At 43.4% G+C, this 56,963-nt stretch carries 61 protein-coding genes (2 of these 61 cut by a window edge); 20 read left to right on the top strand and 41 right to left on the bottom strand.

Features of this window, described 5'->3' with window-relative positions:
* Positions 1–686, bottom strand: the 5' portion of a protein-coding gene (locus J0K78_RS00610) for a 2-dehydropantoate 2-reductase (protein WP_206944969.1). 196 nt of this gene lie to the left of the window's left edge; 686 of the gene's 882 nt are visible here — the first part of the coding sequence; the start codon lies at positions 684–686; its stop codon lies beyond the left edge, outside the window.
* Positions 687–846: 160 nt separating this feature from the next.
* On the opposite strand from J0K78_RS00610, the gene J0K78_RS00605 reads away from it, so the two are divergent.
* Positions 847–1,332: an N-acetyltransferase gene (locus tag J0K78_RS00605; protein WP_160913022.1), complete on the top strand. Its 486-nt coding sequence runs from the start codon at positions 847–849 to the stop codon at positions 1,330–1,332.
* Positions 1,333–1,415: 83 nt separating this feature from the next.
* Here the strand turns inward: J0K78_RS00605 and J0K78_RS00600 are convergent, their stop codons facing one another.
* The 4 genes from J0K78_RS00600 to J0K78_RS00585 form a co-directional block, all read right to left on the bottom strand.
* Positions 1,416–1,898, bottom strand: a complete 483-nt coding sequence (locus tag J0K78_RS00600; RefSeq protein ID WP_146818688.1) for an RsfA family transcriptional regulator — start codon at positions 1,896–1,898, stop codon at positions 1,416–1,418.
* Between the two features lie 64 nt (positions 1,899–1,962).
* Positions 1,963–2,718: an enoyl-CoA hydratase/isomerase family protein gene (locus tag J0K78_RS00595; RefSeq protein ID WP_206944968.1), complete on the bottom strand. Its 756-nt coding sequence runs from the start codon at positions 2,716–2,718 to the stop codon at positions 1,963–1,965.
* A 289-nt stretch (positions 2,719–3,007) separates the two neighbouring features.
* Positions 3,008–3,181 carry a 50S ribosomal protein L32 gene (gene rpmF / locus J0K78_RS00590; RefSeq protein ID WP_035505553.1) on the bottom strand — a complete coding sequence of 58 codons (174 nt, stop codon included), beginning with the start codon at positions 3,179–3,181 and terminating at the stop codon, positions 3,008–3,010.
* 47 nt (positions 3,182–3,228) lie between these two features.
* Entirely contained in the window at positions 3,229–3,750 is a 522-nt protein-coding gene (locus tag J0K78_RS00585; RefSeq protein ID WP_160913018.1) for a YceD family protein, read from the bottom strand.
* Between the two features lie 205 nt (positions 3,751–3,955).
* Here J0K78_RS00585 and J0K78_RS00580 point away from each other — a divergent pair, with 205 nt between their 5' ends.
* On the top strand, positions 3,956–5,170 hold the full coding sequence (locus J0K78_RS00580; protein ID WP_206944967.1) for a nucleotidyltransferase: 1,215 nt from the start codon (positions 3,956–3,958) through the stop codon (positions 5,168–5,170).
* Between the two features lie 153 nt (positions 5,171–5,323).
* On the opposite strand, the gene J0K78_RS00575 is transcribed toward J0K78_RS00580, so the two are convergent.
* Together J0K78_RS00575 and J0K78_RS00570 are read right to left on the bottom strand one after the other, a co-directional pair.
* On the bottom strand, positions 5,324–6,355 hold the full coding sequence (locus J0K78_RS00575; RefSeq protein ID WP_206944966.1) for a SepM family pheromone-processing serine protease: 1,032 nt from the start codon (positions 6,353–6,355) through the stop codon (positions 5,324–5,326).
* The gene (locus J0K78_RS00570) at positions 6,352–7,149 is read right to left on the bottom strand and encodes a patatin-like phospholipase family protein (RefSeq protein WP_206944965.1); all 798 of its coding nucleotides are present in this window, start codon (positions 7,147–7,149) and stop codon (positions 6,352–6,354) included. The genes J0K78_RS00575 and J0K78_RS00570 overlap by 4 nt, the downstream gene beginning before the upstream one ends.
* A 149-nt stretch (positions 7,150–7,298) precedes the next feature.
* Here J0K78_RS00570 and ylbJ point away from each other — a divergent pair, with 149 nt between their 5' ends.
* The gene (ylbJ, locus tag J0K78_RS00565) at positions 7,299–8,510 is read left to right on the top strand and encodes a sporulation integral membrane protein YlbJ (RefSeq protein WP_242517672.1); all 1,212 of its coding nucleotides are present in this window, start codon (positions 7,299–7,301) and stop codon (positions 8,508–8,510) included.
* A 25-nt stretch (positions 8,511–8,535) separates the two neighbouring features.
* Here ylbJ and coaD read toward each other — a convergent pair whose 3' ends face one another.
* The 3 genes from coaD to J0K78_RS00550 form a co-directional block, all read right to left on the bottom strand.
* On the bottom strand, positions 8,536–9,012 hold the full coding sequence (gene coaD / locus J0K78_RS00560) for a pantetheine-phosphate adenylyltransferase (protein ID WP_160913009.1): 477 nt from the start codon (positions 9,010–9,012) through the stop codon (positions 8,536–8,538).
* A 12-nt stretch (positions 9,013–9,024) separates the two neighbouring features.
* Positions 9,025–9,573: a 16S rRNA (guanine(966)-N(2))-methyltransferase RsmD gene (rsmD, locus tag J0K78_RS00555; RefSeq protein ID WP_242517706.1), complete on the bottom strand. Its 549-nt coding sequence runs from the start codon at positions 9,571–9,573 to the stop codon at positions 9,025–9,027.
* Positions 9,574–10,133: 560 nt separating this feature from the next.
* Positions 10,134–11,480 carry a hypothetical protein gene (locus J0K78_RS00550; RefSeq protein ID WP_206944964.1) on the bottom strand — a complete coding sequence of 449 codons (1,347 nt, stop codon included), beginning with the start codon at positions 11,478–11,480 and terminating at the stop codon, positions 10,134–10,136.
* A 625-nt stretch (positions 11,481–12,105) separates the two neighbouring features.
* On the opposite strand from J0K78_RS00550, the gene J0K78_RS00545 reads away from it, so the two are divergent.
* Positions 12,106–12,495, top strand: coding sequence for a DUF7147 family protein (locus J0K78_RS00545; protein ID WP_160913005.1), 390 nt, complete (start codon positions 12,106–12,108; stop codon positions 12,493–12,495).
* 71 nt (positions 12,496–12,566) lie between these two features.
* On the opposite strand, the gene J0K78_RS00540 is transcribed toward J0K78_RS00545, so the two are convergent.
* A complete protein-coding gene (locus J0K78_RS00540) occupies positions 12,567–12,845 on the bottom strand; it encodes a YlbG family protein (protein ID WP_202412414.1) in 279 nt (92 codons plus the stop codon).
* A gap of 87 nt (positions 12,846–12,932) precedes the next feature.
* On the opposite strand from J0K78_RS00540, the gene J0K78_RS00535 reads away from it, so the two are divergent.
* Positions 12,933–13,262: a hypothetical protein gene (locus tag J0K78_RS00535; protein WP_160913003.1), complete on the top strand. Its 330-nt coding sequence runs from the start codon at positions 12,933–12,935 to the stop codon at positions 13,260–13,262.
* Here J0K78_RS00535 and J0K78_RS00530 read toward each other — a convergent pair.
* From J0K78_RS00530 to J0K78_RS00515, 4 genes are all read right to left on the bottom strand, one after another.
* Complete coding sequence (locus J0K78_RS00530) at positions 13,259–13,702, bottom strand: YlbF/YmcA family competence regulator (RefSeq protein ID WP_206944963.1); 444 nt, start codon at positions 13,700–13,702, stop codon at positions 13,259–13,261. The two genes, J0K78_RS00535 and J0K78_RS00530, sit on opposite strands and share 4 nt — an antisense overlap.
* A gap of 82 nt (positions 13,703–13,784) precedes the next feature.
* Positions 13,785–14,150, bottom strand: a complete 366-nt coding sequence (gene ylbD / locus J0K78_RS00525; protein WP_206944962.1) for a spore coat protein YlbD — start codon at positions 14,148–14,150, stop codon at positions 13,785–13,787.
* 59 nt (positions 14,151–14,209) lie between these two features.
* Positions 14,210–15,226 carry a CAP domain-containing protein gene (locus tag J0K78_RS00520; RefSeq protein ID WP_206944961.1) on the bottom strand — a complete coding sequence of 339 codons (1,017 nt, stop codon included), beginning with the start codon at positions 15,224–15,226 and terminating at the stop codon, positions 14,210–14,212.
* Between the two features lie 129 nt (positions 15,227–15,355).
* A complete protein-coding gene (locus tag J0K78_RS00515) occupies positions 15,356–15,784 on the bottom strand; it encodes a CBS domain-containing protein (RefSeq protein ID WP_160912999.1) in 429 nt (142 codons plus the stop codon).
* A gap of 208 nt (positions 15,785–15,992) precedes the next feature.
* Between J0K78_RS00515 and J0K78_RS00510 the strand changes: the two genes are divergently transcribed.
* Both J0K78_RS00510 and ytvI read left to right on the top strand, forming a co-directional pair.
* Positions 15,993–16,472: a YugN family protein gene (locus tag J0K78_RS00510; protein ID WP_160912998.1), complete on the top strand. Its 480-nt coding sequence runs from the start codon at positions 15,993–15,995 to the stop codon at positions 16,470–16,472.
* A gap of 124 nt (positions 16,473–16,596) precedes the next feature.
* Positions 16,597–17,655, top strand: coding sequence for a sporulation integral membrane protein YtvI (gene ytvI, locus J0K78_RS00505; protein ID WP_206944960.1), 1,059 nt, complete (start codon positions 16,597–16,599; stop codon positions 17,653–17,655).
* Positions 17,656–17,689: 34 nt separating this feature from the next.
* Here ytvI and J0K78_RS00500 read toward each other — a convergent pair whose 3' ends face one another.
* From J0K78_RS00500 to cyoE, 8 genes are all read right to left on the bottom strand, one after another.
* Positions 17,690–18,229 (bottom strand): GNAT family N-acetyltransferase, encoded by a 540-nt coding sequence (locus J0K78_RS00500; RefSeq protein WP_206944959.1) that lies wholly within the window; start codon positions 18,227–18,229, stop codon positions 17,690–17,692.
* Positions 18,230–18,350: 121 nt separating this feature from the next.
* Entirely contained in the window at positions 18,351–18,806 is a 456-nt protein-coding gene (locus J0K78_RS00495; RefSeq protein WP_089652781.1) for a DUF420 domain-containing protein, read from the bottom strand.
* Between the two features lie 29 nt (positions 18,807–18,835).
* Positions 18,836–19,735 (bottom strand): cytochrome c oxidase assembly factor CtaG, encoded by a 900-nt coding sequence (gene ctaG / locus J0K78_RS00490; RefSeq protein ID WP_206944958.1) that lies wholly within the window; start codon positions 19,733–19,735, stop codon positions 18,836–18,838.
* Positions 19,736–19,905: 170 nt separating this feature from the next.
* On the bottom strand, positions 19,906–20,232 hold the full coding sequence (gene ctaF, locus J0K78_RS00485) for a cytochrome c oxidase subunit IVB (protein WP_206944957.1): 327 nt from the start codon (positions 20,230–20,232) through the stop codon (positions 19,906–19,908).
* Positions 20,233–20,235: 3 nt separating this feature from the next.
* Entirely contained in the window at positions 20,236–20,859 is a 624-nt protein-coding gene (locus J0K78_RS00480; RefSeq protein ID WP_206944956.1) for a cytochrome (ubi)quinol oxidase subunit III, read from the bottom strand.
* Positions 20,859–22,730: a cytochrome c oxidase subunit I gene (ctaD, locus tag J0K78_RS00475; protein WP_206944955.1), complete on the bottom strand. Its 1,872-nt coding sequence runs from the start codon at positions 22,728–22,730 to the stop codon at positions 20,859–20,861. The genes J0K78_RS00480 and ctaD overlap by 1 nt, the downstream gene beginning before the upstream one ends.
* Positions 22,731–22,768: 38 nt before the next feature.
* A complete protein-coding gene (gene coxB, locus J0K78_RS00470; protein ID WP_206944954.1) occupies positions 22,769–23,824 on the bottom strand; it encodes a cytochrome c oxidase subunit II in 1,056 nt (351 codons plus the stop codon).
* Between the two features lie 73 nt (positions 23,825–23,897).
* Positions 23,898–24,833 (bottom strand): heme o synthase, encoded by a 936-nt coding sequence (cyoE, locus tag J0K78_RS00465; protein WP_206944953.1) that lies wholly within the window; start codon positions 24,831–24,833, stop codon positions 23,898–23,900.
* A 417-nt stretch (positions 24,834–25,250) separates the two neighbouring features.
* On the opposite strand from cyoE, the gene J0K78_RS00460 reads away from it, so the two are divergent.
* On the top strand, positions 25,251–26,171 hold the full coding sequence (locus J0K78_RS00460; RefSeq protein ID WP_206944952.1) for a COX15/CtaA family protein: 921 nt from the start codon (positions 25,251–25,253) through the stop codon (positions 26,169–26,171).
* Positions 26,172–26,322: 151 nt separating this feature from the next.
* On the opposite strand, the gene pyc is transcribed toward J0K78_RS00460, so the two are convergent.
* The 3 genes from pyc to glsA form a co-directional block, all read right to left on the bottom strand.
* Positions 26,323–29,766 (bottom strand): pyruvate carboxylase, encoded by a 3,444-nt coding sequence (gene pyc, locus J0K78_RS00455; protein ID WP_206944951.1) that lies wholly within the window; start codon positions 29,764–29,766, stop codon positions 26,323–26,325.
* A 207-nt stretch (positions 29,767–29,973) separates the two neighbouring features.
* The gene (locus tag J0K78_RS00450; RefSeq protein WP_075036512.1) at positions 29,974–30,255 is read right to left on the bottom strand and encodes an Fpa/YlaN family protein; all 282 of its coding nucleotides are present in this window, start codon (positions 30,253–30,255) and stop codon (positions 29,974–29,976) included.
* Between the two features lie 81 nt (positions 30,256–30,336).
* Positions 30,337–31,266, bottom strand: a complete 930-nt coding sequence (gene glsA / locus J0K78_RS00445) for a glutaminase A (protein ID WP_206944950.1) — start codon at positions 31,264–31,266, stop codon at positions 30,337–30,339.
* A 90-nt stretch (positions 31,267–31,356) separates the two neighbouring features.
* Here glsA and J0K78_RS00440 point away from each other — a divergent pair, with 90 nt between their 5' ends.
* Both J0K78_RS00440 and J0K78_RS00435 read left to right on the top strand, forming a co-directional pair.
* Positions 31,357–31,851 (top strand): hypothetical protein, encoded by a 495-nt coding sequence (locus J0K78_RS00440; protein ID WP_206944949.1) that lies wholly within the window; start codon positions 31,357–31,359, stop codon positions 31,849–31,851.
* A gap of 84 nt (positions 31,852–31,935) precedes the next feature.
* Positions 31,936–32,514, top strand: a complete 579-nt coding sequence (locus J0K78_RS00435) for a YhcN/YlaJ family sporulation lipoprotein (RefSeq protein WP_206944948.1) — start codon at positions 31,936–31,938, stop codon at positions 32,512–32,514.
* Between the two features lie 34 nt (positions 32,515–32,548).
* On the opposite strand, the gene J0K78_RS00430 is transcribed toward J0K78_RS00435, so the two are convergent.
* On the bottom strand, positions 32,549–32,842 hold the full coding sequence (locus tag J0K78_RS00430; protein WP_370551070.1) for a hypothetical protein: 294 nt from the start codon (positions 32,840–32,842) through the stop codon (positions 32,549–32,551).
* Between the two features lie 127 nt (positions 32,843–32,969).
* Between J0K78_RS00430 and J0K78_RS00425 the strand changes: the two genes are divergently transcribed.
* Positions 32,970–33,173, top strand: a complete 204-nt coding sequence (locus J0K78_RS00425) for a YlaI family protein (RefSeq protein ID WP_160912966.1) — start codon at positions 32,970–32,972, stop codon at positions 33,171–33,173.
* Positions 33,174–34,016: 843 nt separating this feature from the next.
* On the opposite strand, the gene J0K78_RS00420 is transcribed toward J0K78_RS00425, so the two are convergent.
* Complete coding sequence (locus J0K78_RS00420) at positions 34,017–34,397, bottom strand: YlaH-like family protein (RefSeq protein ID WP_160912964.1); 381 nt, start codon at positions 34,395–34,397, stop codon at positions 34,017–34,019.
* 121 nt (positions 34,398–34,518) lie between these two features.
* Between J0K78_RS00420 and J0K78_RS00415 the strand changes: the two genes are divergently transcribed.
* Entirely contained in the window at positions 34,519–34,707 is a 189-nt protein-coding gene (locus J0K78_RS00415) for a hypothetical protein (RefSeq protein ID WP_370550779.1), read from the top strand.
* Between the two features lie 38 nt (positions 34,708–34,745).
* On the opposite strand, the gene J0K78_RS00410 is transcribed toward J0K78_RS00415, so the two are convergent.
* Positions 34,746–35,555, bottom strand: a complete 810-nt coding sequence (locus J0K78_RS00410; RefSeq protein WP_206944945.1) for an inositol monophosphatase family protein — start codon at positions 35,553–35,555, stop codon at positions 34,746–34,748.
* A 300-nt stretch (positions 35,556–35,855) separates the two neighbouring features.
* The gene (locus tag J0K78_RS00405) at positions 35,856–36,044 is read right to left on the bottom strand and encodes a hypothetical protein (protein ID WP_146818828.1); all 189 of its coding nucleotides are present in this window, start codon (positions 36,042–36,044) and stop codon (positions 35,856–35,858) included.
* A 178-nt stretch (positions 36,045–36,222) separates the two neighbouring features.
* Between J0K78_RS00405 and J0K78_RS00400 the strand changes: the two genes are divergently transcribed.
* Positions 36,223–36,861: a YktB family protein gene (locus J0K78_RS00400; RefSeq protein ID WP_206944944.1), complete on the top strand. Its 639-nt coding sequence runs from the start codon at positions 36,223–36,225 to the stop codon at positions 36,859–36,861.
* 36 nt (positions 36,862–36,897) lie between these two features.
* On the opposite strand, the gene J0K78_RS00395 is transcribed toward J0K78_RS00400, so the two are convergent.
* Together J0K78_RS00395 and J0K78_RS00390 are read right to left on the bottom strand one after the other, a co-directional pair.
* The gene (locus tag J0K78_RS00395) at positions 36,898–37,170 is read right to left on the bottom strand and encodes a UPF0223 family protein (RefSeq protein ID WP_206944943.1); all 273 of its coding nucleotides are present in this window, start codon (positions 37,168–37,170) and stop codon (positions 36,898–36,900) included.
* Between the two features lie 11 nt (positions 37,171–37,181).
* Positions 37,182–38,141: an NAD(P)H-dependent flavin oxidoreductase gene (locus J0K78_RS00390; RefSeq protein WP_206944942.1), complete on the bottom strand. Its 960-nt coding sequence runs from the start codon at positions 38,139–38,141 to the stop codon at positions 37,182–37,184.
* 125 nt (positions 38,142–38,266) lie between these two features.
* Here J0K78_RS00390 and J0K78_RS00385 point away from each other — a divergent pair, with 125 nt between their 5' ends.
* Positions 38,267–39,736: an aminotransferase class I/II-fold pyridoxal phosphate-dependent enzyme gene (locus J0K78_RS00385; RefSeq protein WP_206944941.1), complete on the top strand. Its 1,470-nt coding sequence runs from the start codon at positions 38,267–38,269 to the stop codon at positions 39,734–39,736.
* Between the two features lie 232 nt (positions 39,737–39,968).
* Here J0K78_RS00385 and J0K78_RS00380 read toward each other — a convergent pair whose 3' ends face one another.
* Both J0K78_RS00380 and J0K78_RS00375 read right to left on the bottom strand, forming a co-directional pair.
* On the bottom strand, positions 39,969–40,082 hold the full coding sequence (locus J0K78_RS00380) for a GapA-binding peptide SR1P (protein ID WP_089652758.1): 114 nt from the start codon (positions 40,080–40,082) through the stop codon (positions 39,969–39,971).
* 193 nt (positions 40,083–40,275) lie between these two features.
* Positions 40,276–41,121, bottom strand: a complete 846-nt coding sequence (locus J0K78_RS00375) for a polysaccharide deacetylase family protein (RefSeq protein ID WP_206944940.1) — start codon at positions 41,119–41,121, stop codon at positions 40,276–40,278.
* Between the two features lie 138 nt (positions 41,122–41,259).
* On the opposite strand from J0K78_RS00375, the gene J0K78_RS00370 reads away from it, so the two are divergent.
* The 3 genes from J0K78_RS00370 to J0K78_RS00360 all read left to right on the top strand — a co-directional run bounded on the left by J0K78_RS00370 (position 41,260) and on the right by J0K78_RS00360 (position 44,565).
* Positions 41,260–42,336: an FUSC family protein gene (locus J0K78_RS00370; protein ID WP_206944939.1), complete on the top strand. Its 1,077-nt coding sequence runs from the start codon at positions 41,260–41,262 to the stop codon at positions 42,334–42,336.
* Between the two features lie 38 nt (positions 42,337–42,374).
* The gene (locus J0K78_RS00365; RefSeq protein ID WP_206944938.1) at positions 42,375–43,910 is read left to right on the top strand and encodes a glycine betaine uptake BCCT transporter; all 1,536 of its coding nucleotides are present in this window, start codon (positions 42,375–42,377) and stop codon (positions 43,908–43,910) included.
* Between the two features lie 280 nt (positions 43,911–44,190).
* Positions 44,191–44,565: a hypothetical protein gene (locus J0K78_RS00360; RefSeq protein ID WP_206944937.1), complete on the top strand. Its 375-nt coding sequence runs from the start codon at positions 44,191–44,193 to the stop codon at positions 44,563–44,565.
* Positions 44,566–44,733: 168 nt separating this feature from the next.
* Here J0K78_RS00360 and lpdA read toward each other — a convergent pair whose 3' ends face one another.
* The 5 genes from lpdA to J0K78_RS00335 form a co-directional block, all read right to left on the bottom strand.
* Positions 44,734–46,143, bottom strand: a complete 1,410-nt coding sequence (gene lpdA, locus J0K78_RS00355; protein WP_160912939.1) for a dihydrolipoyl dehydrogenase — start codon at positions 46,141–46,143, stop codon at positions 44,734–44,736.
* Positions 46,144–46,146: 3 nt separating this feature from the next.
* Positions 46,147–47,445, bottom strand: a complete 1,299-nt coding sequence (locus J0K78_RS00350; RefSeq protein WP_206944936.1) for a dihydrolipoamide acetyltransferase family protein — start codon at positions 47,443–47,445, stop codon at positions 46,147–46,149.
* Between the two features lie 28 nt (positions 47,446–47,473).
* The gene (locus tag J0K78_RS00345) at positions 47,474–48,451 is read right to left on the bottom strand and encodes an alpha-ketoacid dehydrogenase subunit beta (RefSeq protein ID WP_089652751.1); all 978 of its coding nucleotides are present in this window, start codon (positions 48,449–48,451) and stop codon (positions 47,474–47,476) included.
* Between the two features lie 3 nt (positions 48,452–48,454).
* Positions 48,455–49,537: a pyruvate dehydrogenase (acetyl-transferring) E1 component subunit alpha gene (pdhA, locus tag J0K78_RS00340; RefSeq protein ID WP_305037799.1), complete on the bottom strand. Its 1,083-nt coding sequence runs from the start codon at positions 49,535–49,537 to the stop codon at positions 48,455–48,457.
* A 567-nt stretch (positions 49,538–50,104) separates the two neighbouring features.
* Positions 50,105–50,791: a YkyA family protein gene (locus J0K78_RS00335; protein ID WP_370550772.1), complete on the bottom strand. Its 687-nt coding sequence runs from the start codon at positions 50,789–50,791 to the stop codon at positions 50,105–50,107.
* Between the two features lie 226 nt (positions 50,792–51,017).
* On the opposite strand from J0K78_RS00335, the gene def reads away from it, so the two are divergent.
* Complete coding sequence (gene def / locus J0K78_RS00330; RefSeq protein WP_206944933.1) at positions 51,018–51,572, top strand: peptide deformylase; 555 nt, start codon at positions 51,018–51,020, stop codon at positions 51,570–51,572.
* A 542-nt stretch (positions 51,573–52,114) separates the two neighbouring features.
* Here def and J0K78_RS00325 read toward each other — a convergent pair.
* The gene (locus J0K78_RS00325) at positions 52,115–52,891 is read right to left on the bottom strand and encodes a Cof-type HAD-IIB family hydrolase (protein WP_206944932.1); all 777 of its coding nucleotides are present in this window, start codon (positions 52,889–52,891) and stop codon (positions 52,115–52,117) included.
* A gap of 439 nt (positions 52,892–53,330) precedes the next feature.
* On the opposite strand from J0K78_RS00325, the gene J0K78_RS00320 reads away from it, so the two are divergent.
* Complete coding sequence (locus tag J0K78_RS00320) at positions 53,331–53,540, top strand: DNA-dependent RNA polymerase subunit epsilon (RefSeq protein ID WP_160912697.1); 210 nt, start codon at positions 53,331–53,333, stop codon at positions 53,538–53,540.
* Between the two features lie 3 nt (positions 53,541–53,543).
* Entirely contained in the window at positions 53,544–55,214 is a 1,671-nt protein-coding gene (gene rnjA, locus J0K78_RS00315; protein WP_160912931.1) for a ribonuclease J1, read from the top strand.
* A gap of 43 nt (positions 55,215–55,257) precedes the next feature.
* Here rnjA and J0K78_RS00310 read toward each other — a convergent pair whose 3' ends face one another.
* Positions 55,258–56,963, bottom strand: the 3' portion of a protein-coding gene (locus J0K78_RS00310) for a pyruvate oxidase (RefSeq protein WP_206944931.1). The gene runs 16 nt beyond the window's last position; 1,706 of the gene's 1,722 nt are visible here — the last part of the coding sequence; the start codon falls outside the window, past its right edge; its stop codon occupies positions 55,258–55,260.

The following is a 56,963-nucleotide window of genomic DNA, read 5'->3' as shown; positions in this document are numbered from 1 at the left end:
CTTTCCCATTCATCAAAAAAGGACAGGCCTAGAACGGAGCAAGCTTCTTCACACAACAAACGTGCCAGTTCATGTATGGATGGATTCGTGAGGATGGAGTGATTCGGTTGAGAGAATAATGCAGTGAGTGGATTAATCACCGTATTTATGATTAATTTACTCTTTAACATAGGCTCATAATCGGCTTTAAAAAAGACTGGAAAATGTGCAGTATGTAATTCTTTTGAAAGGGCTTGTCCATGAGCAGGTTCCATTCTCCTATAGACAGCTATTTGTATATTTCCCTTCCCTTTATGAACAACTTCGTTCGGCCCTTTGGCCAGTGCGCCGTGTTCCACGACACCAACACAACTTCTCAAACCGGATTGTGCTAGTTTCTCCAAATGTCCCATCCCGTTTTGAAGAAATACATAGGGCGCGTCAGCAGGAAGGTCTTGTTCAAGAAAACCATCCATCGCATGTTGTTTAATAGTTACCAACCATAAGTCGTATCCTTCTTTCATTTCTGTAACAAGATGCGCATAAACGGGTACAGGGCAGGGGAATTCTCCGCAGGTAATTCCTTCCGCTGCAAGGGCTGATCTTTGTTCTTCACTTTTTACAAACATATGGACTTCGTGATGTTCACCTAAATAGGCCCCTGCCAATAATCCTATAGATCCTGCCCCTATAATGCCTATTTTCATGTTTCTCTCCTCATTTCGTACTAATCTGCTTCACTATTGTAGCAGATTCCGAAACGATATTGCAGTCGATTCTTGTCCAATGTATTATTATTCATTTCATTCTGAAAATTTTTATATTATAATATGGATATAGACAGATATTTTGAAAGGGGATTCTTTCATGATGACAAAAACAAGAGTTCAACCTTTATTGGTCAACTATAAGACACTTGAAGAATTTAAGCGGTTCAAAGAATATGGGAACCAGGAACTTGCGATGCTCGAGGATTTAGAAAGCAATATCGTGGAAAACGACAGTGAGTCGCCGTTTTATGGAGTATATTATGGAAGCGCTTTAGTTGCGCGTATGAGTTTGTACAGAGTCAAAGCAAAATATGACCATTATTTTGATCCTTCCCAGGACTATCTGGAACTGTGGAAGCTTGAGGTTCTTCCAGACTATCGCGGGCTGGGCTACGGAAAAGCGCTCGTTGAATTTGCTAAAAGCTTTGATTTGCCGATCAAAACGAATCCTAGAATCAATTCTCATGGATTTTGGGAGAAGATGGGCTTTCAAAAAGCGAATTATGATGTAGAGCGTGACCTTGGTGAAAACCCTCTGATTTGGATGCCTTCAGGCGTGGAAGAAAGAGACATAAACGCATAAAATATGAATGAGGCCGCTACATAATGTTGTAGGGGCCTTTGTTTATGATGGGAAATGATATGAATGGCTGGTAAAAAGATCGTTCAAACACCACTCTCACTTTTTCGTTTTTCTCTTACCCAATGAACAAGTTTATCCATTTCATTCCACGCCGCTTCCCACTGTTTTAATTCTTCTCTAAGCTTCTCATTATCTTCGTTGAGTTTTTTCAGCTGGGTTTCTAAATTTTCTTTCCCATAATCCTCAAACTGCTTCGATCTCATTTCTTTCAAAAATGAGATGGCCGCATCCAAAGACATGGGTGCATCGTCCGAAGACTTAGAGGATGAATAAATCGTTCGTGTGGCTTTCCGGCTGTTTTTCGCTTCCTGGATCTCTTTTTGATATTCTTTCCTTACAGTCGCATTCCATCTGAACCCACATGCAGCAGGCGTCCTGTGCAATTGTTCAGCCACTTCCTGGAAGGCTTCCAACTGGGTCTTCCCTTCACGAATGTGTTTCAGTACCGTCGTTGCCAACAACAGATCTTCCTCGTCCTTCCAGGCATCTTGTCTTGGGGCATCCATAGCATCCCTCCTCTATCGTTTGCTTATAGTTATGCAGGAGGAATGATTGATAGAATCGCATTTCTCATCTTTTTCTCTTAGCTTCAAAGTTTCGAACCGCTTCTTTATGCTCATCGGATTCCCATAACAAGGAGCATTGCCTGACCTCCCCATCCATACGTTCAGACAGCGTTTGGAAATCCATGTGATCCATGTACTGCTTCTTAAAAATTTTCATTTGTTCTGGGGTTTTGTTGATAAAAGAGGCGAAAATCTCTTCGTTCCAGTTTACCGTAATCATCTTATGTAACCATCCGATTCGATAGACTTGCTCTGCTGTGTACATGTCAGCATCCATTAACCAATGGGCAGCTACGTCATTGTTTACCCGCTGATATAAAAGTGTTCCTCCTCCCCAGCCAGGGATGATGCCTAAATTAGCTTGGACAAAGCCAAAGGAAGCCCACTCTGTTCCATATCTGAAATCACAGGCCGTCGCAATCTCACACCCTCCTCCTCTAGCTTGTCCGTTTAATACGGCAATCGTAGGGACAGGAAAAGTAGCCAGTTCATACAGAACTTCTTTCATCGGATGCAGCGTTGCGTATGCTTGTTCAGCATTCAATTCGCCATGAAGTTCACGCAAGTCTCCCCCTGCACAGAAAGCGCGATCCCCGGCACCTGTTACGACCAGGAATTTCAGCTTTTCTTCTTTCAACTCTTTAATTGCTTGATAAAACTCTTTAGTCATTTGTTTCGAAATGGCGTTCATCTTTTCCGGTCGGTTCAAAGTTAAAACCGCATACCCCTCTTTTTTCTCTACCAATATTAATTGTGACACTTTCTCCACCCCTTCCAATACTAATGTACCAAAAATTTATAGAATTTGTTCAACTATATGGCAGGATAGTTGAAGACTCAGTTTCGAGATGTTTTTTGTTTTTCATTCCGTTGCTGTTCTGCTTATGACGCGAGTGTCTGGACGATGGAGCAAGACGAACCTTTCCCCGGAGCTCATAGAATCATACAAACATCTCAAAACTGAGTCTTTAAGAAAAGGGATCGTTAATGGAAAATGGAAATAAAAAAAGACCTGACTGATGTCAGGTCTTTCTTTGATGAACTCTAAATTAGTCGTTCACCACTTGTTTTCCATTATATTGTCCACAAGATTTGCAAACATGGTGTGGTTTTGAGTACTCGCCACAGTTATCACACTGAACCATTCCTGGTGCGTGAAGTTTCTTGTGAGTACGACGTTGGTTTTTGACTTTCTTAGACGTTTTACGCTTAGGTACTGCCATGTTGTACACCTCCTTTAAGGGATTTCTGAGAACCATAACATATTGTTTTACTCGTTCTCTTCTTCATTTAATAATGATTGCAGTTTAGCCATTCGAGGATCCACTTTCTTTTCCTCTGGTTCCTCTGTAACCACCTGCCAGCCCTTCCCTTCCTGGGGGGCTGCTTCATGAGCCTCATCATCATTGGAAAAAACGCGAGTCGGAATCTCCAACTGTACATTTTCCTTGATATAAGGCGTTAAGTCAAGCACTTCTCCATTCACGGAATGAACTTCAGAGTCATCTTCTTCTGTATGGTAAGGTGACAGATTAAATGCCTCCAGAGCATCAATGTGAAATGGATAAGTCACATCAACTAACGTTCGGGCACAAGGCAACACCATTTCTCCATCAATTGAAAAAGTTACCGTTATATCATTTCCTCGAGTCATTGCTTGACCTTTGACATGAACAGGGGAAATCCTGCGAATGTCATTGTTCAGTTGTGCTAATTCGCGAATATCTACGTCATCCTCAAAGTAGAACGGCTCATCACCTGTCTGCTTGAGTTTTTGTAGAGGAAATTTCATAGTTATCACCTCATGGCAACAAGAGTTATTGTAAAAGGATTTCGCTGATTTGTCAATATTTTTTCTTTACAGCATATCCTTATTCTCGTGCGGTTTTAATAAGATTCTCATAATTCACGGTCAGGAATGCGAAATTTCCATAGTATCATGATAAAATAAACCAAACACTTGTTCAATAGTAAAGAATCAGATGGGAGGATCTTTTATGAAATCATGCGGAGTAGTTGTTGAATATAATCCTTTTCATAATGGACATCTTTATCATTTGGAAGAATCGAAAAAACATGCAGAAGCGGATTGCATGATCGCCATCATGAGCGGGAACTTTTTACAGCGTGGAGAGCCTGCTATCATCGATAAATGGCATCGGACAAAAGCCGCCCTTCATGGTGGTGCAGACCTTGTACTTGAGCTTCCTTTCCTTTATGCGGTTCAACACAGCGATTATTTCAGCCAGGGGGCTATCCAGACGCTTGCAGAAGTCGGAGTGGACAGCGTTTGTTTCGGGAGTGAAAACGGCAGGATCGCTGCATTCACAGAGGCCTTTGAGCATATGAACGAACACCAGGAAGAGTATGATGTGACCGTGAGAAGGTATTTGAACGAAGGATATGCCTATCCAGAGGCATCACGACTTGGGTATGAATCCATTGCTTTCCCCTCCGGTTCCATTGACCTGACTCAACCCAATAACATTCTTGGTTATAGTTACGTGAAACAACTTCTTACTTATGCACCTGATGTGGAACCACTAACCGTTTTACGTAAGAACAATCACTACCACGATGAAGAGATTCAAGGAAAAATTGCAAGCGCCACAAGTATTCGAAAAGAATTGTTCAAAGAAAGAGACATGACAGAGAAGGCTGAAAGTTCCCTTCCCCCCTCGACGGTCGATGTTTTACATCAATATAAAAACAACCTCGGACTCTGGCACGACTGGGAAGCTTACTTTCACCTGCTTCAATACAAAATCATGACCATGGAAGAAAGTACCCTCCGCTGTTTCCACGGTGTGGACGAAGGTTTGGAATATCGATTGAAAAGGACCGTCAAGGAGGCTGCAACGTTCCATCAGTTTATATCTTCCTTGAAGACAAAGAGGTACACGTGGACAAGACTTCAGCGAACCCTTGCCCATATCCTTGTAGGAACGGACAAACAAGAGGCTCGTGTCCTTTTAAGAGAAACCCCCCCTCCTTACGCAAGAATTCTCGGCATGTCGGATACCGGAAAAAAATATTTACGAAAGGTGAAAAAAGAAACCTCTATTCCGCTCATCACCCAACCCCAACAGTTGGATCATGAGATGTTGGACTTGGAATCGAGAGCTGCTGCTGCCTATTACAGTGTGTTAACTCCTGAACGTAGAGTGGAGCAACTGAAGAGGGAGTACGGTCCTCCTGTGATCCAAGCTTAAACGAAGCTTCATTTGTCTCCCTCTGGCATTACGGATGATTGGAACTTCCAGAAACCGAAAGATGAAGTCGAAGTGCAGGACGGCTGACACTTTATTATACTTCTCCATAGAATAATAAAAAACAGCCGCTCCCCCATAGGAACGGCTGTTTTCTTATACTTCCTTCTTCGGTTCTAAGTTTTGCAGATATTCTAAAGCATCCTGGAACGTATCCACAGGAACGACTTCCATATCAGTATCGATTTGTTCGGCTGTTTCTTTGGCGATTTGATAATTCGATCCTTCTCTTCCCTCTTCATTTGGAGCAAAGAAAACTTCAGCCCCATGATCAGAAGCGGCGACCACTTTTTTATCAATGCCCCCGATTCTGCCTACCTGGCCTTCATAGTTGATTTCTCCGGTACCTGCAATTTCATAACCTTTGGTGATATCAAGTTCTGTCAATTGATCATAAATTTCCAGGGAGAACATCAGCCCAGCACTTGGACCACCGATTTCACCACTTTTGACCTTGACTTCTGGTTTCACATCCACCGTTCGATCGGTCACAAGTGAAATACCGACACCGACTTTATCAGGATTGTCAGGGAAAGGGGCAAGTTCAAGCTCCCGTTCGATTGTTTCCTCATCTCTCACAATGGTGAGCATTACAGCCTCCCCTTCGCCCTTGTTGCTCACATAGTCGATCAGGTCGCTCGTTTCTTGAATGTCCTCGCCGTCGACCTTCACAATCTGGTCGCCGGTTTCTAAAATCTCTTCAGCCGGCATCCCTTCGATTACATTCATGACATAAACCCCTTCGTAGTTGATGTCAATTTCTTTGCCAGCTGCTTGATAGGCGACGACTTTGGAAGCTTCCTGAGAAGATTCCATCATTTGCAGTTGCGCATGAAAGTACTCTTCCTCCGATACCCCTTCCGGACGAATGTCTTCTAACGGGTAAATTTGATGGAATGGACGGACCTTTGCAAGGACCCATTGAATAGGTGTCGCTTGTCCACCACGAACGGTGACAAGGTGCATATCCCCTTCACTGTCGAAGCCGCCATCGACTTTGACAATGTCATTCAGCGCATCCGCTGTTCCCGGCTTATAAATATAATAAGGGAGGCGGAAGGCCCCCAGGAATGCCACGATAAGTACGGTTATGATTCCGGTGATAATCAGTTTACGATTTGCTTTCATTCGTCATTTGGCTCCTTCCACGCAGCGAGCTTCTTCTTTATTTCTTCTATGACTTCTTCCGCTGCTTTCTCCCCCGCCTCTACGATTTCCTGGATTTTGGTGAAAGCCCGGGAGCTGAACTTGGATACATCCGGTTTAATCATCACATCAGCATCAGAGGATACACCGATCGCTGTGACTAATTCATCCTGCATAATATCAATACTCTGCGTGATGACATCATAGATGGAATTGATGTTTGGATCGGAATCAAAATGCGCACAATCCACAGCAATAATAAATGTTGCCCCCATATCTTTCACTACAGAGACAGGAACACGGTCAATGACCCCTCCATCAATATAAAGACGATCATTAATTTTTTCAGGGACAAAAATCCCAGGAATCGCAATGCTGGCTCTGACCGCTTCACTGGCAGGACCTGTCGTAAAGATTTTTTTCTCTCCGGCATACAAGTCCGTTGCGACTATGGACATCGGTGTTTGAAAATCCTCGATGTTCTTACCGAATGTGAAAAGTCTGATGTATTCTTTAATTCTTTTCCCTGCCACAAACCCCATTTTGGGAACGGTGAAATCCAAATAATACTTTCGTTTGAACGTAAAGGCGAGTTTATACATATCTTCAATTCTTTGTCCGGCAGCAAAAAAAGAGCCGACGAGCGCCCCCATACTGCTTCCTGCGATGAAATCAACGGGAATATCATGTTCACGAAGGACCTTTAGAACACCCAAGTGGGCAAAACCCCGCGCCCCTCCAGAACCTAAAGCCAATCCGATCTTTGGTCTCGCCACTCGTCATTCCTCCTTCATACATGTGGTTTATTTTATGGAATAAACCATTCCCTTATGAGCGTACACATGGAATATAGACAACCTGTAAGTACGCGTCGAAATCTATACCCATTCTACTATTCCTATGATGAGAAGTACAGAAAACAGCCATGTCTAAGGAGGCGTTCTCGATTTCCAAATTGAAAACCGTCGCATTGACGCTCCTCGCTACGGCGCTTGCGATTTCCTTGATTCTATATCCACGTGATGCTCTATCCGCTAGTCTGCGGGGCCTTGATCTTTGGTGGGAAATTGTCTTCCCTTCTCTTTTACCTTTTTTTATCACGGCAGAATTTTTAATCGGCTTCGGTGTGGTACATGGGCTTGGAGCTCTTAGTGAACGGTTTATGAGACCATTGTTTAATGTACCTGGATGTGGTGGGTTTGTATGGGTAATGGGAATGGCAAGCGGCTATCCGTCTGGAGCGAAATGGACAGCTGACCTGCGGAAAAAAGGACAAGTGACCCGAGCTGAAGCTGAAAGACTTGTTGCTTTCACAAACGCTTCCAGTCCACTTTTCATTTTCGGGGCGATCGCTGTAGGATTCTTCCACGATGCCAGCCTTGGTGTCATCATTGCCATCGCCCATTATGGAGGAAATTTTTTAGTGGGCATAGGCATGCGTTATTATAAAAGAAATGATCAGGAAAGAAGCATGGACCGGGCTTCTGCTTCATGGAAAGATGCGTTCAGTAAGATGCACCAATCCCGATTAGATGATGGCCGGACACTGGGGAAATTGATGGGGGATGCGGTCACTCGATCTGTGGACACGCTTCTTATGGTCGGTGGATTTATCATGCTTTTTTCCGTACTCACGGAATTGTTAAAACAAACGGGTGCCATTCATATTTTTTCTCACCTGCTCTTCTATACAGGATTGCCGGAAACTTTCCATGTTCCTTTTACAGCTGGCATGTTGGAATTAACAACCGGCATTGGCGCGATTACCGAAACACATGAACCATTGCTCGCCCAGCTTTTGATTGTGAGCTTCATTCTCGGTTTTCATGGATTTTCAATTCAGGCTCAAATCGCAAGCATTCTCGCAGAAACCGACATTCGCTTCAAACCATATGCATTAGCTAGGATTGCTCATGGGATTGTTGCCGCTGGGCTTATTTATATACTGTATTTCGTCTACCGTCCCTTTCAGCAACAAAGCATGCCGATTTGGAACCCGAACGAGAACTTCACCACACCCATTCTCGAATTTTTCAATCATTATGGACCACCGATCACACTGCTCATGATCATGCTTATGATCGCAGTAAAATGGAATAGTGAGCGGAAAACCAAAAAACGATCTCTACGTGTGTAATCCGTAGAGATCGTTTTATTTCTTCTTAAAATTTCTCTGAAAGGGCCTTTTCTACAGGCGGTGGAACAAGGTCACTGATATTGGCTCGGTATTTTGCTACCTCTTTGACGATGCTGGAACTCAAGAAAGAATATTGATTGTTTGTCATCACGAAAAACGTTTCAATATCCTCATTCAGCTTCCTGTTCATGGACGTGATCTGCATTTCATATTCAAAATCACTCACAGCCCTCAAACCTCGAATGATGGCATGAGCCCCTTTTTCCTCAGCATAATCCATCAAGAGCCCACTGCAGGCATCTACGGAAACATTGTCCATGTCTTTGGTTACTTCTTCCAATAATTTCGTACGTTCGTTCACATCAAATAGAGGAGCTTTACTCTGATTGTTAAAAACCGCTACGATGACGTGATCGAAGACTTTGGCCCCTCTGCGGATAATATCCAAATGTCCATATGTAACGGGATCAAAACTTCCCGGGCAAATCGCAATACGTGTCATACCCTTCTCTCCTTACTCAAAAATCGATACACCGATATTACTCCCATAATGATCAGTTTTCATACGCTTCAAACGTCCTACTTCTTCAGGGATTACTTCTGAAGCATCGTGTTCACAAACGATGATTGCCTGTTCTCCCACCAGTTCAAATTCTAAAAGCGCTTCCATTAAGTCCTGATATGAGAACTTCTTATAGGGTGGATCCAGGAAAATATAATCAAATGTCAATCCCCGTTTTCCAGCTGCCTTGATGGCTCGCATAGCATCGGTTTTGAAAACTTCTGTCCGCTCATTGATATCGAGCGTTTTTATATTTTCATAAATGGTCTGAATCGCTTTTTGCTGTTGATCGACGAACACACACGATTCCACACCACGACTTAAAGCTTCGATTCCAAGACCACCACTTCCAGCAAACAGATCCAGCGCTTTACCGCCCTCGAAAAAAGGTCCAATTCCATGAAAGACCGCTTCCTTCACCTTATCTGTCGTCGGTCTGGTTTTATGCGTAGGGACAGATTTCAATGGACGTCCCTTAAATTCACCAGCAATCACTCGCATCCTGTACACCTCACTTGTCATCATTCCCCATAATCCTACCACAAAACAAACACTGCAGGGAAGTTCTAAAGCGGAAGTGCCTTGGGCAGCCCCGACAAGCTTAAGAACAAACGTGCAGTGAAGCGTCCTTTTTCACGGAACGTTTGAGCTTAAGACCTCGAGGGGCTAGGCACTGGAGCTGGATGGTATAGGGTGTGGAAGTGCCCCGGTAGACACGACAAGCATAAGCAAAGCTGCGTAGTAGGGCTCTTTCCCACAGAGCAGAATTGCTTATGTCTCGAGTGTCTGGGCACTGGAACCGGATTGACAGGGTGTAGAAGTGCGCGGGCAGAACACGCCAACCTGGTTTCTCGAACATTTTTTTCAATTCAATGAATAAGGTGGTTCACCAAGGTACATACTAGCACTTGAAGCGGATGATACTGCTTCTGAAAACGGAGAAGGCTTACATCCCCATAAGCTCTTCCTCCGGTTTCTCCTCTCCCTTTACTTTTTTGTTTCATCTCTGATGATACAGAAAAGCAGGGTCGCCCGTGATGGGCGACCCTATTTTTTTGCGATTATTTCCAGCGGGTCGTGAGGTTCATATCAAATAACTCCTGAAGGTCCTGCCCTTTTATATATGGAGTATCTTCTACCATGATTAATAAATCCTCCCCCATCCCGAAGCTCTCTTTATTGACGACAAACGTCGGTTGATCGACATAAAATACATACTCTTTTCCGGGAACTTCTACACGATAAACCGACCTTTGTTCTATTTCCGTAAGTTCAAAACCCATTCTACGACTGATATCAGTTAAGGAAAGATATGCTGAGCCATGATAATGAATGAAGTGGTCAGTGACTAACTGATCATCCTTAAAGACACGCTGTGCTTCTGCGTAGTGCAGTTTATCTTTTGTGGGCGCCTTATAGTTTTGGAAATAGGAGATATCTGTTCCAAATACACCGGATAGCTCTTCATCAAGAAATACTCCTAAATCATCTATATTTTCGGCTTGAAGCAGACGTATTTCCCACTCCTCCAGCTCTTCATCCGACAGCGATGCGTCTATTTCCTTCGCCATTTTTGTTTTCTTTTTTGTAAAAACATCTTTTAGAATCTTTATCTCCCAAGGATTTTCCTCTGCGGTGACTTTTCTCAAATGTTCCAATACGTATTCCACCCGCATCCCCATAACATCTCTTCCTTCAACCTCCATAAGTTTCTCGGATACTTTAGTAGAGGGCTGATCAAGCTGAATCAAAACGGAATCAGTCAACGCCAGAAAATTTCGCAACTCCTGTTTGACTTCGTCAGAAAGCTCTGTCCCTGTTTTATATGTAACTAAACTGTCTTCTTCCTCCCATGAGGAGATTCCGTCTTTTCTTGTGAGAGGCAGTGATTCGTCCAAGGAAGAGAACTTGTAATAGCGAAGGTTCTCCATCTGAATATCACTTTTCTTTTCGGCAGGTACAAGCCATGGGTTTTTCATGGCATCAAAATCCTGAATGGTCAATGAAAAGGGAAGCTGCATCACACGGCCCTCTTTTTTCAACACTAACATCCAGTCGTTGATGACCTCATTCTCAGGCATTGGTATTGTATAACCAACAAGAACTTCCCCTTCCTTCTCTAAGATCATTTCTGGAGTTTCTTGATTAGTTATACGACATGTTCCCCCTTGTTGCGAACAGACCATTGCTGTTGCTTTTTCCGGCGTCTCGAGCGTGTAGATCCCTGCTTTTAAATGTTCATATGTATAGCCAAACTGGAGCTTATTCTCCTTGACAGTCATGGAAACGCCCAAATTTGAATGTATATTGCCATCTTGGCTACCCGCTTCTGCTCGGTCCCAATGATAAAGGAGCATGAGGGTGGACACACTGAGAAGTAAAGTAAACGGAATCCATAAGAGCTTCATCCTTCTCCCCTCCTTTTCCAATTTACATGCACAAGCTTTCGTGCTACCTTTAATTTGATTGTTTAATAGACTGCTCTCTTATATCTCAATGTTTATTGCAGATAAGCTCCCGATTGTAGAAGACTCAGTTTCAGATGCTTCCGGGTTTCGTTGCCTGGTTGAGCGTTAGGGTGGCTTGGAAGCAACTCGCTTTCCAACCACCCCATTCCATGTAAGGGAGATCCGAACCCCTATACCGAGAGAGAGTTCTGCCACTCTCCCCCTCCTAAGCAGGCTTAAAGCGCTCTGTTTCAAGCATTTACGATCTTAAAGCCCTTGAGGGAGAATTAATATAATCCACTTCTCACAGTCATACAAGCTGATTTTTTTAAGTGGTTTCGAGACTCTGATATAGCAAAGGGGCATAGGGGAATGGCGAGACTCCTGCGGGAAAAAAGTGCAGGGTGAGACCCCGCAGGACGCAGTCCGAGGAGGCTCACCGCGCTCCCGCGGAAAGCGAGTTATTCCCTGCAGCCCCATCCACTCAATAAACATCTCGAAACTGAGTCTTTAACTACCCTGCCATATACTTGAATAACTAATAATCAATGAATATTAGAACTGATTAGAAAGGATGTACATATCTATGATACAAAAATTTATTGAACTTGGCGAAGGCTATGCGGATATTTATGAACTCATCGACCTCGGGACGCGGATGCCTGAACGGATCCAGCATGCCATCGCTTTTTACAGTGAAAAAAACGGCGAACCGGTCGCTTCCTTATCTTTAGTGATGAAACCTGCGCATCATGATAAATTCCAGCCGATTTATATTTGCAGGGAAGGCATCCCCAACCCGCACGAAAAGCCGAATCAACGCTTTGAGATGTATAAAGATATGGTCGAGCAGGCAGGAAAGGAAATCGCAGAATTCACTATTAAACCTTCCAACCTTTTTCCTGAGACCGAACTTTTTTATCAGCATTTAATTGGAATTCTACGAATGAATAAATTCATTGCACCACTAAGCTGAAACAGGTTCACCCTGTACTTTACACAATCAAAAAAAGCGTCCGCTTTAGAGCGGACGCTTTTTTTGTGAAGTCAGATACCCATCTTATAATCGTACTGTTTGGCTTTGTCCGGCTTCGCTCCTTCATATTCCGTGCGAACATCCGGTTTATAGGAAGGCACAACACGGGAAACGAAAGGTAAGCGTTCAAGTTTTTCCATTTTAAACTCGATATCTTCCTGATTCACATACAATAAGGCATACTTCATTTTTTTAGATGCGTGGATCAAATGTCCATGTTTCTTAATCTGTCTGATGTTTTTCATATGTTGAAAATATACGATTAGTCCTTGTCGTTTAGTTCGGATCATTGTTTGACTCTACTCCCCATCGAACATAATAGATTAACGTCAGTTTACCAAATATCCCCGCTTACGGCAATGAGGAGGTTGGTGTTCATGCTCACAGACCATGAACGGGCATCCCTTGTTTTTGAAGAGCTCTTACAAAAATCGGATAAAATCAATGGGGTGGTTTTAAAAAAGGTCGCGGGAATCCCTTTCGTCTATCTTCAACCGGAAGAAGGGACGACAAAAAAAGATATAGAAGAAATTTTAAAGTGGTGTGCATCTAAAGCGATGAAAGGAAAACGCCTGACCCTTGCGATGAGCTATGTACGCAAGAATCAGGCGCTCTATGTTTATCGCGTCCGCTTTTTAGTTCCCCAGCGTAAAATGTTCTGCTGTGGGAACTTATGCGACGACTGTATTCGTTTTACTGATCCTTAAGATGCGCAACCACAGCTGCCGCCACTTCCGCATCCGCCACTGCAACCTGTGTCGGTAAGGGCCATGCCATTTTTCGGCACTTTGATTTGCTCACTTACACTGAAAGCTACACTTTCGCTGATTTCATCCAGCAGTTTCTGGATATTTCGTTCAGCTTTTTTAAAGTGGGCTACCGTTTCATGCATGTCCATCTCTCTTTTTACGGAGCGGACTTTTTTCATGATGGTATTGTAATCAGGATGATAACGGCCAAAACGCTGCACATCCTCATAGTGTTCTTTCATGTCTGCAAAGCTTTTAATGAGCCTTTGCGCCTCTTTATCATTCTCAAGAGCTGTCTTAGCGTCCTGGTATTCTTGCATGGTCTCTGAATGCATGACCATCTGCCCAATTGATTCTGAGTGGTCCAGCAGATCGACAATCTCCATTGTAGCTAGCATAGTACATGTCCACCTCCATCTTCTATCTTATCAAATAGGAAAGCAGATGGAAATGAAAGATCTTTTCCACCTGCCCTGTTTTTTAGAAATAAGGGTACTCCATTTCCTTCTGATTCTTCCCTGACTCTTTCTTGACGTTGGTGATCAGCTGTTGAAACTGGCCGATTGCTCCGTTCAGTTCATCGATTTGTCTTGAAACCTCTTCCCAATTGATCTCTTCCATGAGACCACCCAGCTGTTTGATCCAGTCCATCTTCGCTGTCGAGTTTTCCTTTTTCGCAGATGGAAGGGACTCCCAGAAAGGATCATCTTCGCCGAGGATCATATATTTCTCGTAATAACTTTGGATCAATTTATGATTTTTCCTCAACTGTCCCTTTACTTTCGGGTGTTTGTTGACAAAGGCTTTGAACTGCTGGACGCTCGGGTGCAATTCATTTGTATTCATCCCTTTTACACCTCACTGTAAGAACTACAGTATAGCCTATGCAGAAAAGAAACGGGCGTTCATGGGACAGTCAAGAAATTCTGTGTATAATACCGCCCGTGAACGCCGACACCAAGGTGTGTGTAATGAGGATCAAGAAGAGCTTTTCTGTGGCCTGGACTGTTCAGCCACCCATGGACCGCTGCGGTGGCGTCTACATATTGAGAGGCAATGTTTTCACCCGCTCGCACATATAAGATTTCACCCAACCGCTCTTTCAGACCATCTCCATTTTTCGAATAGTGAGAAAAATAGTTATTTTGATCCATATCCCGACTATGTCCGTACGCAACGAAAGAGGCTTCTTCATGTTCTAAAAGAGGACTGGCATCATGGATAGCACGGACGCCATTCGTAATCAAAAGGATTTGTGCTTCCATGCCATCTTCAATTCTGCTCCATGCTTTCTTGTCCAACACCTCTTGTAAAGGAAGAGTGCCTCGATAGACGACTTTGTAGGGTTGGTGTTTGAGAAGAACATCATTTCTCAACATCCGAATCGCAAAGATTTCTTTGGTTACGTTGTCGAAGTATAACTGCGCTGACCAGCGATCCCCTAAAGAAATCACAGGCCTTTCAGCGATATCCTTTTCTGTCAGCTCCAGGGTATAAGCTCCTTCACTATCCAGACGATAGGACGATTCAAAGGGGTAAGACTCAGCGACCTCTTCATAAGAATCATGGACACGAACCGGCCCCGCATCCTTCTTAAATAAAACCCCTGTCACCACTTCTCTGTCCTGAATACCGAACTGCATTTCGACCTCTTCATCCGAGCCATATACCCACCAGTCATATCCATATTCACTGGGGTCTTTCCTCAGCGGTTCTCCCATTTCATCCAGTAAAGCACTGGAGGATAACCCACGAAACGAGAAAAATCCCGCTTCATTATCGGGCTCGGGCTGGCCGATCGTTTCTATGGTGGGTTTTGAAAACTCTTTGACCACTTGTTTTTCTATAGGAGGATTCAATAAGAGGAACAAACCAACAGAAAAAAGGATAACCAAACATAAGATTACGGATTTTTTTATCATATCGGACACCTCGTTAAAGACCCATTTGTTTTATGTATAAGCGGCTCGATTGGGGGCTATGATTAGAAAGAGATGATTCATTCCATTCATTAGAAAAAAGCCTGCTCCCATAGAAGCAGGCCCTTGTAATTAGTGAAGCTCAGGACGTTCAGAGATATCCTGCAATGCAACACCCGCGGCATGGTCGGACATTTCTTCTGTCGATAAGTCACCTAGAGAAAGGATACCGGACAGTTTCCCGTTTTCTACTACAGGTAGACGACGTACCTGGTGCTCAGCCATGATTCTGCTCGCCTCTTCTAATGAACAATCCGGTGTACAGCTGTACATACGATCACTCATTACTTGTTGAATCGGTGTAGAATCAGGTTTTTTCGCTGCATATCCACGAATAACCAAGTCACGGTCAGTTACCATACCCATCAGGTTTCCTTGATCATCACAGACAGGAATAGCGCCGACATTCTTTTCTTTCATCATAGAAGCTGCGTCACTCAACTGGTCATTCGTATGACAGATGGAGACATCGCTTGTCATGATATCTTTTACACTTTTCATGAAAGATCCTCCTCATTAATCATGATCAATGTTTATTGTCCCCTTTTTACCGAATTTATTACATGCATCCGGTTTCCTTTTATAGTATAATGAGAACGTAATCACAGATATTAAACGTATGGCAGGACATTAGTCATGTCAAAATTGCAAGCATTACCTTTTCATACTAAAATGAGGTAAGTTACATAACAATTGCGAGGTGGAACAAATGAAATTAGAAGGTACTGGGATTGAAGGTCTGGTTGTAGACTATAAGCCATTGACAGAAATCATGGAAAGTAATGGATTCATCCTCGGAGGATCGTGGGATTATGAGCGCGTCACATACGATTATAAAATACCCGCTCCAGAAAAAAACATCACTTATTATATCCGTATTCAGGGATTTGCCCTTGAAGGGGATATAGATAAGGGAGATGCTGTTGTCCGTTTGATGAAACCGCTTCTAGGACGCCACTACTACCCGCACGGTGTGGAATATGGTCATCAGGAAGGGTTTACCGACAGTATCATTTCCAAAGCAAAATCATTGGTTTCCAAAGTGAGCGAACCAGCGAAGAAATACCACAGTCAAGTGCCGGAACATGTGGTCCTGGACAAGCTTAAAAAATGGGCGGAAGAAAACGAAAACGAGGAAGTTCTTAAGAAAGTCGAAGAACTGTCCACGGATTCCGATCGCCGTATATAATCATTCATCCACGCTTACCGGATGAACAACAGTCGCACATCATTGTATGGTGAGCGACTTTTTTAAAAGGAAGTAAAGACTGCATTTAGGATTGGCCTATGGGGAAAGGAGACGCGTACATAAATTGTTCCGATATCTATCAAAAAAACAGTGGATTTTAATCTTAATCTCCGCTTTACTCATCATTGCAGGGTATTTCATTTTACCTGTCTCTATTCCATTAATACTCGCTTTCGTTACGGCACTATTCTTAAATCCGGCGGTAAGGTTCGTCCAGTTTAAGTTCCGTATCAACCGGAAAATGTCCGTCACGATCGTTTTCTTATTGTTCCTTATCTTTCTTGGTCTTTTGGGCACCTTCGCTGTAACCCGTGCCGTTACTCAAATTGTACAATTGGCGGATAATGCCCCCCAGTACATCAATCAAATCAATAATGTGCTGTTGGATTGGGAAAATCACATGGCGAGTTTTTCACAATCGATGCCTAAAGAATTCGTAGATAAAGTGACTGCAGAAATGATGAATGCCATCGACAGGACAACGACGGCTATTTCCGAAAAGCTGCAGCTGTCCAACATAGCCGCTGCAGCAGCTAAAATACCTGAGCTTCTCGTTAGTTTTCTCGTGTATTTAATCGCCTTGTTTTTGTTCATGCTAGAACTTCCACGTCTGAGGGATAAAATGCACGATCAGTTCACAGAAGCGACGTCAGAAAAAGTGAAATTCATGAACGCACGTCTTTCCTATGTGGTTTTCGGATTTTTAAAAGCCCAATTTCTTGTCAGTATTGTTATATTCTTTGTATCATTGGTCGGTTTATTATGGATCGCGCCCGATGTCGCTTTAATTATGTCGTTAATCATCTGGGCCATAGATTTCATACCTATTATTGGTTCCATTGTCATCCTTGGACCATGGTCTGTGTATATGCTTATTGTCGGGGATATTGCAATAGGGACAAAACTTGGACTACTGGCCATTGTGCTTCTTGCTATCCGAAGGACCGTAGAACCGAAGGTCATGGGAAGACATATCGGGTTGTCACCACTTGCCACATTGATTGCCATGTATCTAGGTTTACAATTAATCGGACTCCTCGGATTCATCCTCGGTCCGCTCGTTGTCATTGCTTTTAACTCCGCTAAGGAAGCGGGCATCATTCGTTGGAACTACAAACTATAAAGAAGAAAAAAACCTGAAGCGACGCTTCAGGTTTTTAAAATTCTTTATTCATCGTATTTTCTTTTTGATGGATCTTTTTCTCTTTCTTAAACACGAGGATATCCATACTTCTTCCCGTATGATTAAATCCGTTATTAATCAACACTTTCTGTGAAGGGATATTATCTTTATCACACTGCGCTTCAATCCCCTCGACCTCTGGATGGTTAAAAGCCCATTCACAAAGAGTTTGAACGGCTTCAGAAGCATAACCGTAATTTCTTTCTGAAGCAACCACATGGTAACCAATCTCTACGTTGCCTTCACTATCTGGTCTCCCTTTGAATCCTATATCTCCGATCACATGCTCGCCTGCCGAGTCAATCATGACCCATGGACCAAATCCCAATTCATCCGAGTCGTTCTCTAAGCGTTCGGCATACATGGGCATCAGCGCCTTCAAGCCGTCATGAGGCCAGTTTTTATTCCATGGCAGCTGGAACTTATAATAAAAAGCGAGCGAATTTTTCATTAGTGTCTGTGCAAGGTCTAAAGTAATCGGGAATAGCTGTAATCTCTCTGTCTTCAATTCCATAGTGGGTCATCCCTTTCCTGTTTTTATGTATATGGAAATTTATGCATCCATACACTCATTCCCTTTACCAACCCAAGATAAACCAAAAACAACGGATCGCTATTCAACGATCCGTTGTTTTTTATGTCCCTAATATCGCTTTGATCATACTTGTTGTCGTGCCACCATCGTAGATAATGTACAACAGCAGATAAACGGCGACTCCCGTCACTGCTGTACAAAACCAGATGATACTCGTGACAGGACCGATTTTACGATGTTTCTTAATCTTACGTTTGAAAGCGAATGTCAAAGTCACTATTCCGAAAACAGCTCCGACTGTCGCCAGTAAGATATGAAAAATCAAGAAGATCGTATAAAAGATCTTCACATCATCGGGTCCCCCGAAGCTTGTGTTCCCCACAAAAATCGTGCGGCTTAAATAAATAATGAAAAAAGTCAGAGCACTGATAGCAGCTGCGATCATCACTTTACGATGCGAGCTTCTCTTGTTTTTTACAATCAGTACCCAACCGATAGCGACGAGTACAGCACTTAATACAATGAAGAATGTACTCAGTGTCGGCAATAACGGCATACTTCCACCTCTTCCCCTCTTACAACTCTCTAAGATTCTGTCTGTACTTGACTTGGCAGTGGATCAATCGTATCTCTTTCCCTATTAAACCAACTGAAGAAAATATAAGCGATGATTGCACCGAAAATTATCTCCTGCGCAATCTTCATGATGATTCCACCTAACTGCTGATCCTCAATCAGTGGCATTGGTGTAAAATAGTTCGGCCCACTCAAGTTTGATGAAAGACCGTTCAGAACGTCCGCAGGTACGCATAAACTCATCGCCTGCATCCATGCACCTGCTTCGGAGTAGGTTTCATAAAGCGGTGCTCCAGCAAAAATGATGAGGCCACAAGCCGGAGTAATCAGCACACCATTGGCGAAAATGAAGCCGATTTTTAAAATCGGGCTTAACCTGTCCAGTCGCTCGAGTGGAGGAAAGACAGCAATCCACATACAAAATGCGACGAACAAAATGATCGTTGTAATGACTGTGTGCGCCAGATCGCTGGATTTTGCGTAATCAAAAACGACAGGCATGTGATACATAGAAAATAGTCCATTGAAAAGCAGCAAGGATATCAACGGTCTCGTAAGAAGATGCAGCACAGATTTCAAGCCTTTAGCTGCAAAAACTTTTTCCCATATCCATATAGGAATCCCTTTGATGACAAGGATCGGAAACAGCAAATAGTAGATGGCCATTTGCGTCATGTGGGCGGTGAACATGATATGCCCAAGCAAGTCTACAGGAGATCCTTTGACGATGTATAAAAGCAGCATTCCGCTATAGAACATAAATTGCTGAAACGCACTCGGACGGTCCGATCCTTTTTTACGTCCTGGTCCTGTTATGTAGAAATACAAGGCGGATAATAACAGAACGAATACGAAATAATACGGGCTCCATAAAGCACGGAAGCCAAATATTTGAAGTTCTAACCACATTGGTGTCTCACCCCAGATTGTTTTACTTGTACTTCTCCATTTTACCTAATTATCGCCAAAAAAACGAGCGTACATAAGGAATTCATGTATTGTTCATAATTTAGTCATAGATCTCTGACGAATAAAGAAAAAAGACCGGGATCCGGTCTTTTTTCATAAAACATATAATCTTACCACCAGATGATGGATGTAAACGTGATGATCGTCAAAGCAGCGATCACTGCTCCTCCGTATATCATGAGTGCAACCATATCATGGCCTTTATTCTTCATGTGCATGAAGTAATAAAGCTGAAAGGCAACCTGTACGACAGCAAGGATAATCAATGTCGGAATGATGAAGTAAGAATTGACTTCCATAATAACCATTCCGAAAGCAACTAATGTAAACAAAATCATCAAAGCAAAAGTAAGAACCTGCTGCTTCATTTCTTCACGATGTTGCTTCTTTTCATACTCACGATGATGAATGGGTTTGGAATGAGAATGATCTGTCATGGATTAACCCACCTTTCCCATAAGATACACAACTGTAAAGATGAAAACCCATACAACGTCGATGAAGTGCCAGTAAAGGCTTGCAATATAAAACTTCGGCGCGTTATAAAGGTTCAATCCACGCTTCTGGTTACGGATCATTAGCGTCACAATCCAGCTAAGTCCAAAGAGAACGTGTCCTCCGTGGAAACCGACCAGCGTGTAAAAAGCTGATCCAAAGGCGGAAGATCGGAATGTAAATCCATATTCGTGGATGTAATGATAGAACTCATAAATTTCCATGCCAAGGAATCCGAGTCCTAAAACTACTGTGATTCCCAACCACATTTGCATCTTTTTGAAATCCTGATTCTTCATATGATACATCGCATAAACACTGGTTAATGAGCTTGTCAGAAGGAGCATCGTCATAATGAAAACAAGCTCCAATCCGAACAGGTGCTCAGGTGTGTTCTCCCCTTGTGTTGAACCATTCAAAGCAAGGTACGTACCAAATAGACTGGCGAACAATACGGTTTCTCCACCAAGGAAAAACCAGAAGCCAATAAATTTATTCTTTCCTTCAAGGGTGGCTTTTTCCGGATCGTGCGGCATACGTTTTGGATTGAGTACATCTTCAGAACTCATTATTTGCCAACCCCCTTCTTAATATCTTCTTCAAGCTCTTCTTTATGAATATGGTGACCCAGGTCATCTTTAACGGATCTGATTAACATAGAACCAAGTGTGATTCCCATACCTACGAACACAGGGATCAACCATATTGGATCATCGATTTGGTAAATAAATCCGAAACCGGCGATGAACAACCCTAAGGACATCGTAAACGGCAGGATCGATGCGTTAGGCATGTGAATGTCACCAAGCGGCTCTGCAGGTGTCATGCCTTCTTTTCCATCCATCTTCTCTACCCATAGTGGATCAAGCCCACGTACAAGCGGTGTCTGTACAAAGTTGTAGTGTGGAGGTGGAGATGGAATTGACCACTCAAGAGTACGGCCATGTTCCCAAGGATCTCCATCTGCTTTCTTCTCTTTTACGGATGTGTACACGACATTAATTAGGAAAATAATCGTACCGATAGCCATTAAGAATGCCCCGATTGTACTGATTAAGTTTCCTGTAGCAAGTCCCTGTCCTTCAAGGAAAACCCAGTAACGACGAGGCATCCCCATAAGTCCTAGGAAGTGTTGGATAAAGAAAGTCAAGTGGAAACCGATAAAGAATGGCCAGAATGCCAGTTTACCCAGCTTCTCATTCAAAACTTTACCGAACATTTTCGGCCACCAGTAGTGTAGAGCTGCAAATATTCCAAAGGCAACTCCGCCCACTATAACGTAGTGGAAGTGTCCGACAACAAAATACGTATCATGATACTGGAAGTCAGCTGCTGCTGCGGCCAGCATAACCCCGGTCATTCCACCGATTGTGAATGAAGGGATAAAGGCGATCGACCATAGCATCGCAGCGGTCATACGAATTTGGCCGCCCCACATCGTAAATAACCAGTTGAAGATCTTGATTCCTGTAGGTACGGCAATCGCCATTGTCGCAACTGCGAAAATGGAGTTAGCAATTGGCCCCATACCAACCGTGAACATGTGGTGGGCCCAAACCATGAACCCTAAGAAACCGATTAGGACAGTCGCAAATACCATCGCTGAATAACCGAAAAGACGTTTCTTAGAGAATGTTGAGAAGATATCACTGAAAGCTCCGAACAACGGAAGAATCAATATGTATACTTCCGGGTGACCGAAGATCCAGAATAAGTGCTCCCAGATGATGGCATTACCACCAAGACCTACATCAAAGAATGCGGATCCGAACATACGGTCAAACATCATTAGGAATAGTCCAACTGTCAAAGCTGGGAAAGCGAATAGAATCAACGTACTTGTGACGAATACAGACCATGTGAACAAAGGCATCCGCATGTACGTCATACCTGGTGCTCTCATGTTTACAATCGTTACAAGGAAGTTAATTCCACCAATTAATGTTCCGGCACCGGATATCTGGAGACCCATAACATAATAGTCTACCCCGTGCCCGGGTGAAGTCGTCGATAATGGTGCATAGTTGGTCCAACCGGCATCCGGTGCACCACCTGTAAACCAGGAGACGTTCAATAAAAGTCCTCCAAATAAGAACAACCAGAACCCTAAGGAGTTCAAAAATGGAAAGGCAACGTCCCTTGCCCCGATCTGTAAAGGAACAACAGCGTTCATAAGGGCAAAGATGAGCGGCATCGCCGCTAAGAAAATCATCGTTGTACCGTGCATTGTGATCATTTCATTGTAAAGTCCAGCGGAAATGAAATCATTGTCTGGCTTCATCAACTGGATACGAATTATCATGGCTTCGAGCCCACCGATTAGGAAAAACAGCCCCCCAGAGACCAAATAAAGATGCGCGATCTTCTTGTGGTCTACTGTTGTCAGGTAATCCCAAATCACAGCGCCGAGCCCACGTTTTTGTGCTACTGCAGTACTCACGCTTTAACCTCCCTTTTCAACCTCTTACTCATAAATACTTACTCTTCGACGCTTTGCATTTCAAGATCGTTTCCGACATCCGAGTGATCCAACTCTAGAAGATAATCAGCGATTTTCTCTGCTTCTCCTGGTTCGACAAGCTGTGGTGGCATTTGGTTACCAGGCTTGACTTCATCTGGATGAAGAATCCAATCGACAAGGTTATCTTTCGATGGCTGAAGGACTCCTGCAATTTTCTCGCGATTTGCAAAGTTCCCTAAGTTCGGTCCTACACCAGCTGACGCGCCACCAATTGCGTGACAACTCATGCAGTTGTCGTTGAACAACTGTTGACCTTCACTTGCAGATGCTGTCTCTTCAGGATCGATATTCTGCATGTCTTCTACCCATTGATCAAACTCATCAGGGCTGACAGCGATTACTTTGAAGTACATTAAGGAGTGGGAAGGTCCGCAAAGTTCAGCACAAAATCCTTCATAAACCCCTTCTTCATAAGCTTCTAAGTACATAGTGTTCATGTTTTCACCAGGGATGGTATCCATCTTACCCGAAATTGCAGGTACCCAGAAGGAGTGGATCACGTCACTGGCTTTCATGTTTAAGTATACCCTTTCATTTGTAGGGATGTAGATTTCCTGACTAGTGGAGATCTCTTGATCCGCATAGTCAAACTGCCACCAATATTGGTTTCCTGTAACATCGACCGTTAAAACGCCTTCATCTCCTTGCGTCGATTGGTCAGCGAGGTCGAAAGTCGCCTGTACAGTAGGGATTGCAAGCACTAGCAGCAAAATAATTGGAATGACTGTCCAAATCACTTCCAAAGCTTTGTTCCCTTCTGTTTGTTTCGGAACGATGTGTTCCTGTCCCTTCTTCTCACGATAACGGAGAAGAACGAAAGCATAAATGGCCATAACGATTACGAAAACGAAAATCATTATCGCAATACTGATCAACATAAGATCAAATAATAATTCCGAGCCATACCCTTTTGGTTTCAGTGCACTGATGTTTTCAATACCACATCCGGTAAGGAGCATGGTTAGAGCACCAAATAAGAATAATGAACGGAACTTTCCCATCCAACCTCTCATGCGTCATACCTCTCTTTCTCTTGTAATGCATTTTTTTATTTAGAAACTGACCTCCTGCTAGGAGGTCAGTTCTTTAAAATGGGAATGGCAAAGTGACGATGACCATCATAAAGAACATGATCGTCAGATAGTTCAAGGAAAAAATGAACATCCATGTCGCCCACTTGTAGTCGTCTTTCATGAAAAAGCCCGCAATCCCTAAAGCCAACCAGCCGATAGAGAGCACGTAAGCCGTAATGAGAAAGACTGTGCCGAGAGAAGCTAAATAAATCGGTAATGGGAGCAAACAAGCAACATAAACGACGATTTGACGTTTTGTCATCTCGAATCCGTGCACAACAGGGAGCATCGGAATGCCAGCTGCTTTGTATTCATCCTTCTTCTTCATGGCTAGTGCCAGGAAGTGAGGCGTCTGCCAAATGAACATAATGAGAAACAGAATCAATGCTTCCAATTGCAATCCTGGATCAACAGCAGCCCAACCGATTAATGGTGGTACAGCTCCTGAGAAGCTTCCAACCACTGTATTAATCGTGTACTTTCTCTTTGTCCACATCGTGTATAGGACGACGTAGACGAACCAGCCAAATGCGCCCCACAAGGCCGCTTGCCATGTTGTGAGGAGCAATGTGACAAATCCGAGAATGGATACGCTGATCCCCAATGTTTTTATAAATGATAAAGACATCGTTCCTGTCACTGTCGGACGATTGTTCGTCCGTGACATGATTGGGTCAATGTCTCTGTCATACCAATTGTTAAGAATACATCCGCCGGCAATTACGAAAGCGGTTCCGAGCATCGTCAGCAGGAAAGTGACCCACTGATCAAAAAATAGTGTACCAGTATAATGGAGAGCCAGCCAAAATCCTGCGAATGTAGTAATCAAATTAGAATTAATGATACCGACTTTGATCAAGCTCTTTATATCAGCTAACAAAGAATGGTCATTGGTTTTTGTTTGGATCATTTCTGTAGAAGCAGATTCGACTGTTCTTGGATTGTCCATCGTATTATCTTCCTCCTTCTACCACCCTCTTAAGAAGAAAACCTGTGAGTCATTATTTATCAATGAAATCACCGAGGGCTATTTCCATTCTTACATCCTTAAGGATGACAAGAAACATCAAAATAATTGTATCATGTAATCGTAGTTCTATCTATTTAAACTCAACAATTTTATTTTTTTGTGACAACTTTGTGAAACACCACTCACTCTTAGTATCTACCATTCTAAACGATTTTAACGCTGTGTGTGGGAATACCTGAGAAAGTGAGGATGTGGCTATATAAAACACACCCTTTTATTTCTAGCAAAACTTGACTCACATTGCAAGTTTTTTTCAAGACTTTAGTGATTTTAGAGAGGTAAAATGGTATGATATCCTCCGTGTTCTTTTGACCGGAATGGAGGTGGCTTCATGCCATGCGATTATTGAAGTTGTTGTCTGTGCTTGCCACATTAGGTATGCTGCTCGTTTTATTAGGCGGGGCTCTCGTCACTAAAACTGACTCAGGTATGGGGTGTGGAAACAGCTGGCCCTTATGTCATGGTGAATGGATCCCATCGAACATTGACCTTGCTTTAATCATAGAATTGAGCCACCGCCTTGTATCAGGCGGCGTTGGCTTACTGGTACTGGGTCTTTCCATACGGGCTTGGGTGAAAATTGGTCATATACGTGAGGTGAAATTCCTCTCTTTTCTCGCTTTCTTTTTCCTGCTCGCTCAAGGTTTGATCGGAGCTGCTGCCGTAAAGTGGGGACAGTCTGATTTTGTACTGGCTATCCATTTCGGCATTTCCCTTGTGTCCTTTGCTGCTGTGCTCTTACTGATGTTGATCATATTTGAAATCGACCGAAAATTCGATGCACGGTCCTTATGCATTCGAAAAGACTTCAGGTTTCATATTTATACTTTAACGGCCTATACATTAATCGTTGTTTATACAGGGGCACTCGTCCGTCACACCTACTCATCAATGGCTTGCCTGGACTGGCCGATGTGTGCGAATGCATCCCCTTTCGACTTTTCATCATACGGGACAGCTCAATGGATTCAAATGGGACATCGCGCCCTCGCAGGAGGCGTTCTGATATGGACCGTCCTACTCACGTTGAAAGCTTTGAGAGATTACAAGAACAGCCCAATCATGCAAAAAGGCTGGGTGTTCGCTTCCATTCTTATGGTAGCTCAAGTACTCGTTGGTGCGTTCGTTATTATTACCTATGTTCATTTGGGTCTGGCTCTCCTGCATGCGCTGATTATTTCTCTTTATATCGGCGTTTTATCCTACTTCCTATTACTGTCTTCCAGAAGTGCCAAATATGAACGTTCCGTGAAGTAAATCAAATTAAAAACCTCAGTGCCCATGCTTCTGAGGTTTTCAACCTTCCATAAATGCTTTTGATTGTGGAAAACTCCATTTCGAGATGTCTTAATATTTAACAGTATAAAAAAATAGAGGAAGGCTTTGGTAACCTTCCTCTCTTTTCATGTTATTCAAATTCGATCAGTAAATCTCCAACATGGATGGCTTCGTTGTTCTCAACATAAATATCCTTGATGACTCCATCAAAAGGTGCCTGAACTGTCGTCTCCATTTTCATGGCTTCCGTTATCATCAGGTGATCACCTTTCTTCACTTCCTCACCTTTATTGGACAACACTTTAATGACCGTCCCCGGCATCGTTGCTCCAATATGTTTGCTGTTTGCTTTGTCTGCTTTCGGACGCTGCTGAACAGCCGCTTTCACGTTTTCATCCTTCACAACGACTTCCCGAGGTTGTCCATTTAACTCGAAGTAAAGGGTACGGGTCCCATCGATCTGCGGCTCACCAACGGAGACAAGCTTCACGATCAAGGTCTTCCCTTGTTCAATATCCACTTCAATTTCTTCACCAAGTCTCATGCCATAGAAGAAAGTCGGAGTATCGAGAACGGACATATCTCCGTACTGCTCCCTGAACTTATGATGATCCATGAACACTTTTGGATAAAGAGCATAGCTGATCATATCAAAGCTTGTTACTTGACGATCAAGAGAATGGAACAGGGTCTCTTTCAAGTTGTTAAAGTCGACTGGTTCTAAAAGCTCCCCTGGTCTTACCGTGATCGGCTCCCTGCCTTTTAAAATGATCCGTTGAAGTTCAGCCGGGAACCCACCGTAAGGCTGCCCGAGATACCCTTGGAAAAATTCAACGACACTGTCAGGGAAATCAAGAGAATCGCCTTTTTCGTAAATATCATCTTCATTCAATTCATTCTGGACCATGTAAAGGGCCATATCACCGACGATTTTGGAAGAAGGAGTCACTTTCACGATATCTCCGAACATATCATTCACACGGCGGTACATAGACTTAACTTCATCCCAGCGGTTTCCTAACCCGACCGCTTTTGCTTGTTGCTGTAAGTTGCTGTATTGGCCTCCCGGCATTTCGTGTTCATACACTTCTGTATGCGGGGCCATCATACCACTTTCGAAATCCTGGTAGTATTTCCTCGTGTCTTCCCAGTAATGTCCGAGCTCTTCGTAAGCAGAGATATTTACATTCGGTTTCCGCTTACTACCTTCGAGGGCATAATAAAGACTGTTGGCACTTGGCTGAGAGGTCAATCCTGCCATTGAACCCGTTGCCACATCTACAACATCAACACCGGCTTCAATCGCTTTGGCATACGTGAACAACCCATTCCCGCTGGTGTCGTGTGTATGAAGATGGATCGGGATGTCGACAGTTTCCTTCAATGTGTGAATCAACTGATAAGCCGCTTCCGGTTTGAGGAGGCCGGCCATATCTTTAATGCCCAGGATATGTGCTCCTGCTTCCTGAAGTTCAAGCGCCAGCTTTTTATAGTAGGCGAGATCATATTTCGGTCGGCTGCTATCAAGAATGTCCCCCGTATAACACATAGTCGCTTCTGCTACTTTCCCACTCTCCCTCACAGATTGGATAGCAGGCTTCATACCTTCCACCCAGTTCAGGCTGTCGAAAATCCGGAAGACATCAATGCCGGCGGAGGCACTTTTTTCAACAAATTCACGAATGAGATTGTCGGGGTAGTTTTTATATCCGACTGCATTGGAAGCTCTTAAGAGCATTTGGAAAAGTACATTCGGTGCTTTTGCTCGCAATTTCAACAAACGCTCCCAAGGATCTTCATTCAAGAAACGATACGAGACATCGAACGTTGCTCCACCCCACATTTCTAATGAGAACAAATCAGGTAAAAGACGGGCGGTCGGTTCTGCAATATTCTCAAGATCCTTGGTCCGTACACGGGTAGCGAGCAACGACTGGTGGGCATCACGGAAGGTTGTATCTGTGAGCAGCACTTCATTTCTTTCTTTCAACCACGTGGCAAGACCTTCAGGACCTCGTTCATTAAGTATTTGTTTCGTTCCTCCCGGTATCGGTTCCGAATGCTTAATGATTGGAATTCTCGGTTTGGAATAGCCTGGTTTCTTGCGATTGCCATATCCTTCGAAACCATTGATGGTACGATCAGCAATATATGACAACATTTTCGTCCCGCGGTCTTTTCGCTTTGGAAAAACAAAGAGCTCTGGAGAACGATCAATAAACGTTGTATCATATTCTCCCGATAGGAACTGCTTATGTTGAACCACATTTTCTAAGAAAGGAATGTTGGTTTTAATTCCACGGATACGGAATTCTTTCAAGTTCCTGACCATCTTATGAGCGGCTTGATCAAAACTGAGTGCCCAAGTAGAAAGTTTAACCAGTAAAGAATCATAGTAAGGAGAGATGACGGCACCCTGAAATCCGTTTCCGGCATCAAGCCTTACGCCAAAACCGCCTCCTGAACGGTAGGCCATGATTTTTCCTGTGTCAGGCATGAAGTTGTTCAAAGGATCCTCTGTCGTCACACGGGATTGAATGGCATAGCCGTGTGTGACAATATCCTCTTGTTTCGGTATGGAAATACGGTCGCCATGCAGGTCAAACCCTTCCGCAACAAGAATTTGTGTCTGTACAATATCAACGCCGGTAATCATCTCTGTGATCGTATGCTCGACCTGCACACGAGGGTTGACTTCTATAAAATAAAAATCATCACCGGTCACTAAAAATTCCACGGTTCCTGCGTTGATATATTTCACGTTATCCATGAGCTTGACGGCAGCATCGCAAATAGCCTCTCTTACTTCATCTTTCAAGCTGACACTTGGGGCGATTTCCACCACTTTCTGGTGCCTACGCTGAACCGAGCAGTCCCTTTCATACAGATGGACAATGTTCCCCTCACGGTCTCCGATGATTTGAACTTCGATGTGTTTTGGTTGTTCAATCAGCTTTTCGACGTAAACTTCATCACTACCGAATGCTGCTCGTGCTTCCGATCGGGCACGATCATAAGATTCTTCCAAAGTTGTAGCACTTCTGACGACACGCATTCCCCGGCCACCACCGCCCATCGCTGCTTTAATCATCAATGGATAGCCATGATCTTCACCAAATTCACGAATCTCTTCCACTCCACTGACAGGTCCGTCGCTTCCTGGAATGACGGGAATCTCCGCTTGTACGGCTTGATCTCTCGCTTTCACCTTGTCTCCAAACATATTCAAATGTTCACTGGTCGGCCCGATGAATGTAAGACCCTCTTCTTCACATCTTCTTGCAAACTCAATGTTTTCAGATAAAAATCCGTATCCTGGGTGTATGGCATCTACCCCCACGCTCTTAGCGATTTCAATAATTCCTTCAATATCCAAATACGCATCAATCGGCTTTTTTCCTTCACCAATCAAATAAGCCTCATCGGCCTTGTAACGGTGATAAGAACCTGTATCTTCCTGCGAATAAATGGCGACTGTACGAATATTTAATTCTGTACACGCCCGAAAGACTCGGATAGCGATCTCTCCACGGTTAGCAACTAATACTTTATTGATTTTCTTCGTATTTGCCATGATTCCACTCCCTGTTTGTCTATGTTTTAGGAATTTGTACGTTCTGTTACATAGCTTTCTACTCAGGGATCGAAAATTCCTTCAAATCTGACAATTTCCGTAATAAACAATACAGGGGAGCCGTCCCTCTTAACCAACAATTTATGTAAAAAAGTGAAAATAAAAAAACTCAAATCACAACATACTGTCGCAATTTGAGTTCTTATCTTATGACTTCTGTGCAGCCTCATGCAAAACGTTCAACTGTTTTTCAAGGTTATCCAAAAGTGCTTTTCCTTCTTCGTCGCTGATTAAATTCAAGCGAACCGCAAAATGAATTTCGCGGGATAATCCAAACATTTGTGTATCTAAAACTTCTTCGTAAAGTGGACACTGAGGCATCGTCAAGTTGTCCATCTGTACTTTTATTAACCTTAGTATTTTATCAGCGTCAGCTTTTAGAAGGGCATAGGCTTTTTCTCGATGATCCACAGCCACATCAGACAACATCAAAATCCCCTCCAATGTACAAGTCTTTCTTCTTTTCATCTTATCGTTTAACACAATAAAATGCAACATTGGAATGAACAATTAGAAGATCGATAAATCGTAACGATTGGACAAAATTTCCAAAAGTTTCAAGCCGACCACGCTGTTCCCTTTTTCATCAAGGCTTGGTCCATAAACCGCAATTCCTCCAAAATCGTTCAACGATGCAAGGACAGATCCCGAGACACCACTTTTTGCGGGTATACCCACTTTAATAGCAAAAGATCCTGAAGCATCATACATGCCGCACGTAACCATAAAGGTTTTACATATTCTTGCAAGATGCTTTGGAATAATTCTGCGACCAGAATGGATGTCCTTTCCACCATTCGCAAGCAGCGCTCCAATCCGGGCCAGTTGACAGACATTTACTTCAATCGCACATTGTTTCGTATAGGCATCAAGCGTTTCCTCCACACTTCCGGTAACAATTTGATGCTGCTTCATGTAAAAAAGCAAGGACCTGTTCAGAAAAGCAGATTCAAATTCTGATGTGGCTACTTCTTCGTTGTAACCAATGGAATGATCATCGGTCAAGTCATGGATAAAGCTCAACAAGCGCCCCACTTTCTCATCAGGCGTGTCTCCGTGAATCATATTGGTCACCGCTAGAGCCCCGGCATTGATCATGGGATTAAGCGGTTTGGATGGAATTTGTTCCAAACGGTAAATCGAGTGAAACGGATCTCCTGTCGGTTCCATGCCTACACGATCGAATACGTAACTTTCTCCGTTATCCATGAGAGCAAGTGCAAGCGAAATGACTTTCGATATGCTTTGAAGCGTAAACCTTACTTCCGTTTCTCCAGCTTCTACTGCATTTCCGTCTATATAATGGATAGCGACCGCGAGATCTTCCGGGTTGCTGCGTGATAACGCCGGAATATAGTTAGCCACCTGGCCGTCGTATGCATATGGTCGAACATTCTCTAACCAATCTTCCAACACGCTTTCTGTAATATCTTTAATCAATGGATCATGCCTCCTTTAATGAAATCGAATTCATTTTTTGCTATGATTTTGGATGGATGACTTTTTATTAATCGAAAGGTGGCCACAGCCATGATTGTTCAAATAGCAGGAAATGTTAAATTCCCCATCACACTCGACCCAACCGTCTGGATTTTCGACGATCGTAAAAAAACGTTCTCAGAGGTATTCGAAGGTGAAGAAAACCCAGTAGAACCAACAGAAGAAGACGAATTAAAACGCCAGTCTACACGTTTTGACCGAGAAGTCTATCAACAAAAAATCAATCCACCAGTTAACAAAAGTATCAATCGTTATGAAAAACAAAGAATTTTGAAAGGTACCTTCCTCATGCCACTGAAACCTTTCCTACATACCAGCGAACCAGCAGCCGGTGTAAAAAAAGCGGCACTGGTCACGGATGAAGGCGAAGAAGTAATCGATGCAGATGTTTTATCCGATTCACTTCTACTTTTCGCTGAAAACGGAAAGCCATTGCAAGAGCAGGGGCCCGTTCATCTTTATTTCAAAGATGGATCCAACCGTTCCGAACCGATCAAAGGAATCAAAAAAATCGTATTGCAGTAAAGGATGGGACAGCTTTTTAAGCTGTCCTTTTTGTATATTATCTGCAAGCTGACACAGGCTATAAATAAAAAAGTGGTGATTCCTTTGAAAAAATTAATTTGGTTAACAGCCCTTTTGGCCTTAGTTGCGTGTCAGCAAAACGGCGGTGAAGAGTCACTGCTGCAGGAACGACAAAACGATCCTGAGTTGAAATATGTCACCGATTCAGATCCAGTAGAAAAGAAAAGCATGACGAGTCAACAAGCAGCAAGGCACCTCGCCAAGCTCGCTATACAAGTGCCTGATGTTCATGATGCAACAGCCCTCGTTCTTGGCGACTATGTAGTTGTAGGAATTGATGTCGACAAAGACCTCGATCGCTCTCGCGTTGGCGTCATCAAATACTCTGTAGCCGAAGCCTTGAAACATGACCCATACGGAAAGCAGGCAGCTGTCATTGCAGACGCAGATGGTGTAGAACGACTCAGAGGCCTTGGCCAGAAGATGTCCGAAGGTCACCCAGTGGAAGCTGTAACCGATGAACTGAGTCAAATCGTCGGTCGTTATATGCCGAGTGGTTCGGTTGAAGAAAAGCCACAATCGAACTCAAACCAGGACTCTGTAACTGAAAAGGAACAAAAACAACTCGAGAAAATTGAAAAAGAACAATCAAAACAAGACTAAACGAACAGAAAAACAGCTAAATCCTCGCAGGGATTTAGCTGTTGCTTTTCTCAAGGATTTCTCTTTCTTTTTCTGTCAGCTCATTATAGTATTGGACACCGAATTGAGATCCCTCTGCAACCATGTCTGAATTATCAAGAGAGGCTGTCTCAGGCTTCCCTGCTTCCTCTACAGGAAGGTCTTCTGTTTTCCCAAAATTACTCTGGAATGATTTTGCCTTGTCTTTGACTTGCTGACGGTTGTCCTCATCTTTTAAGAAGTAAGCAAGTGTTCCTCCAATTGCAGCACCGATAGCTGTGAAAATCCAACGTTTTCTCAAACAAATCATCCTTTCATCTACTTCTGTAATACATTTCCCATTCATTATTGAAGTCAAACGTGGAAATCTCATCTATTTATAAAAAACTTATTATGTTAAACTATATGTAATCGAATGGAAAATAGAGGTGAAAAAGATGCGTGTACAATGCGTCATTTGCGATGAAATCGAGAAAATTGACAGCTACTGCCTACAGGCAAAACGACTTCGGAATCGCCGGATTCACACGTACATGTGTCAATCCTGCCACGATCGTATAGAAGATAACACAAAAAAACGTTTAGCTACCGGTAATTTCCGTTTCAACAGAGAGCGAAAAAAAGAAAAGCATTTAAGCTAGTCACTGAAAGAGAGAGGTTTTCCTCTCTCTTTTTTATTTGTTAAACATAAGATCCCGTTTGTGGAAGACTCAGTTTCGAGATGATTGTATGATTCTAGGGGCTCCGGGAAAAGGTTCGTCTTGCTCCATCGTCCAGACACTCGCGTCATAAGCAGAAGAGCAAAGGAATGGAAAACACATTCCTTTGCTCTTCTGCTTATGCCAGTCGTGTCTACCAGGACGATTCCGCATTTGAACACTTTCCATGGGGCGGGCGGTGAGCCTCCTCAGGCTACGCCTTCCGGGGTCTCACCTGTCCCACACGTCCCATAGGAGGCTCACCGTTTCCCTCCGCCCCTTTGCTATATCAGAGTCTCGAAACCACTTCTAAAAGGGGCAGCTTGAATAGTTGAGGGAAGTCGATGATTAGAACACTTGTATTCATAAGTAACGTTCCAATTCTTCTCCCCTGGGCGGGCATTTAGTGCGTTGTATCAAGCATTTGCGTATGCTCTATACCTCAATGGAGTAAAGTTTATATTATTAACTTCTAATAACCATGTAAGCTGATTTTTTAAGTGGTGGTTTCGAGACACTTATAAAGTAAAGGGGCGGAGGGGAATGGCGAGACTCCTGCGGGAAAAAAGTGCTTGGTGAGACCCCACAGGACGCAGTCCGAGGAGGCTCACCGCGCTCCCGCGGAAAGCGAGCTATTCCCTGTAGCCCCTATCCACTCAAAAAACATCTCGAAACTGACTCTTCCACAATCCTGCCATATACTTTAAGTACTCATTAGAACAGCATTCTGCACATGAATGCTAAACAAAAAACCCCCTTTCCTTACTAAGGAAAGGGGGTTTTGGGTCAGGATGATTCGTTTTGCTGACGGGCTCCGCGTTCTCTGTGAAGCCGGATCCGGTAAATACCAAGGATCAAGGCTGCAACGACCAAACTTTCTGGGAGCGGTAAATTCAATCCAAGGATCAAAGTTAAAACGAACGTACCTATGATAAGAACGGAATAAACAACAATCGTTTTCATCAAAGGTAGTTTTCTGGCAAATCCCAGTTTGAATGTAAGGATGGCAAGTATAACAGTCGTTAAGTATAGAAGCATGAAAGATCGAAAGAGCATGGTCACTTCGCTTTCATCATTTAAATTCACTTCACTTCCAAATCCGCGGAAAAAGAAGTCGGCCACCGGCCATAGATCCGTCGGCACAGGTAGTGTGGACATATCGTTCATGATGTTCCTCCTCATGGATACCCTATTCTGTTATCTATCATACTAGAAAGCCCTGCCGGATGCTACCCGTGAAACCATTTTCATTATATCGACAAATCCTATATAATAGACCTGAATAGAGGTGAGCCTTTTGAAGAACTTTCATATGAACACAGCACTATTAGCCAGTTTAGTTATTCTATCATTTGTCGCCGTTGGTTTTGCTATCGGCCAAGAAATCTTCTGGCTTGCAGCCGTCCTTTTCTTTTCTGGATTTGCTCTTATGAGTATAGGTTTGAGAAGAAAAAGAAAACATCAGCAAACATCCTGAATCATGCAGAAAGCGACCTCGAACGAGGTCGCTTTCTTTTATTTTTTCAAACGAACGTAATCCTTCGATATTTCTTCATGAATGTTCGACCGGCTGGCAAGGACTGTTGTTTTGTTCAGCAAGTCCAACTCTTCGCGATCGGCACGGGTAACGATTCCACCGACTTCACGAACGATGATACTTCCAGCAGCATAATCCCAAGGCATCAACGTCATCGTCAAGTAACCATCCAGAAGCCCTTCAGCAACAAAAGCAAATTCCAAAGCAGCAGAACCATAGGATCTTGTACTACGCAATTTTTTCACTAAATCTTCCATGCCTTTATGATCTACGTGTGGATTTTCAGGTATTAACCAGGTAGTATTCAGTGCGAGTATCGATTGATTCAATGGACGTTTTTCATCAAGTTGCGGTAACTTTTGTTCGTTCTTATAGGCGCCTTCGCCTCGTTTAGCTGTATATAAAACACCGTCCATGACATTGTAAATCAAACCAATTTCACCGACACCATCATAATACACCCCAACAGAAATGGCGAAATTCCTTTTTTGATGAACAAAATTCATTGTTCCGTCAATAGGATCTACAATCCAGACCGTTCCTCCAAGGTCTTCTATTTCATCACCGAATCCCTCTTCTCCTAACAAGTAATGATCCGGATACGTATCATTGATTTTTTTTGCGAAAAATTGTTCTGTTTCCTGATCCATTTCCGTGACCAGGTCATTCGGGTTGGATTTCGTTTCAATGGATCGAGGCGAATCAATGTTGGTTTTGATTCGTTCACCAGCTTCCAAGACCCAAGCTTTTGCGTTTTCAAAAATCTCGTTCTTTTTCTGTTGATCCATAACATCGTACCCCTTTTATAAGTATCAAGTTTTATCGTACCAAATCCGTCCAAACATTGCATCAAATCCGATCCCCTTGTCCAACTAAAGCTCCCTTTTCTTGAAGACTCAGTTTCGAGAAGATTTTGTGGTTCTAGGGACTCCGGGAAAAGGTTCGCTTTCCAAGGGCGGGCGGTGAGCCTCCGCCCCATCCACTCAAAAAACATCTCGAAACTGAGTCTTCAACAATCCGCCTATTCTTCAGTAAGCTTAGTGTTTTAAGGCAATAAAAAAGACGAGCAACTTTAGTGTTGCTCGCTCTTATATGGACCATTCAATCAATTGCTTACGAAGTTCAGAGAGTCTTCTCTTTGTTTTTTTAATTTGTTCGACATCTCCGGCGATCATGGCATCATGCAAGGTCACCAATTCGTAATCAATCTCCATACGGATTACCGGGAGCTTCTCTTCCGCTTCTCTTTTACGCAATGCTTCCATGACATGTTTCACTGCTAACCCCTCCCTTTCAAATCCTTACTATATATATATGTGACTTTTGCGACATAAGTTTCAATTAGATTACTTATATGTAACCCATTTTCACAGAATTCAAACCAGGGGAACACATCACTTAGTAAGCGTGGTTCGTTGTGGTAAAATAAGGGCGAGAAATGAAGGAGTTGATCGAATGACGACATTTAGTGGATTTACACAAGAGGACTTTGATGTTTTTTCCATTCCAGGATTAGAAAATAGAATGGAAGCTTTAAAAGATCGTATTTCCCCAAAGCTTGAGGCTGTAGCGACAGAGCTCTCTGCAGATGTCACAGCAATGACGGGTGACGAAATGTTCGTTCACGTAGCGAAACACGCCCGACGTAAAACTAATCCGCCGAACGATACTTGGGCAGCTCTCGCTTCAAATAAACGCGGATACAAGAAGCTTCCCCATTTCCAAATTGGCTTGTGGGAGTCTCATGTATTCATATGGTTTGCTGTAATCTACGAAAGTCCCATCAAACAGGACTTTGCTTATAAATTGGAGCAAAACAAGGATGAAGTTCTCCAACATATCCCGGAGGACTATGTATGGTCCATCGATCATACGAAACCGGACAGCATTCCTCAGTCTGATGTTGATGAAGACAAGTTCTTGAGCATGACCGAGCGTCTGAAGACTGTGAAAAAAGCTGAGATCCTGTGCGGCAGGAACATTGAACGCGGAGATGACCGTCTGAAAGATCCAGATGCTTTCCTTAAGCTTTGTAGAGAAACATTCCAAACCCTTGAACCTTTATACCGTTACACAAAACAACTCGATCAGTAAACAAAAAAGGCGCCCATGAGGGAGCGCCTTTTTTGTTTACATTTTCAATTTGTCGCCTTTACTAAGACCTTTCGCCTGTTTCACAGTTCTGTAACAAGAATAGCCGGATTCTTTCTCAAATTGTCCGCAAAGCGTTTTTTCTTCACTTTTAGATGGAACGATTTGTTTAAACCGTGTATAAGCGAGCATCAGCTCATCGCGGTCGACTCCTTTTTCATAGGCTTGTTCTACCATACTGTAAAAATTAACGACATCGATAATTTCTTCTTTTGACCAATACACTTCATCGATTGGATACGTATAACTCACTTTTCTCCTCCTTATCTGCTCCAACGGTTGCGAATTTCTTCCGCTTCCGTGACTATGCGTTTAAACAGCTCACTGACCGATGGAACATCATGGATCCTTGAAGCCACTTGCCCAGCCCAGCCAAATCCGCCGGCTTGTTTTCCATCATATATGAAGGTTTTATTCGCTTCACCGTTGATGTAGGATTTTAAGCCTTCGTAACCAGCTTGTTCCTCTTCCAATTCCAAGATACGCGCTGTCCACTCATTTTTCAAGGCACGAGCCGGGGCCTTCAAACTTCTTTTTATGATGGTGGTGGATGTCTCGTCCGCTTGTATCAAAGCTTCCAGATAAGCGGGATGGGCATGGACACATTCTTTAGTTGCTATAAACCGCGTCCCCATCTCTACCCCTTCCGCTCCTAAAGCAAGGGCAGCCATCAAACCCCTTCCGTCTCCTACTCCTCCTGACGCTATAACAGGGATATCAACGGCGTCCACGACTTGCGGCGTCAGGACGAATGTACCAACATCATCACGTCCAAGGTGTCCCCCACCTTCATGACCGACGACCATAACGGCATCAGCACCCAGCTCTTCCGCTTTAACTGCCTGACGTCTTGCTGCTACAAGAACGAGGGTTTTGATTCCAGTACCTTTGACTAACTCGAGCACTGGTGCAGGATTTCCGCCTGTCACAGATATGACCGGTACATTTTCTTCCACAGCCACTTGAACCATCTCTTGGAAAGGACGACCATGCTGGCCGATTGCGAAGTTCACACCAAACGGTCGGTTCGTTTTTTTTCTTACTGCAGCGATTTCCATCCTTAGTTGATCGGTACCTTCCATACTCATCGCCGTTAATTGACCAAGTCCTCCAGCGTCTGAAACCGCTGCAGCCAATTCAGAATAAGCGAGGTGAGCAAGCCCTCCCTGGATAATCGGGTATGTAATGCCTAAAGCTTCTGTAACGCGAGTTTTCCATTCCACATGAACCCCTCCCCTTTGTTTCATTTTAGCATGATTGGAAAAAGGATACACAAAAAGACTAGCAAGCGAACGTATAACCTGCTATAATTCATGTGCTTTTCTATATTAAAGAGGTGGAAACACAAATGGACCAACATGAAACTCCCCTGTTTACAGGGTTAAAAAAACATAGGGACCGCAAGCCGGTCCAATTTCATATTCCAGGTCATAAGGGCGGAAAAGGAATGGATGAAGAGTTCCGGACCTTTATGGGAGATCAAGCACTTTCGATCGATCTTATCAACATTGAACCGCTCGATGACCTGCACCACCCGCAAGGCATAATTAAACAGGCCCAAGACCTAGCAGCAGAAGCCTTCGGTGCAGATTATACATTTTTCTCCGTTCAGGGCACTTCCGGTGCAATCATGACAATGATTATGAGCGTCTGCCATCCTGGTGATAAAATTATCGTGCCAAGGAACGTCCATAAATCTGTTACAACAGCGATTATTTTTTCAGGAGCGAAACCCGTCTTTATCCACCCGGAACTGGACGAGCGCTTCGGTATCTCTCACGGAATCACTTCAGAGGCTGTGCAGAAGGCATGTGAAGCACACCCGGATGCAAAAGGACTGCTCGTCATCAACCCGACTTATTTCGGAGTGTCTGCCGATTTGAAAAAGATTGTCAGCATTGCACACAGCTTTGATATCCCTGTGCTTGTCGATGAAGCACACGGGGTCCACATCCACTTCCATGAGCGCCTCCCCCTTTCTGCAATGCAGGCAGGTGCTGACATGGCAGCGACAAGTGTGCATAAGCTGGGTGGTTCATTAACCCAAAGTTCCGTACTGAATTTACGTGAAGGACTCGTTTCCCATGAAAGAGTGCAGTCGATTTTATCCATGCTGCACACGACGTCAACTTCCTATCTTTTACTCGCAAGTCTGGATGCAGCACGAAGACATCTTGCTGTTCACGGGCGGGAGCTGATGGAGAAAACCCTTCGCCTGGCAGACTATGCCCGAAGAAAATTAAATAACATTCCAGGTATTTATTGTCCGGGTAGTGAAATTTTGACGAGCGATGCTACAGTAGACTTTGACCCTACGAAATTAATCATCTCTGTTAAAAAGCTCGGGTTATCCGGCTATGACGTTGAAGTCTGGCTTAGAGAAAAAGCCAATATTGAAGTGGAACTGTCCGATTTGTACAACATTTTATGTATCGTGACTCCTGGTGATCGAGAGGAAGATATCGACGAGCTCATAACAGCTCTAGAAAACCTTTCTAACGAGCACTCGGACAAAGAGGAAACAGAAAACATCCAGGTGAAGGTCCCAGACATCCCTGTGCTCGCTCTTTCTCCAAGAGAAGCCTTCTACTCGTCTACCGAAACCATCTTGCTGAAAGAAGCTGTCGGAAGGATCAGTGCGGAATTCGTCATGGTCTATCCTCCTGGCATTCCCATTTTCATTCCAGGTGAAATTATTACACGCGAAAACATTGACTACATTCATGATAATGTTGAAGCCGGCCTACCGGTACAAGGCCCTGAAGATGATACTCTTGAAACCATTCAAGTCATTCGTGAACAACGAGCATTCAAATAAAAGAAGCCCGATATGGGCTTCTTTTATTTGAATGCTCTTTGGCGCGACTCTCCTGCTCTTTGGCGCGACTCTCCTGCTCTTTGGCGCGACTCTCCTGCTCTTTGGCGCGAAGGGATTTCCTCTCATCGGAAATCCTTCGCGCGCCAAAAAAAAGAACCAGGCCGTAGACCTGATTCTTTCCTTTTATGCTTCCTTCACAGAAAGGATGCCCCCGTTTAATAGTACATACTTTTTATTTGTCTTCTGGTTTGTTGCAAGTTGGACAGGTGCTGTAAAGAGTAGAAACCTTCTCATTTTCGTAGTGCTCAATTACCTTCTGACAGTCTTGACATACGATTGTACCCATTCACATCCACTCCCCATATTTGTAATCGTTTTCAACGTAATTTCATTCTAATATGGCACAATCGAAAAATCAAGCCCAAAAGTATAACTTTTTTTAAAAATGTGTCATACTAATAATTTCCTACCTACTAGTATATGAGGAAGGTTCATTTTTAAGACTAAAAAAAGATCACTCCAATGAGTGATCTTTTTGATTAAGGCGTTTGTATAAGTGCTGGATCTAACAGCTCATAGCCTTTCTCACGCAGACCATCCGCAATAGAACCCAACGCTTTGTTCGTCCAATCCCTGTCGTGCATCAGCAAGTTCGCACCGTTGTTCAAAAGTGGGGTGTTGACCATAATGTCAGCAAGAGCTTGATCATCCTGATAGTCACTTTCCCAATCGTACCCATAAGTCCAGTTCATGACGAGCATTCCTTCATCTTCCGCCAACTGCTTAGAGAAATCGGTATTCTGACCAAAAGGTGCACGGAAAAAGACGGGACGTTCACCGATGATTTCTTCAATCTTATCATTCAATCCAACAATTTCCTCTCGTTGTTCTTCTTCACTAAGGTCAGGCAGGCTCGCATGCGAAGCCGTATGATTCCCGATTGCAAAGCCCATCTCATGAATCTGTTTTAATTTTTCTTTTTCTTCTGGTGTATCAATAAAATGTCCGTTTACGAAAAAGATCGCCGGTGCATCTTTTTCTTTCAACGTTTCAGCCATTTCCACTGCGTGGGTATCTGGTGCATCATCAATTGTAAGAAGAGCGACTTTTGGATTCGCTTCTCTGATCGGCTTGAACGACCAGTTACCTGTCAATTCATATTGTGGTTCTGCATTCTTCATTACTTCCTCATCTTCTTCCGCTGTTTCTTTCGTTTCTATTTCTTCATCTGTTTCTTCATCCGCCTTTTCTTCCTCTACTACTTCTTCTTTCGGCTCTTTCTCTACAGCTTCTTCTTCTTGTTTCTTAGCTTCCTCACCATTTGCTCCAGAGCAGGCAGAAAGCAGAAAAATAAGTACGACCCACAGACTTGTCCATTTTTTCATAGGTGTTCCCTCCACTGTTATGTATTTCCACTTCCTTCATTATAAAAGAAAATTCAACAATATATCTATCGTTTTCGGGTAAAATATTATATAATGTTTTATCGTGGTCTCATGACTTCTTACATATGGGTGATTAAAATGCTACATTCATTGAAAAAATTCAAATTTTTAGGAAGCCGAACGTTAAAAACGGGGATTTCTGTCTTTTTGACTGCATTGATTTGCGGTTTTTTTAATTTACCCATTATATTTGCTGTCATCACAGCTATCGTCACGATTGAACACACAGCTGCAGATTCGATAAAAAAGGCCGCGGTACGATTTCCTGCGTCGGCCATTGGCGCATTGCTTGCTACCACGTTCTACGGGCTGTTTGGAAAAGGTGCGTTGACATTCGCTCTTGTAGCTATGGTGACGATCGCCGTCTGTCACAAATTGAAACTGGATGATGGAATCCTGGTCGCCACCATCACAGCGACAGCGATGATTCCTGACTTCCAAGATCAATATGTGGTTTCATTTTTTACGAGATTGGGTACAACCTCCATTGGAATCATCATCTCGACTTTTGTGAATTTTTTCCTTTTACCACCGAATTATTCGCCTATGATTTACAAAAACATCAACGGTTTGTATAATCATGCTGGTCTGCTTTTGAAGCGAATAATTTCCGAGGTAACGGCAGAATCTAAAGAGAAAACTCGTACGATCCAGAGGTCCTACCGGCAATTGACGGCCCATCTGGAAAAGACAAATCAGCTTTCTCAATATCAAAGAGAAGAGTGGAAATACCATCGTCACTCAGAAGAAGCGATGGTCGCTTTTCAACTCTCGCAACGAAAACTGGCGGCTTTCCAACAAATTGCTTATCATCTTGGAAACTTGCAGTATGTACAAACAAAAGCCTCTGATTTCACTAACGAAGAAAAAGAACTTTTGCTTGCACTTACGGAGGAATTCACGCATGTACTTAGTGACCCGACCCACTCGATTAACGAAAGACAGTTCGAGATGGTCCATAAGCTGGATGATGCATTCTGGAAATGGAAAGAAGACCATGTGGTAAAGCAGACGGGTTACCGGCATCATTTACCACCACAGACGATCTTAATTTACGAATTGCTTTGCTTTCACGACGTATTGGAGGAATTGCAGAATATGTCTGAAAAACAAGCACAATTAGTGAAAAAATGCTATTTTCCAGATCAGTCATAATGTGGTGAAGAAATTTTAAATTAGGAGGGAAGTCAGTAATGAATCAAGTAACTAAAGTATTTTACATTTCGGTAGTTGTCGCTTTCTTATTCATCGGCTGGGGAGTCATCCCTGAAGATGTGCTACCGACTTGGAATTTAAAAAATGTAACATCGAACATTCAAGGTTTCCTGACAGAAAAATTTGGATGGTTCTACCTATTGTCAGCTACAGGATTTTTAATTTTTGCTATCTTTTTGGTCTTCTCAAAATACGGAAAGTTGAAATTGGGTAAACCGGATGACGAACCGGAGTATCCGTACATTACATGGTTTGCCATGCTCTTTAGTGCAGGTATGGGAATTGGACTAGTTTTCTGGGGAGCTGCAGAACCCCTTTCTCACTTCCATACGCCACCAATCCCTGGTCAAGAACCTATGAGCGAAGAAGCTGCTCAGTCTGCCATGAAGTACACCTTCTTCCACTGGGGTCTACATCCATGGGCCATTTACGCTGTTTTAGCGCTCGCACTGGCTTACTTTAAATTCAGAAAAGATGCACCAGGGGTCATTAGTGCTGCTTTAACACCTGTACTTGGTGAAAAGAGAGTAAAAGGTCCTCTTGGTACGCTTATTGATTTCATCGCAGTTTTTGCAACCATCTTCGGTGTAGCCACTTCTCTAGGGCTTGGAGCACTACAAATATCCAGTGGTCTTGCCTTTACCATTGATGGTTTGGAAGATACATTTACTTTACAGCTGATTATTATCGCTGTCGTAACTGTACTCTTCATGGTTTCTGCTATGACTGGATTGAACAAAGGTATTAAATACCTAAGTAACACTAACGTTGTCCTTGCTATCGTTCTCATGGTATTCATGCTGTTTGCAGGACCGACAAACTTCATCATGGATTATTTCACAACATCATTCGGTTCCTATTTGCGTGACTTGCCTTACATGAGTTTTCGTATGACACCATTTGATGAAGATAGTTCATGGGTTCAAGGCTGGACCATCTTCTACTGGGCATGGTGGATTTCCTGGGCTCCGTTCGTAGGAACCTTTATTGCACGTGTATCCCGTGGTCGAACCATCCGCGAATTCATTCTAGGCGTTCTTCTTGTTCCAACAATCTTTGGAGCTCTTTGGTTCTCTATATTCGGTGGAACAGCCATTTCACTGGAGTACTTCAATAATGTAGACATCTATTCAGACGTAAGTGAACTAGGTACAGAAGTCGCTCTCTTCTCTATGTTGGAAAATATACCATTAGGTGCGATTATGTCTACCATTGGTCTATTGCTTATTAGTACGTTCTTCGTCACTTCTGCCGACTCTGCAACATTCGTTCTGGGCATGCAGACGACGAATGGAAGCTTGAATCCTAAGAACCAGGTTAAATTCACTTGGGGAATTATCCAGGCTGGAGCAGCCGCTGTGCTACTTTGGCAAGGTGGATTAGGTGCACTACAAACGGCAGCAATCATAGCGGCCTTCCCGTTCACCTTTATTATGATTCTCATCTGCTTCTCCTTGTTCAAGACCTTCCAGGAAGAAGCTAAAAAAGTCGATCTTAAGAAGAAAACGAAATAGTCATGATAAAAGCACCCAGAATTCACTTTCTGGGTGCTTTTCATTTTATAAAACCCCTACCCTCACTTCCTAACTCTTCGTGCTTAGAGCAATGCTTCAGGCTCTTTATACAGCTACTTCAGCCACATAGGTGTTCCATTTTTACTTAAACATTTTTACATGAGATGTCACATTACAACAGAGGACTATCATTTCCATGACAAAAAGATAACATCTAAAATATCTGCCTCATTTCTTGTTACACTGAGAATGGATTAAAGACAAGGGAGTGGGTCGGACCATGATGAATCGTATATTCCTATCTTTCTTAGCTATATTCTTACTCGCGGGATGTCTACAGAAAGGCGAAACCATCCAAGTACTTACGGCTACACCTGAGAATTACGAATTATACTTATACACTGAAGCGGACCAACAAGAATCCGCGCAAGATTACTTAAGCGCCCTCCTTGATTGGAAATTGAAACAGGATGACGGTGCTGAATTGCAATTTGAACAAACCGAAAAGGATATAAATGACCTGAACATCCCAACAGATGATTTACCCGTACTTGTAGTTAAAGAAGAAGGAAAAACGGTGACCACGATATCCGGAAACAACCCACGTAAAAAGATTTTAATGACACTGGAAAATCATATAGCCATGGTTAGATAAAATCGAGCCTTTCCTATCATCAGGGAAGGCTCGATTTTATATGAAAACAGTGAAACCTAATGATTTATAGAGATCTGTTAATCCTGCGCACAAAAGGCGTGAAGCCTTCTTCCCTATAAAAAAGCCCGCCAGACTCTCGCGAGTCTGGCGGGCTTTCTAAATTTATTATTATTTAACGATGTGAATCGGTTGATCGATCGCAACTTCAGCTGCTTCCATCGTGATCTCCCCTAGTGTCGGATGAGCGTGGATGGTAAGTGCTAAGTCTTCAGCTGTCATGCCGGATTCGATAGCTAAGCCAAGCTCAGCAATCATGTCACTAGCATTCGCACCAGCGATTTGAGCACCGATGACAAGGCCGTCTTCTTTACGTGTCACGAGCTTCAAGAAGCCGTCACTTTCGTTAAGAGATAGCGCACGTCCGTTTGCTGCAAATGGGAATTTAGATGCTTTCACTTCGTAGCCAGCATCTTTCGCTTCTTGCTCTGTGTAACCAACAGAAGCTAGTTCTGGATCAGAGAAGACGACAGCTGGAATTCCAAGGTAGTCGATTTCAGACTTCTCACCAGAAATCGCTTCTGCAGCGATTTTACCTTCATAAGAAGCTTTATGAGCAAGTGGAGGACCATCAACGATATCTCCGATAGCATAGATGTTATCAATGCTCGTACGGCACTGTTTATCGATTTCGATGATTCCTTTATCGGACATCTTGATTCCAAGATCCTCAAGACCGATTTCGTCTGTGTTCGGACGACGGCCAACAGTTACAAGTACGTAATCAGCATCAATGGATTTTTCTTCACCTTTAGCTTCATACTTCACGGTAACTCCGTTTTCCGTCTCTTCTACACCTTGAGCCATGGCTTCAGTCACCACGTCTACGCCTTTTTTCTTCAGACGCTTCTTAACGATGGAAGACATTTGCTTCTCGAAGCCGCCAAGGATGTCTTTAGTTCCTTCAAGGATCGTTACTTTTGTACCGAAGTTTGCATACGCTGTACCAAGTTCAGTACCGATGTAACCTCCTCCGATAACGACCATTTTCTCTGGGATTTCATCCAGATTCAAAGCACCTGTAGAATCTAGAACACGATCAGAGAATTTGAAAGAAGGAATCTCGATTGGACGAGAACCAGTTGCAATGATGCAATTGTTGAACGTGTATGTTTGAGAGTTCTTTTCATCCATGACACGAACCGTGTTTTTATCTACGAAGTATACTTCGCCTTTAACGATGTCTACTTTGTTTCCTTTAAGAAGACCTTCAACACCGCCAGTCAGTTTGTTAACAACGCCGCCTTTCCACTCTTGTACTTTAGAAAAGTCGACGGTTGTATTTTCTGACTTGATACCCATGTCTTCAGCACCTTGAGCATGTTCATAACGGTGACCTGCTTGGATCAACGCTTTAGAAGGAACACAACCGACGTTCAAACAAACGCCACCTAGGTTACCTTTATCGACAATGGTTACATTTTGACCGGATTGTGCAGCACGGATAGCGGCAACATAACCGCCAGGACCCGCACCGACAACTAACGTATCTAGTTCAATTGGGAAATCTCCTACTACCATACTTTACGCCTCCATCATGATTAGTTGTGGATCGTTCAGTAAACGCTTGATGTTGTTCATTGCGTGCTGAGCTGTCGCACCATCGATGATACGGTGGTCGAAGCTTAGGGAAATCGCAAGAACTGGAGCTACTACAACTTCACCATCGCGTACGATTGGCTTGTCTGCAATACGTCCGATACCTAGGATCGCCACTTCTGGGTGGTTGATGACTGGTGTAAACCACTGGCCACCGGCAGATCCGATATTCGTAATTGTAGTGGAAGCACCTTTCATTTCTTCAGATGATAGTTTACCGTCACGAGCTTTCACAGCTAGTTCGTTGATTTCGCTTGAGATTGAGAAGACGGACTTGCGGTCTGCATCTTTTACGACTGGAACCATTAGACCTTTCTCTGTATCAGCAGCGATACCAATATTATAATAGTGTTTCTGAATAATTTCATCCGTATTGTCGTCAATTGACGTATTAAGAACAGGATATTTCTTCAGAGTGGAAACAAGAGACTTCACAACATATGGAAGGTAAGTCAACTTGATGTCCTGCTCAGCTGCAACAGCTTTGAACTTCTTACGGTGGGCAACTAGTTCAGATACATCCACTTCATCCATCAACGTTACGTGAGGAGCTGTGTGCTTGGAGTTCACCATAGCTTTGGAGATCGCTTTACGGATTCCGCTCATCTTCTCACGAGTTTCTGGGTAAGCTTCACCTGCAGCTGGAGCTGCTTGTTGTGTAGAAGCTGCTTCTTCCTGCTTCTCTTCTGCTGGAGTTTCAGATGCTGCTTCAGCTTGTCCGCCGTTCATGAAGCTTTCAACGTCTTCTTTTAGAACGCGGCCGTTTTTGCCGGATCCTTGAACTTTACGGATGTCAACATCATTATCACGGGCAAATTTACGCACTGAAGGCATCGCTACAACGCGGCGGTCTTCATCAACGTCACCTTCGTTTGCAGATGCAGCTGGTTGTTCAGCTTTTTCTTCTTTGCTTTCATCTTTAGATGCTTCTTCTTTTTCTTCTTTCGGCTCTTCTTTAGGCTCTTCAGAAGCAGGAGCATCTTCAGATCCATCATCAATGGTGATGATGACTGTTCCAACTGTAGTCGTTTCACCTTCGTCCACATGGATGTCTTTGACCGTTCCATCTACTTGGGAAGGGATTTCTACTACAGCTTTATCGTTTTGTACTTCACAAAGTACATCGTCTTCTTTTACTTCGTCGCCAGGCTTGACGAACCACTTCGCAATTTCACCTTCGTGGATACCTTCACCGATATCAGGCAGTTTAAATTCGAATGCCACGGTTATTACCTCCTAGTATTAGAGATGATTAAAAGTTCATAACGTCGTTGACTTTTTCAACGATCGTGTTGTGATTTGGCAACCATACTTCTTCTGCTTGTGTGAATGCATAGACAGTGTCTGGTGCAGCTACACGCAATACAGGCGCTTCAAGGTGAAGGATGGCTTTTTCTTGAATTTCAGAAACAACGTTCGCTGCGATACCCGCTTGCTTTTGAGCTTCCTGGACAACAACAGCACGGTTTGTCTTCTTAACAGATTCAAGGATTGTTTCGTAATCTACTGGAGATACAGTACGAAGGTCAATGACTTCTGCACTGATTCCGTCTTTCTCAAGCTCTTCTGCAGCTTTAAGAGAAGAGTGAACCATTGCACCGTAAGCAACAAGGGTAACGTCTGTACCTTCACGCTTAACTGCGGCTTTATCAAGATCCACTGTATATTCTTCTTCTGGCACTTCTTCACGGAAAGAACGGTAAAGCTTCATGTGCTCAAGGAAGATGACAGGATCATTGTTACGGATGGAAGAGATCAAAAGACCTTTCGCATCGTATGGATTAGATGGGATAACCACACGAAGACCAGGCTGCTGAGCCATTAGACCTTCAAGGCTGTCTGCGTGAAGTTCTGGTGTGTGTACGCCACCGCCGAATGGAGAGCGAACAGTAATCGGCATTGGACGAGTACCACCAGAGCGGTAACGATAGCGAGCCATTTGACCGCTGATTGCGTCCATAACTTCGTATACGAAACCGAAGAATTGAATTTCAGGTACCGGACGGAAGCCTGTAAGAGCAAGCCCGATGGACATACCGCCGATTCCGGATTCAGCTAGTGGTGTATCAAATACACGATCTTCGCCGAATTCTTTTTGAAGACCTTCAGTCGCACGGAATACTCCGCCGTTTTGACCAACGTCTTCACCGAAAACAAGCACGTTTTCATCATTTTTAAGTTCTGTGCGCATCGCGTCTGTGATGGCTTGGATCATTGTCATTTGTGCCATGATTTACTTCGACTCCTTTTCCTTGTATTCTTCCATCTGCTCTTTCAAGTTAGAAGGAAGTTCCTCATGCATGATACCGATTAAATCGGTAACCGTTTGTTTTGGAGTATTGTCAGCTTCTTTTACTGCTGCTTTAATTTCTTCTTTTGTCTTTTCGATCAATTCGTTTTCTTCCTCTTCAGACCATAGGCCTTTCGCTTCAAGGAACTTACGGAAACGAACGATTGGATCTTTCTTCTCCCACTCGTTGTCTTCATCTTCCGTACGGTAACGAGTTGGATCGTCTCCGGCCATTGTGTGTGGGCCGTAACGATAAGTAAGTGTCTCGATCAATGTCGGACCTTCACCGTTTACAGCACGCTCACGAGCATCTTTCGTTGCGGCATAAACAGCAAGTACGTCCATGCCGTCTACCTGAATGCCTTCGATTCCGGCAGCCACTGCTTTTTGAGCAATTGTTTGCGCTGCAGACTGCTTCTCAACAGGTACAGAAATCGCGAAACGGTTGTTTTGAACAACGAAAATCGCTTGGGCACCGAAAGCACCAGCAAAGTTGATACCTTCATAGAAGTCACCCTGGGATGCACCGCCATCACCTGTATATGTGATTGCTACAGCATTTTCACCACGTTTTTTATAACCAAGACCAACACCGGCTGTCTGCGTGATTTGTGCACCGATGATGATTTGCGGGCTCACTGCGTTCACACCTTCAGGCATTTGGTTCCCTTTATGGTGTCCGCGGGAGAATAGGAATGCCTGGTAAAGCGGAAGACCGTGCCAGATCAATTGTGGGACATCACGGTATCCTGGAAGAATAAAGTCTTCCTTCTCCAATGCAAATTGGCTTCCAAGCTGAGACGCTTCCTGCCCAGCAGTTGGAGCGTAGAAACCAAGACGTCCCTGGCGGTTAAGCGCGATAGAACGCTGGTCAAGAATACGCGTATATACCATACGGCGCATAATTTCTTTCAGATCTTCATCAGATAGGTCAGGCATAAAATCTTCGTTTACGATTTCGCCTTCTTCGTTAAGGATTTGAAACGTTTCGAACTGATTTTCAATGTTCTCAAGAGTTCGTTTCAAAGTCATTCACCCTTTCCTTTCGTATTTTAAAATGGATGCTGTGAGTAGCTTTCCCAATTATGAAAAAAAACTGTACCGATTTGCTCTTTACGTTTTACCCTGAACACTTCTTTATTAATCATGCAGGGACGTTTATAGAAACTGTTACATTCTTCAAGTAAGATTCAATGGTACAATGTCAATCCATTATGTAGTTTAGCTCAAATCGTCATCATTCGTCAATCACTTCGCTACATAATATCTATACATAGTCTTAGAGGCTTCTTACAGCAGTCGAAAAATGACTTATTTTGTTATTTCAGAACACAATACTGTATCACCACAAAATTAAGCCTGTATTAATCTTACGTTTTTTCTTCTATACAATCAACTGAATTGTTTGACCCCGGGGACATAATGTGTCTCATTCCTGCGTTTCCTTCATTAATAAAAGAAAGGGTGGAGGGCAAGTGAAAAGATTGACCACCTTATTGGATAAAGGAGGTAAGTGATTGAGCTTGTCCAATGTCTGATGAGCATCGCTTCAAATAAAAAGCCGCTGACGAATGGTCGTCAACGGTTTCCCCTCTACTCTTCTGAAGTTGAGGATTCTTCTTGCTGTTCATAAGTAACATCAAGTTCCATGGCTTCATAAAGTTCTTTTTTCAATTTATTATACTCTTCTGTATGTTTGTTGAACGTCTCGTTCTGTTCAATCACTTCATTATACTTTTGATTAATCTTATCGATTTGCTCTTGGAGCTTTTCTTCTTTCAAATCCTCGTTCTGCATCATCTCATAGAGTTTGGCATCCAAAGTCAATGCTTCGTCATAAGCTGAATATAAATCCTGGTATGAATCGTACCGAGCATTCATAGTTTCGACTAATTGCTCTGCTTTATCTTTGGCCTCTGCGTTCTCTTCGTCCAGATCCTCAATTAAAGGTTCAATTTCATCGAATTCCTCTTTTGCTGAATCGATGCTCTCTTTTTCAAGTTCAAGCTTTTCTCTTCGTTTTTCAACAATGGAAGCCGCCTGCTTGGACTTCTCCTCGATTTCATCAAATTGATCCATGTTCAAATTGATGATTTCCTCATATAATTGTTGTTCTTCTGTCTCAAGATCCACCATCGGTTGCTGCTGTTCGCGGAAAGCATCTTCTAACGTCACCGCTTTTTCAAGATGTTCATAAATCTGTTCTTCTGCTGACTGACCTGTACAGGCAGACAAGAAAGCTGCTACTGCCAGGAGCACCACTAGCTTATGTAATCGCACACCTTTTCCCCCTCGAATTCCGTGAAACATTATTGTAATCTAAACGTATCTACAATAGTATAATAAATGATATCAAATTGAAAGTACCATTTTCACATATGTTACCATTGACATAGAGATGAAAAAGGTCTATTTGAGAGAGCTCATTATTCCATTCATTATAAATACTGAAATCAATGAGGTAGAGCTTTTTTTGAAAATGTATAGTCTGAAAGGATGTTGCTTAATGATCACAATGGACGATATTGTTCGTGAAGGTCACCCTGCCTTGCGTCAAGTGACGGAGGAAGTGCCCCTCCCCCCTTCTGAGGAGGATAAAGAAACGTTAGAAGAAATGATCCAGTACTTGAAAAATAGTCAGGATGAGCAAGTTTGTAACCGTTACGGACTCCGTCCGGGTGTCGGCTTAGCTGCACCGCAAATCAATGTAAATAAGCGGATGCTTGCGGTCCATTTCACGGATTTGAAAGATAAGTTATACAGCTACGGTTTATTCAACCCTCGCATTGTCAGTCATTCAGTGGAAAAGACGTACCTTTCTACAGGAGAAGGATGTCTGTCCGTCGATCGCGAAGTGCCTGGATATGTTCCACGCTATAGACGTATTACTGTAAAAGCTACAGATCTTGAAGGTAATGATGTGAAGCTGCGCTTGAGAGATTATGCTGCTATCGTGTTTCAGCATGAAATCGATCATCTCCATGGAATCATGTTTTATGATCACATTGATCAGGAGAATCCATTTAAAGAACCTGAAAACGCCACACCTGCCGATCGATAAAAACCAAAAGCTCCACCGTCAATGACGGTGGAGCTTTTTCACTTTTACCTTCTTCCAAATAAGTTCTCTTTTCTTGAAGACTGAGGATCGAGATATCTCTAGGTTCGTTGCCTAGATTGAGCGTCAAGGGTGGCTGGGAAGTTACTCGCTTTCCTGCGGGGACGGACTGGCTGGAGAGCCACCCCATTCGTTGTAAAGAGAAACGAACCCCTATACCGGGCACAGGTAAGTATCTCTTACTCTCCTCCTCTAAGCAGCATAATGCGATATATATCAAGCTTTAAGTTCTGGCTATCCGTAATGATTCATATCACTTCATCATTCAAGCTGATCTTTTAGAAGTTGTTTCGAGAATCCTCCTTGGTAAAGGGACGGAGGGGAATGGCGAGACTCCTGCGCGAAAAAAGTGCTTGGTGAGACCCCACAGGACGCAGTCCGAGGAGGCTCACCGCGCTCCCGCGGAAAGCGAGCTATTCCCCGGTGCCCCCATCCACTTCATAAACATCTCGAAACTGTCCCTCCTCCAGTTAGTAGAAGAAAGGTTATTTCAACAATCCTAGTTCATAAATGGCATGGGAGAGTCCGTCTTCACCGACATCTTTCGTTACAAAATCACTGACTGCTTTCGTTTCAGGAACGGCATTTCCCATCGCGACTCCTGTTCCAACTTCACGAATCATTTCGATATCGTTCAAGCCGTCGCCAAAGGCGTAGGTGTCCTCCATATGAAGACCTGCTGCTTCAATCATCTTTTTAATTCCTTCTGCTTTTGACCCACCTTTAGGAAGGACATCGCAGGAAACGGGATGCCAACGGATGTAATCGAAGGAATCATAAGCTTCTTTGTATTCTTCGATTTCATCACCTTCACAGAATAAAAGGGACTGATAAATGTTTCTCCCTTTGAAAAAAGAGGCATCAGCACTAGGGTGCTCGATATATAGCGTACCCAGGCTCTCTTCAATATGATCGTGATCGGGAACGGAAGCTTTCATTTCTTCATGGTTCATGAAGACCATCGGATGGTTGTTGTGCTCTGCATGCTTATGAAGGCGCTCCAGTTCTGGTTCAGACAAAGGATTGGTGTAGATTTCTTTTCCTTCGAAAACGACATACTGCCCATTGAAACTTACAAAGGAATCGATTCCAAGTTCTTCTCTCAGCTTCTTATACATAAATGGAGCCCGTCCGGTTGCAATGGCACAGTAAACCCCTTCATCTTTGAGTGCCTGGATCGCTGCCTTCGTTTTCTCCGGGAGTTTTTTATCGTGATCTAGTAGTGTTCCATCAATATCAAAAAAAGCAATTTTTTTCGTCATTTCTTTGTTCCTCCTCGTCGGCCTGCGTACAATTTCTCTTATGTATCATAGCATACCCCACTCTTTGGCTATACTGTAGCATGAGTGGATAGGTTTGAGAAGAAAAACACACGATATATACAAAATCTAATATGTAAATGTTTCATTCTTCCACAAACCGTATTATACTAGAGATAACAGGGATTGGGCGGTTTAACGTTTTTTTGTTTTCTTCTTTAAGTATGAAAGGGGATAGATGCAGATGATGAAGCGTCTACGAAGGAAGCTTAGAAAACGTTGGAAAGATTTCATGAAACGAAAAACATACGCGTAAACCATTGTTTAAGGGTGTACCGAGCACCCGCACATACCATTATCATTCCCATAGACGAAACAAACGTGCTATGATGATGACAGGACAAGAATGTGGAAATTATATCTAGTTAGGAGCGATAGAGTAATGATATTTAAAGTACTTTATCAGGAACTTGCGAGCGAAGTTCCTGTCCGTGAACGTACAGACAGCATGTACGTGGAAGCGGAAACAGAAAGACAAGTTCGTGAAAAATTAAAAAATGAAGGATTCAATATTGAATATATTCAGGTGCTTGATGAGGATCATCTTGAATATGAAAAGCAATCCGAAGATTTCAAAGTGGAGAATTTTTAACTTATGAAATTCGTAAAAAATGACCAGACAGCCGTATTCGCCCTTGGCGGACTCGGTGAAATTGGTAAAAACACGTACGGAGTACAATTCCAAGACGAAATCATCCTCATTGACGCTGGTATTAAATTCCCGGAAGACGAGCTGCTCGGTATCGACTATGTTATTCCGGATTATACGTACCTCGTCCAAAATCAAGACAAGATCAAAGGGCTGTTCATTACGCACGGTCACGAAGACCACATTGGTGGAATTCCTTACTTGCTGCGTGAAATCAATATTCCAATTTATGCGGGCAAATTGGCGCTCGGCCTTATCCGCAATAAGTTGGATGAACACGGTCTCTTGCGGAATGCGAAACTGAATCCCATTCAGGAAGACGATGTCATCAAATTCCGTAAAACATCCGTATCGTTCTTCCGTACGACGCACAGTATCCCTGATTCCTACGGTGTGGTAGTTAAAACTCCACCAGGAAACGTCGTACACACAGGGGACTTCAAATTCGACTTCACCCCTGTAGGAGAACCAGCTGATCTTGCTAAGATGGCTGAAATCGGTAAAGAAGGCGTGCTTGCCCTATTATCCGATAGTACCAATGCAGAAGTTCCTGGTTTTACTAAGTCCGAACGAATCGTAGGACAAAGTATCGATGACATCTTTTCGCGTATGGATGATGGTCGATTAATCTTTGCAACCTTTGCATCAAACATCCACCGTCTTCAACAAGTGGTGGAATCTGCCGTTAAGAAAGGCCGTAAAGTGGCTGTTTTCGGACGAAGCATGGAATCTTCCATCCGAATCGGTCAGGAACTTGGATATATCCGTGCCCCTAAGGATACATTCATTGATGCCCAGCAGATCAACCGACTTCCAGCAAATGAAGTCGTGATCCTTTGTACAGGCTCACAAGGTGAACCAATGGCTGCCCTGTCACGTATCGCCAACGGTACTCACCGTCAAATTCAAATTCAACCAGGCGACACCGTCGTGTTCTCTTCTTCCCCAATCCCTGGAAACACGATCAGTGTCAGCCGTACGATTAATAAACTCTACCGCGCCGGTGCCGATGTCATCCACGGCCCATTGAATGACATCCACACATCCGGTCACGGTAGTCAGGAAGAAATGAAGCTGATGCTTCGTTTGATCCAACCGAAATTCTTTATGCCGATTCACGGGGAATACCGCATGCTGAAGGAGCACACGAAGCTCAGCCATGATTGTGGCGTCGAGCCTGAGAACTGCTTCGTCATGGATAATGGTGACGTCCTTGCTCTTGGTAAAGAGGAAGCAAGTGTCGCAGGTAAAATCCCGTCCGGCTCTGTCTATGTTGACGGAAGCGGAATTGGTGACATCGGTAACATCGTCCTTCGTGATCGTAGAATTCTTTCTGAAGAAGGTCTTGTCATCGTAGTCGTCAGTATCAACATGAAAGAATTCAAGATCGCATCAGGTCCTGATATCATCTCCCGTGGATTCGTCTACATGAGAGAATCAGAAGACTTGATCAAAGAAGCACAGAATCTCGTCAGCTCCCATGTTGAAAAAGTGATGGAGCGTCGTACGACTCAATGGTCTGAGATCAAAAATGAAATCACAGATACCATTGCTCCGTTCTTATTTGAAAAGACGAAGCGTCGTCCGATGATCCTTCCAATCATTATGGAAGTGTGACCTTAAAAAAATCCCCGCTGGATTTCCAGCGGGGATTTCTTTTTTATGTCAGTCGTTTCAATGCTTTTTTCATGTCCGGTAAGTCGAGATTCCCTGTTTCAAAAAATTCTTTGACGATATACTTGGAGAAGTTTACGGCTGACTGATAATCAATCTTCCCAGGAAGTGGCGCCTGGTCTTCAATAACGACATCAATCAGTACAGGTTTTTCGGAGACGAAAGCCTGCTTCATTTTTGTAGAGAGCTCCTCATAGGACTCCACTCGATAGCCTTCTCCCCCACAAGCTTCCGCAAACTTAGCGAAGTCCACTTCTCCCAAGTTTGTCGCATAATTCAAATGCCCCATCTGTTCTTGTTCGTACTTAATCATACCGATTTTACTATTGTTCAGCACGATCATCTTGATCGGCAGCTCATATTTGACAGCCGTCACAAAATCATGCATCACCATGGAGAATCCACCATCACCGGAAACTCCGATTACCTGTTTATCCGGATACGCTTTTTTCGCTGCAATCGCTCCAGGAAGTCCACTTCCCATCGTTGCCAACCAGCCAGACAAAACGAACTTTTGGTTCACGAGATGCAGGAAGCGGGAAAGCCATACGGTCACATTGCCTACGTCGCCAGAGATAATAGCTCCTGGTTCCATATGCTTTTCAAGTTCATACATCACTTGAGGAGCATGTAATGGGTTATCCGTGGATCTTTTCTCCTCTTGAAGAGCGATTCTCCAGTCATTCATTTTTTCCTGGTAATACTCCAGATACTCTCTCTTTTCAACAGGAGCCGTAAGCTTGGCAAGAGCGGCCATTGTTTCTTTACTGTCCCCAGCAAGCCCGACTTCAATGGGATAATATTTCCCAAGGTTTTCAGGCTTATTGTCGATTTGAATGGCTGCGACATCATCAGGTAGGAAATCACGGTATGGAAACTGTGTGCCTACGAGAATCAGCAGGTCCGTTTCCTTCATGGCATGGTAAGCCGGCTTTGTACCGATTTGACCATGCTGTCCGAGGCAGTAGGGATGATTATCAGGAATCACTCCTTTTGCAAGCAGACTTAAAATAATGGGAGCTTTAATCGACTCGGCAAAATCGATCAGTTCATTCGGGGCATTTCTCGTTCCCTGACCCGCCAAAATGATCGGCTTTTCTGCTTTTTCAATAAGTTGTCTTGCTTCGTTTAATTGTTTTTGTGAAGGGAAAATTTCTGGTCTATAATAATCTCCGGAAGTGAGGCGAACCTCATCTGTCTGCTTGGCCGCGAATAAATCATCAGGGACAATCAGGACAGATACCCCTTTATGTGCGTAGGCTTCTTTAATAGCCTGGTCAAGCAGGTCTGGGAGCTGTGCTTCCGTCTCTGCCCGGCGGTTGAATACTGCGACATCATCGAACATTCTCTCCAAGTTGATTTCCTGGAATGCCCCTGTCCCTACTTCTTCACTATGCACTTGTCCAACAATCGCAAGAACAGGCGCGCTGTCCGCTTTGGCATCATAAAGGCCGTTAAGTAAGTGAACCGCTCCAGGTCCAGCGATAGCGGCTGTAACTCCGATTTTTCCTGTCAGTTTAGCATAAGCAGCTGCTGACAGGGCTCCGGTTTCCTCGTGGCGGACTTGGACGAATTCAATTTCATCCTGCCTTTTCCTTAAATCATCGATTAACTCGTTGATGGAATCTCCCGGCATACCATATATGTGATCGACACCCCAATTAATGAGTTGTTGTGTCATGACTTCACCTG

This window comes from Halobacillus sp. GSS1 (genome assembly GCF_017307035.1).
GTDB lineage: Bacteria > Bacillota > Bacilli > Bacillales > Halobacillaceae > Halobacillus > Halobacillus litoralis.
Note: the sequence above shows the minus strand (reverse complement) of the source record. Positions and strands in the feature narration are given on the sequence as shown.

Excerpts from the sequence above, each read along its gene's own strand:
- J0K78_RS00605 (WP_160913022.1), top strand. The coding sequence starts at position 847 with ATGATGACAAAAACAAGAGTTCAACCTTTATTGGTCAACTATAAGACA.
- J0K78_RS00600 (WP_146818688.1), bottom strand. The coding sequence starts at position 1,898 with ATGGATGCCCCAAGACAAGATGCCTGGAAGGACGAGGAAGATCTGTTG.
- rpmF (WP_035505553.1), bottom strand. The coding sequence starts at position 3,181 with ATGGCAGTACCTAAGCGTAAAACGTCTAAGAAAGTCAAAAACCAACGT.
- J0K78_RS00585 (WP_160913018.1), bottom strand. The coding sequence starts at position 3,750 with ATGAAATTTCCTCTACAAAAACTCAAGCAGACAGGTGATGAGCCGTTC.
- J0K78_RS00580 (WP_206944967.1), top strand. The coding sequence starts at position 3,956 with ATGAAATCATGCGGAGTAGTTGTTGAATATAATCCTTTTCATAATGGA.
- J0K78_RS00575 (WP_206944966.1), bottom strand. The coding sequence starts at position 6,355 with ATGAAAGCAAATCGTAAACTGATTATCACCGGAATCATAACCGTACTT.
- ylbJ (WP_242517672.1), top strand. The coding sequence starts at position 7,299 with ATGTCTAAGGAGGCGTTCTCGATTTCCAAATTGAAAACCGTCGCATTG.
- coaD (WP_160913009.1), bottom strand. The coding sequence starts at position 9,012 with ATGACACGTATTGCGATTTGCCCGGGAAGTTTTGATCCCGTTACATAT.
- rsmD (WP_242517706.1), bottom strand. The coding sequence starts at position 9,573 with ATGCGAGTGATTGCTGGTGAATTTAAGGGACGTCCATTGAAATCTGTC.
- J0K78_RS00550 (WP_206944964.1), bottom strand. The coding sequence starts at position 11,480 with ATGAAGCTCTTATGGATTCCGTTTACTTTACTTCTCAGTGTGTCCACC.
- J0K78_RS00545 (WP_160913005.1), top strand. The coding sequence starts at position 12,106 with ATGATACAAAAATTTATTGAACTTGGCGAAGGCTATGCGGATATTTAT.
- J0K78_RS00540 (WP_202412414.1), bottom strand. The coding sequence starts at position 12,845 with ATGATCCGAACTAAACGACAAGGACTAATCGTATATTTTCAACATATG.
- J0K78_RS00535 (WP_160913003.1), top strand. The coding sequence starts at position 12,933 with ATGCTCACAGACCATGAACGGGCATCCCTTGTTTTTGAAGAGCTCTTA.
- J0K78_RS00530 (WP_206944963.1), bottom strand. The coding sequence starts at position 13,702 with ATGCTAGCTACAATGGAGATTGTCGATCTGCTGGACCACTCAGAATCA.
- ylbD (WP_206944962.1), bottom strand. The coding sequence starts at position 14,150 with ATGAATACAAATGAATTGCACCCGAGCGTCCAGCAGTTCAAAGCCTTT.
- J0K78_RS00520 (WP_206944961.1), bottom strand. The coding sequence starts at position 15,226 with ATGATAAAAAAATCCGTAATCTTATGTTTGGTTATCCTTTTTTCTGTT.
- J0K78_RS00515 (WP_160912999.1), bottom strand. The coding sequence starts at position 15,784 with ATGAAAAGTGTAAAAGATATCATGACAAGCGATGTCTCCATCTGTCAT.
- J0K78_RS00510 (WP_160912998.1), top strand. The coding sequence starts at position 15,993 with ATGAAATTAGAAGGTACTGGGATTGAAGGTCTGGTTGTAGACTATAAG.
- J0K78_RS00500 (WP_206944959.1), bottom strand. The coding sequence starts at position 18,229 with ATGGAATTGAAGACAGAGAGATTACAGCTATTCCCGATTACTTTAGAC.
- J0K78_RS00495 (WP_089652781.1), bottom strand. The coding sequence starts at position 18,806 with ATGCCGTTATTGCCGACACTGAGTACATTCTTCATTGTATTAAGTGCT.
- ctaG (WP_206944958.1), bottom strand. The coding sequence starts at position 19,735 with ATGTGGTTAGAACTTCAAATATTTGGCTTCCGTGCTTTATGGAGCCCG.
- ctaF (WP_206944957.1), bottom strand. The coding sequence starts at position 20,232 with ATGACAGATCATTCTCATTCCAAACCCATTCATCATCGTGAGTATGAA.
- J0K78_RS00480 (WP_206944956.1), bottom strand. The coding sequence starts at position 20,859 with ATGAGTTCTGAAGATGTACTCAATCCAAAACGTATGCCGCACGATCCG.
- coxB (WP_206944954.1), bottom strand. The coding sequence starts at position 23,824 with ATGAGAGGTTGGATGGGAAAGTTCCGTTCATTATTCTTATTTGGTGCT.
- cyoE (WP_206944953.1), bottom strand. The coding sequence starts at position 24,833 with ATGGACAATCCAAGAACAGTCGAATCTGCTTCTACAGAAATGATCCAA.
- J0K78_RS00460 (WP_206944952.1), top strand. The coding sequence starts at position 25,251 with ATGCGATTATTGAAGTTGTTGTCTGTGCTTGCCACATTAGGTATGCTG.
- pyc (WP_206944951.1), bottom strand. The coding sequence starts at position 29,766 with ATGGCAAATACGAAGAAAATCAATAAAGTATTAGTTGCTAACCGTGGA.
- J0K78_RS00450 (WP_075036512.1), bottom strand. The coding sequence starts at position 30,255 with ATGTTGTCTGATGTGGCTGTGGATCATCGAGAAAAAGCCTATGCCCTT.
- J0K78_RS00440 (WP_206944949.1), top strand. The coding sequence starts at position 31,357 with ATGATTGTTCAAATAGCAGGAAATGTTAAATTCCCCATCACACTCGAC.
- J0K78_RS00430 (WP_370551070.1), bottom strand. The coding sequence starts at position 32,842 with ATGATTTGTTTGAGAAAACGTTGGATTTTCACAGCTATCGGTGCTGCA.
- J0K78_RS00425 (WP_160912966.1), top strand. The coding sequence starts at position 32,970 with ATGCGTGTACAATGCGTCATTTGCGATGAAATCGAGAAAATTGACAGC.
- J0K78_RS00420 (WP_160912964.1), bottom strand. The coding sequence starts at position 34,397 with ATGAACGATATGTCCACACTACCTGTGCCGACGGATCTATGGCCGGTG.
- J0K78_RS00410 (WP_206944945.1), bottom strand. The coding sequence starts at position 35,555 with ATGGATCAACAGAAAAAGAACGAGATTTTTGAAAACGCAAAAGCTTGG.
- J0K78_RS00400 (WP_206944944.1), top strand. The coding sequence starts at position 36,223 with ATGACGACATTTAGTGGATTTACACAAGAGGACTTTGATGTTTTTTCC.
- J0K78_RS00385 (WP_206944941.1), top strand. The coding sequence starts at position 38,267 with ATGGACCAACATGAAACTCCCCTGTTTACAGGGTTAAAAAAACATAGG.
- J0K78_RS00380 (WP_089652758.1), bottom strand. The coding sequence starts at position 40,082 with ATGGGTACAATCGTATGTCAAGACTGTCAGAAGGTAATTGAGCACTAC.
- J0K78_RS00375 (WP_206944940.1), bottom strand. The coding sequence starts at position 41,121 with ATGAAAAAATGGACAAGTCTGTGGGTCGTACTTATTTTTCTGCTTTCT.
- J0K78_RS00370 (WP_206944939.1), top strand. The coding sequence starts at position 41,260 with ATGCTACATTCATTGAAAAAATTCAAATTTTTAGGAAGCCGAACGTTA.
- J0K78_RS00365 (WP_206944938.1), top strand. The coding sequence starts at position 42,375 with ATGAATCAAGTAACTAAAGTATTTTACATTTCGGTAGTTGTCGCTTTC.
- J0K78_RS00360 (WP_206944937.1), top strand. The coding sequence starts at position 44,191 with ATGATGAATCGTATATTCCTATCTTTCTTAGCTATATTCTTACTCGCG.
- lpdA (WP_160912939.1), bottom strand. The coding sequence starts at position 46,143 with ATGGTAGTAGGAGATTTCCCAATTGAACTAGATACGTTAGTTGTCGGT.
- J0K78_RS00345 (WP_089652751.1), bottom strand. The coding sequence starts at position 48,451 with ATGGCACAAATGACAATGATCCAAGCCATCACAGACGCGATGCGCACA.
- def (WP_206944933.1), top strand. The coding sequence starts at position 51,018 with ATGATCACAATGGACGATATTGTTCGTGAAGGTCACCCTGCCTTGCGT.
- J0K78_RS00325 (WP_206944932.1), bottom strand. The coding sequence starts at position 52,891 with ATGACGAAAAAAATTGCTTTTTTTGATATTGATGGAACACTACTAGAT.
- J0K78_RS00320 (WP_160912697.1), top strand. The coding sequence starts at position 53,331 with ATGATATTTAAAGTACTTTATCAGGAACTTGCGAGCGAAGTTCCTGTC.
- rnjA (WP_160912931.1), top strand. The coding sequence starts at position 53,544 with ATGAAATTCGTAAAAAATGACCAGACAGCCGTATTCGCCCTTGGCGGA.